The 57,671-nt window shown below is 45.3% G+C and carries 53 protein-coding genes (1 of these 53 cut by a window edge); 39 read left to right on the forward strand and 14 right to left on the reverse strand.

Going from position 1 to position 57,671, the window contains the following annotated elements:
• The 12 genes from nuoH to ICN29_RS00380 all read left to right on the forward strand — a co-directional run.
• On the forward strand, window positions 1-685 hold the 3' portion of the coding sequence (gene nuoH, locus ICN29_RS00325) for an NADH-quinone oxidoreductase subunit NuoH (RefSeq protein WP_216128618.1). It extends 389 nt beyond the left edge of the window; the window shows 685 of its 1,074 coding nt (coding positions 390-1,074); the start codon falls outside the window, past its left edge; it ends in the stop codon at window positions 683-685.
• A gap of 11 nt (window positions 686-696) precedes the next feature.
• A complete protein-coding gene (gene nuoI / locus ICN29_RS00330) occupies window positions 697-1,188 on the forward strand; it encodes an NADH-quinone oxidoreductase subunit NuoI (RefSeq protein ID WP_216128620.1) in 492 nt (163 codons plus the stop codon).
• Window positions 1,189-1,209: 21 nt separating this feature from the next.
• Window positions 1,210-1,857 carry an NADH-quinone oxidoreductase subunit J gene (locus tag ICN29_RS00335; protein ID WP_216128622.1) on the forward strand — a complete coding sequence of 216 codons (648 nt, stop codon included), beginning with the start codon at window positions 1,210-1,212 and terminating at the stop codon, window positions 1,855-1,857.
• Window positions 1,854-2,162 (forward strand): NADH-quinone oxidoreductase subunit NuoK, encoded by a 309-nt coding sequence (gene nuoK, locus ICN29_RS00340; protein WP_216128624.1) that lies wholly within the window; start codon window positions 1,854-1,856, stop codon window positions 2,160-2,162. The genes ICN29_RS00335 and nuoK overlap by 4 nt, the downstream gene beginning before the upstream one ends.
• A 2-nt stretch (window positions 2,163-2,164) precedes the next feature.
• Window positions 2,165-4,222, forward strand: a complete 2,058-nt coding sequence (gene nuoL, locus ICN29_RS00345) for an NADH-quinone oxidoreductase subunit L (RefSeq protein ID WP_216128626.1) — start codon at window positions 2,165-2,167, stop codon at window positions 4,220-4,222.
• 9 nt (window positions 4,223-4,231) lie between these two features.
• Complete coding sequence (locus ICN29_RS00350) at window positions 4,232-5,698, forward strand: NADH-quinone oxidoreductase subunit M (RefSeq protein WP_216128629.1); 1,467 nt, start codon at window positions 4,232-4,234, stop codon at window positions 5,696-5,698.
• 10 nt (window positions 5,699-5,708) lie between these two features.
• Window positions 5,709-7,208: an NADH-quinone oxidoreductase subunit NuoN gene (gene nuoN / locus ICN29_RS00355; protein ID WP_216128631.1), complete on the forward strand. Its 1,500-nt coding sequence runs from the start codon at window positions 5,709-5,711 to the stop codon at window positions 7,206-7,208.
• A 14-nt stretch (window positions 7,209-7,222) separates the two neighbouring features.
• Window positions 7,223-7,834 carry an NUDIX domain-containing protein gene (locus tag ICN29_RS00360; protein WP_216128633.1) on the forward strand — a complete coding sequence of 204 codons (612 nt, stop codon included), beginning with the start codon at window positions 7,223-7,225 and terminating at the stop codon, window positions 7,832-7,834.
• 65 nt (window positions 7,835-7,899) lie between these two features.
• Entirely contained in the window at window positions 7,900-8,385 is a 486-nt protein-coding gene (locus ICN29_RS00365) for a DUF1178 family protein (RefSeq protein WP_216128636.1), read from the forward strand.
• A 36-nt stretch (window positions 8,386-8,421) separates the two neighbouring features.
• The gene (locus tag ICN29_RS00370; RefSeq protein ID WP_216128638.1) at window positions 8,422-9,579 is read left to right on the forward strand and encodes a protein-glutamate methylesterase/protein-glutamine glutaminase; all 1,158 of its coding nucleotides are present in this window, start codon (window positions 8,422-8,424) and stop codon (window positions 9,577-9,579) included.
• Entirely contained in the window at window positions 9,576-10,418 is an 843-nt protein-coding gene (locus ICN29_RS00375) for a CheR family methyltransferase (protein WP_216128640.1), read from the forward strand. Before ICN29_RS00370 ends, ICN29_RS00375 begins: the two co-directional genes overlap by 4 nt.
• A gap of 15 nt (window positions 10,419-10,433) precedes the next feature.
• Window positions 10,434-11,552 carry an adenylate/guanylate cyclase domain-containing protein gene (locus ICN29_RS00380; protein ID WP_216128642.1) on the forward strand — a complete coding sequence of 373 codons (1,119 nt, stop codon included), beginning with the start codon at window positions 10,434-10,436 and terminating at the stop codon, window positions 11,550-11,552.
• A 60-nt stretch (window positions 11,553-11,612) separates the two neighbouring features.
• Here ICN29_RS00380 and ICN29_RS00385 read toward each other — a convergent pair whose 3' ends face one another.
• Complete coding sequence (locus ICN29_RS00385) at window positions 11,613-13,133, reverse strand: CoA-acylating methylmalonate-semialdehyde dehydrogenase (protein WP_216128644.1); 1,521 nt, start codon at window positions 13,131-13,133, stop codon at window positions 11,613-11,615.
• Between the two features lie 156 nt (window positions 13,134-13,289).
• On the opposite strand from ICN29_RS00385, the gene ICN29_RS00390 reads away from it, so the two are divergent.
• Both ICN29_RS00390 and ICN29_RS00395 read left to right on the forward strand, forming a co-directional pair.
• Window positions 13,290-14,411, forward strand: coding sequence for an NADH:flavin oxidoreductase/NADH oxidase (locus ICN29_RS00390; RefSeq protein ID WP_216128646.1), 1,122 nt, complete (start codon window positions 13,290-13,292; stop codon window positions 14,409-14,411).
• Window positions 14,412-14,438: 27 nt separating this feature from the next.
• Window positions 14,439-15,416 carry a Bug family tripartite tricarboxylate transporter substrate binding protein gene (locus ICN29_RS00395; protein ID WP_216128648.1) on the forward strand — a complete coding sequence of 326 codons (978 nt, stop codon included), beginning with the start codon at window positions 14,439-14,441 and terminating at the stop codon, window positions 15,414-15,416.
• A 7-nt stretch (window positions 15,417-15,423) separates the two neighbouring features.
• Here the strand turns inward: ICN29_RS00395 and ICN29_RS00400 are convergent, their stop codons facing one another.
• Window positions 15,424-16,734, reverse strand: a complete 1,311-nt coding sequence (locus ICN29_RS00400; protein WP_216128650.1) for an amidase — start codon at window positions 16,732-16,734, stop codon at window positions 15,424-15,426.
• A gap of 81 nt (window positions 16,735-16,815) precedes the next feature.
• On the opposite strand from ICN29_RS00400, the gene ICN29_RS00405 reads away from it, so the two are divergent.
• Together ICN29_RS00405 and ICN29_RS00410 are read left to right on the forward strand one after the other, a co-directional pair.
• Entirely contained in the window at window positions 16,816-17,478 is a 663-nt protein-coding gene (locus ICN29_RS00405; protein WP_216128652.1) for a SprT family zinc-dependent metalloprotease, read from the forward strand.
• Window positions 17,479-17,535: 57 nt separating this feature from the next.
• A complete protein-coding gene (locus tag ICN29_RS00410) occupies window positions 17,536-18,627 on the forward strand; it encodes a tartrate dehydrogenase (protein ID WP_216861457.1) in 1,092 nt (363 codons plus the stop codon).
• Between the two features lie 7 nt (window positions 18,628-18,634).
• Here the strand turns inward: ICN29_RS00410 and dnaQ are convergent, their stop codons facing one another.
• The 5 genes from dnaQ to ICN29_RS00435 all read right to left on the reverse strand — a co-directional run bounded on the left by dnaQ (window position 18,635) and on the right by ICN29_RS00435 (window position 25,193).
• Window positions 18,635-19,345 (reverse strand): DNA polymerase III subunit epsilon, encoded by a 711-nt coding sequence (gene dnaQ / locus ICN29_RS00415; RefSeq protein ID WP_216128654.1) that lies wholly within the window; start codon window positions 19,343-19,345, stop codon window positions 18,635-18,637.
• On the reverse strand, window positions 19,345-22,443 hold the full coding sequence (locus tag ICN29_RS00420; protein WP_216128656.1) for an efflux RND transporter permease subunit: 3,099 nt from the start codon (window positions 22,441-22,443) through the stop codon (window positions 19,345-19,347). The genes dnaQ and ICN29_RS00420 overlap by 1 nt, the downstream gene beginning before the upstream one ends.
• Complete coding sequence (locus ICN29_RS00425) at window positions 22,440-23,798, reverse strand: efflux RND transporter periplasmic adaptor subunit (RefSeq protein WP_216128658.1); 1,359 nt, start codon at window positions 23,796-23,798, stop codon at window positions 22,440-22,442. The genes ICN29_RS00420 and ICN29_RS00425 overlap by 4 nt, the downstream gene beginning before the upstream one ends.
• A 113-nt stretch (window positions 23,799-23,911) precedes the next feature.
• Window positions 23,912-24,376, reverse strand: a complete 465-nt coding sequence (rnhA, locus tag ICN29_RS00430) for a ribonuclease HI (RefSeq protein ID WP_216128660.1) — start codon at window positions 24,374-24,376, stop codon at window positions 23,912-23,914.
• Between the two features lie 4 nt (window positions 24,377-24,380).
• Window positions 24,381-25,193 (reverse strand): class I SAM-dependent methyltransferase, encoded by an 813-nt coding sequence (locus tag ICN29_RS00435; RefSeq protein WP_216128662.1) that lies wholly within the window; start codon window positions 25,191-25,193, stop codon window positions 24,381-24,383.
• A 6-nt stretch (window positions 25,194-25,199) separates the two neighbouring features.
• On the opposite strand from ICN29_RS00435, the gene gloB reads away from it, so the two are divergent.
• From gloB to ICN29_RS00470, 7 genes are all read left to right on the forward strand, one after another.
• Window positions 25,200-26,009, forward strand: coding sequence for a hydroxyacylglutathione hydrolase (gene gloB, locus ICN29_RS00440; protein ID WP_216128664.1), 810 nt, complete (start codon window positions 25,200-25,202; stop codon window positions 26,007-26,009).
• Window positions 26,009-27,397 carry a transglycosylase SLT domain-containing protein gene (locus ICN29_RS00445; RefSeq protein ID WP_216128666.1) on the forward strand — a complete coding sequence of 463 codons (1,389 nt, stop codon included), beginning with the start codon at window positions 26,009-26,011 and terminating at the stop codon, window positions 27,395-27,397. Before gloB ends, ICN29_RS00445 begins: the two co-directional genes overlap by 1 nt.
• A gap of 37 nt (window positions 27,398-27,434) precedes the next feature.
• On the forward strand, window positions 27,435-29,318 hold the full coding sequence (locus ICN29_RS00450; RefSeq protein WP_216128668.1) for a propionate--CoA ligase: 1,884 nt from the start codon (window positions 27,435-27,437) through the stop codon (window positions 29,316-29,318).
• A 193-nt stretch (window positions 29,319-29,511) separates the two neighbouring features.
• Complete coding sequence (gene carA / locus ICN29_RS00455; RefSeq protein WP_216131823.1) at window positions 29,512-30,696, forward strand: glutamine-hydrolyzing carbamoyl-phosphate synthase small subunit; 1,185 nt, start codon at window positions 29,512-29,514, stop codon at window positions 30,694-30,696.
• Window positions 30,696-33,959, forward strand: a complete 3,264-nt coding sequence (carB, locus tag ICN29_RS00460; protein ID WP_216128670.1) for a carbamoyl-phosphate synthase large subunit — start codon at window positions 30,696-30,698, stop codon at window positions 33,957-33,959. The genes carA and carB overlap by 1 nt, the downstream gene beginning before the upstream one ends.
• Window positions 33,960-34,017: 58 nt before the next feature.
• On the forward strand, window positions 34,018-34,494 hold the full coding sequence (gene greA, locus ICN29_RS00465; protein ID WP_216128672.1) for a transcription elongation factor GreA: 477 nt from the start codon (window positions 34,018-34,020) through the stop codon (window positions 34,492-34,494).
• Between the two features lie 22 nt (window positions 34,495-34,516).
• Window positions 34,517-35,008, forward strand: a complete 492-nt coding sequence (locus ICN29_RS00470) for a DUF4149 domain-containing protein (RefSeq protein WP_216128674.1) — start codon at window positions 34,517-34,519, stop codon at window positions 35,006-35,008.
• Between the two features lie 87 nt (window positions 35,009-35,095).
• On the opposite strand, the gene ICN29_RS00475 is transcribed toward ICN29_RS00470, so the two are convergent.
• Window positions 35,096-35,722 carry a YhbY family RNA-binding protein gene (locus ICN29_RS00475; protein ID WP_216128676.1) on the reverse strand — a complete coding sequence of 209 codons (627 nt, stop codon included), beginning with the start codon at window positions 35,720-35,722 and terminating at the stop codon, window positions 35,096-35,098.
• 126 nt (window positions 35,723-35,848) lie between these two features.
• On the opposite strand from ICN29_RS00475, the gene ICN29_RS00480 reads away from it, so the two are divergent.
• The 11 genes from ICN29_RS00480 to phoR all read left to right on the forward strand — a co-directional run bounded on the left by ICN29_RS00480 (window position 35,849) and on the right by phoR (window position 47,652).
• Entirely contained in the window at window positions 35,849-36,523 is a 675-nt protein-coding gene (locus tag ICN29_RS00480; RefSeq protein ID WP_216128678.1) for an RlmE family RNA methyltransferase, read from the forward strand.
• 202 nt (window positions 36,524-36,725) lie between these two features.
• Entirely contained in the window at window positions 36,726-38,603 is a 1,878-nt protein-coding gene (gene ftsH, locus ICN29_RS00485) for an ATP-dependent zinc metalloprotease FtsH (protein ID WP_216131826.1), read from the forward strand.
• A 45-nt stretch (window positions 38,604-38,648) separates the two neighbouring features.
• Complete coding sequence (folP, locus tag ICN29_RS00490) at window positions 38,649-39,488, forward strand: dihydropteroate synthase (RefSeq protein ID WP_216128680.1); 840 nt, start codon at window positions 38,649-38,651, stop codon at window positions 39,486-39,488.
• A 32-nt stretch (window positions 39,489-39,520) separates the two neighbouring features.
• Complete coding sequence (gene glmM / locus ICN29_RS00495; protein ID WP_216128682.1) at window positions 39,521-40,864, forward strand: phosphoglucosamine mutase; 1,344 nt, start codon at window positions 39,521-39,523, stop codon at window positions 40,862-40,864.
• 176 nt (window positions 40,865-41,040) lie between these two features.
• Window positions 41,041-42,063 (forward strand): phosphate ABC transporter substrate-binding protein PstS, encoded by a 1,023-nt coding sequence (gene pstS / locus ICN29_RS00500; protein WP_216128684.1) that lies wholly within the window; start codon window positions 41,041-41,043, stop codon window positions 42,061-42,063.
• A gap of 75 nt (window positions 42,064-42,138) precedes the next feature.
• Window positions 42,139-43,125 carry a phosphate ABC transporter permease subunit PstC gene (gene pstC, locus ICN29_RS00505; protein ID WP_216128686.1) on the forward strand — a complete coding sequence of 329 codons (987 nt, stop codon included), beginning with the start codon at window positions 42,139-42,141 and terminating at the stop codon, window positions 43,123-43,125.
• The gene (gene pstA, locus ICN29_RS00510) at window positions 43,122-43,988 is read left to right on the forward strand and encodes a phosphate ABC transporter permease PstA (protein ID WP_216128688.1); all 867 of its coding nucleotides are present in this window, start codon (window positions 43,122-43,124) and stop codon (window positions 43,986-43,988) included. The genes pstC and pstA overlap by 4 nt, the downstream gene beginning before the upstream one ends.
• Entirely contained in the window at window positions 43,985-44,833 is an 849-nt protein-coding gene (gene pstB / locus ICN29_RS00515; protein WP_255538004.1) for a phosphate ABC transporter ATP-binding protein PstB, read from the forward strand. Before pstA ends, pstB begins: the two co-directional genes overlap by 4 nt.
• Window positions 44,834-44,846: 13 nt before the next feature.
• Window positions 44,847-45,554 carry a phosphate signaling complex protein PhoU gene (gene phoU, locus ICN29_RS00520; protein WP_216128690.1) on the forward strand — a complete coding sequence of 236 codons (708 nt, stop codon included), beginning with the start codon at window positions 44,847-44,849 and terminating at the stop codon, window positions 45,552-45,554.
• 15 nt (window positions 45,555-45,569) lie between these two features.
• Window positions 45,570-46,283: a phosphate regulon transcriptional regulator PhoB gene (phoB, locus tag ICN29_RS00525; RefSeq protein ID WP_216128692.1), complete on the forward strand. Its 714-nt coding sequence runs from the start codon at window positions 45,570-45,572 to the stop codon at window positions 46,281-46,283.
• A 64-nt stretch (window positions 46,284-46,347) separates the two neighbouring features.
• Window positions 46,348-47,652, forward strand: a complete 1,305-nt coding sequence (gene phoR, locus ICN29_RS00530) for a phosphate regulon sensor histidine kinase PhoR (protein WP_216128694.1) — start codon at window positions 46,348-46,350, stop codon at window positions 47,650-47,652.
• 11 nt (window positions 47,653-47,663) lie between these two features.
• Here the strand turns inward: phoR and ICN29_RS00535 are convergent, their stop codons facing one another.
• Together ICN29_RS00535 and ICN29_RS00540 are read right to left on the reverse strand one after the other, a co-directional pair.
• Complete coding sequence (locus ICN29_RS00535) at window positions 47,664-47,864, reverse strand: hypothetical protein (protein WP_216128696.1); 201 nt, start codon at window positions 47,862-47,864, stop codon at window positions 47,664-47,666.
• 81 nt (window positions 47,865-47,945) lie between these two features.
• Window positions 47,946-48,422, reverse strand: a complete 477-nt coding sequence (locus ICN29_RS00540) for an MgtC/SapB family protein (protein ID WP_216128698.1) — start codon at window positions 48,420-48,422, stop codon at window positions 47,946-47,948.
• A 466-nt stretch (window positions 48,423-48,888) separates the two neighbouring features.
• Between ICN29_RS00540 and ICN29_RS00545 the strand changes: the two genes are divergently transcribed.
• The 5 genes from ICN29_RS00545 to ICN29_RS00560 all read left to right on the forward strand — a co-directional run bounded on the left by ICN29_RS00545 (window position 48,889) and on the right by ICN29_RS00560 (window position 54,339).
• Entirely contained in the window at window positions 48,889-49,065 is a 177-nt protein-coding gene (locus ICN29_RS00545; protein WP_216128700.1) for a hypothetical protein, read from the forward strand.
• Window positions 49,066-49,135: 70 nt separating this feature from the next.
• The gene (locus tag ICN29_RS00550; RefSeq protein WP_216128702.1) at window positions 49,136-50,578 is read left to right on the forward strand and encodes a DUF2252 domain-containing protein; all 1,443 of its coding nucleotides are present in this window, start codon (window positions 49,136-49,138) and stop codon (window positions 50,576-50,578) included.
• Between the two features lie 82 nt (window positions 50,579-50,660).
• Window positions 50,661-52,406: an alkaline phosphatase gene (locus ICN29_RS00555; protein WP_216128704.1), complete on the forward strand. Its 1,746-nt coding sequence runs from the start codon at window positions 50,661-50,663 to the stop codon at window positions 52,404-52,406.
• Between the two features lie 58 nt (window positions 52,407-52,464).
• Complete coding sequence (locus tag ICN29_RS10745; protein WP_369411611.1) at window positions 52,465-52,677, forward strand: GDCCVxC domain-containing (seleno)protein; 213 nt, start codon at window positions 52,465-52,467, stop codon at window positions 52,675-52,677.
• 180 nt (window positions 52,678-52,857) lie between these two features.
• The gene (locus ICN29_RS00560) at window positions 52,858-54,339 is read left to right on the forward strand and encodes a Ppx/GppA phosphatase family protein (protein WP_216131831.1); all 1,482 of its coding nucleotides are present in this window, start codon (window positions 52,858-52,860) and stop codon (window positions 54,337-54,339) included.
• Between the two features lie 12 nt (window positions 54,340-54,351).
• Here the strand turns inward: ICN29_RS00560 and ICN29_RS00565 are convergent, their stop codons facing one another.
• The 4 genes from ICN29_RS00565 to ICN29_RS00580 form a co-directional block, all read right to left on the reverse strand.
• Window positions 54,352-55,278 (reverse strand): GNAT family N-acetyltransferase, encoded by a 927-nt coding sequence (locus ICN29_RS00565; RefSeq protein WP_255538005.1) that lies wholly within the window; start codon window positions 55,276-55,278, stop codon window positions 54,352-54,354.
• A gap of 66 nt (window positions 55,279-55,344) precedes the next feature.
• Window positions 55,345-55,752, reverse strand: a complete 408-nt coding sequence (locus ICN29_RS00570) for a diacylglycerol kinase (protein ID WP_216128706.1) — start codon at window positions 55,750-55,752, stop codon at window positions 55,345-55,347.
• Between the two features lie 11 nt (window positions 55,753-55,763).
• Complete coding sequence (locus ICN29_RS00575; RefSeq protein WP_216128708.1) at window positions 55,764-56,792, reverse strand: glycosyltransferase family 4 protein; 1,029 nt, start codon at window positions 56,790-56,792, stop codon at window positions 55,764-55,766.
• Window positions 56,789-57,598 carry a UDP-2,3-diacylglucosamine diphosphatase gene (locus ICN29_RS00580; RefSeq protein WP_439651245.1) on the reverse strand — a complete coding sequence of 270 codons (810 nt, stop codon included), beginning with the start codon at window positions 57,596-57,598 and terminating at the stop codon, window positions 56,789-56,791. Before ICN29_RS00580 ends, ICN29_RS00575 begins: the two co-directional genes overlap by 4 nt.
• Window positions 57,599-57,671: the final 73 nt, after the last annotated feature.

Genomic DNA, 57,671 nt, shown 5'->3' on the forward strand with positions numbered 1-57,671 from the left:
CATGGCGATTTCATCGATTGGCGTATACGGCGTCATTCTGGCTGGGTGGTCTTCGAATTCTAAGTATCCGTTCTTAGGTGCCATGCGTGCATCAGCACAAATGATCTCTTATGAAATTGCAATGGGCTTTGCTTTAGTGACTGTGCTCTTGACTTCAGGCTCATTGAACTTGAGCGCTATTGTTATCTCCCAACAGCAAGGCTTTTTTGCTGATCTGGGATTGAACTTTCTGTCCTGGAATTGGTTGCCATTACTCCCCATGTTCTTAATCTACTTCATCTCCGGAGTTGCAGAGACAAATCGTCATCCGTTTGACGTCGTTGAAGGCGAGTCAGAGATTGTTGCGGGGCATATGGTTGAGTACTCAGGAATGTCATTTGCCATGTTCTTCTTGGCTGAGTACGCCAATATGATCCTGATTGCGGCAGTTTCTTCCATCATATTCTTAGGTGGCTGGTTACCAATTGTTGACTTGCCAATCTTGCGTGATATTCCCGGTTTCTTCTGGTTGTTTGGTAAAACCTTCTTCCTCTTGTCTTGTGTGATTTGGTTGCGCGCTACTTTGCCGCGCTATCGCTATGACCAGATCATGCGCTTGGGCTGGAAGATCTTCATTCCCATCTCGGTATTTTGGGTGGTTGTTGTCGGTGCATGGGTTGTATCCCCATGGAATATTTGGAAATAGGTTAATCAATTATGTTTAAGAAAATTTCCCAATTCCTCGATAGCTTGATGCTTAAAGACATCTTGACTGGCATGTCTATTACCGGTCGCTATCTCTTTAAGCCAAAAATTACTATTCAATACCCGGAAGAGAAGACTCCATTGTCACCCCGTTTCCGTGGCCTACATGCTTTGCGCCGTTATGAAAACGGTGAAGAGCGTTGTATCGGCTGTAAATTGTGCGAAGCCGTCTGTCCTGCATACGCAATCACCATTGAAACCGCTGAGCGTGAAGATGGTACTCGCCGTACTAGCCGTTATGACATTGATTTAACCAAATGCATCTTCTGTGGCTTCTGTGAAGAAGCTTGCCCGGTTGATGCGATTGTAGAAACTAATATTTTTGAATACTTTGGTGATAAGCGGGGCGATTTGTACTTCACTAAAGACATGTTATTGGCAGTAGGCGATAAATATGAAAAAGATATTGCTAGCAATCGTGCAGCTGATGCACCTTATCGCTAATCGGATAGAACACACATCACTATGACATTTGATCCATCCACCTTATTTGCGGTCTTCTTCTACGGATTTGCAGGCTTGCTGGTGATTTCTGCGGTACGCGTGATTACAGCTCGCAATCCAGTACATGCTGCACTCTTTTTGGTGTTGGCTTTCTTTTGCGCCTCAGGCCTTTGGATGTTGCTCAAGGCTGAGTTCCTGAGCTTGGCATTGATCTTGGTTTATGTTGGCGCTGTGATGGTTCTTTTCCTCTTCGTGGTGATGATGTTAGATCTGGATTTAGAACATTTGCGTCGTGACTTCAGAAAATACCTACCCGTTGCTTTCTTGATGGGTACTGTGATTGTTCTAGAGTTATCGATTGTGATCATTCGCAGCTTTATTGGTACGAGCGCTCCTGTGCAAGTCATGCCAGAAGAAATTGCTGCAAACAATACCTTAGCCCTCGGTAGATTAATTTTCGTAGATTATGTTTACGCCTTTGAAGTGGCTGGTGTAATTCTTTTGGTTGCCATCATTGCAGCTGTTGCCTTGACCTTACGTAATCGAAAAGACTCTAAGTCACAGAATATTCACGAGCAAGTGAATGTGGTTGCGGCAGACCGTATGCGGGTGGTCAAAATGGATTCAGATATGGGTGCAAAGCAAGATACTAGAGGGGAGAAGAAATGAATATCACTCTCGCTCACTACTTAGTGCTTGGCGCAATTTTGTTTGCCACTAGCGTAATCGGTATTTTTCTAAATCGTAAGAATGTGATCGTGCTCTTAATGGCAATTGAATTAATGCTGCTGGCGGTAAACATGAACTTCATCGCTTTCTCTCATTATTTGAGTGATATGGCAGGTCAAGTATTTGTATTCTTTATTTTGACTGTGGCAGCTGCGGAAGCGGCTATCGGCTTGGCAATTTTGGTAGTGCTCTTCCGTAAGGTCGACACCATTAATGCCGATGATCTTGACCACCTAAAAGGCTAGTCATGCAATTGACCTTAAATATTCCTGTTCTCTGTGCGATTCCTCTCGCGCCATTGATTGGCTCGATCATTGCCGGTTTATTTGGTACTAAATTAGGCGGCAATCGCATTGGCCAAGGCGCATCCCAGTTTGTGGCTATCTTAGGTGTCACGATTGCATTCGTATTGTCTTGCAATGTGCTGGTGCAAGTAATGGATGGTTTCTATTTCAACGGTACCGTGTACCGCTGGATGGAATTGGGTGAGCTCAATTTAGATATTGGCTTCTTAATTGATCCATTAACAGCAACCATGATGTGTGTGGTGACCTTTGTATCGCTGATGGTTCACATTTACACCATTGGTTATATGCGTGGCGAAGAGGGCTATAACCGCTTCTTCTCTTATATCTCTTTATTTACCTTTGCCATGTTGATGCTGGTGATGAGTAATAACCTCTTGCAGCTCTTCTTTGGTTGGGAAGCGGTGGGTGTGGTTTCCTATCTGCTGATTGGCTTCTATTTCGAGCGCCAGTCTGCCGTATTTGCCAATATGAAAGCCTTCTTGGTCAACCGTATTGGAGACTTCGGCTTCATTCTGGGTATTGGCTTATTACTAGCCAGTACCGGCTCAATGCAATATGACGTCATTTTTGCGCAGAACACTGCCTTAGCAGCGCAAACATTACCTGGCACTAGCTGGAATTTATTGACAGTAATTTGTATTTGTTTGTTCATCGGCGCGATGGGTAAATCAGCGCAATTCCCATTGCATGTTTGGTTGCCAGATTCTATGGAAGGCCCAACGCCCATTTCTGCATTGATTCATGCGGCGACTATGGTGACCGCAGGCATCTTTATGGTGTCTCGGATGTCACCATTATTCGAGCTTTCAGATGTGGCCTTGAGCTTTATCGTCATCATTGGCGCAATTACTACGCTCTTTATGGGCTTTTTGGGTATTGTGCAAAACGATATCAAACGCGTAGTGGCTTATTCCACCTTATCTCAATTGGGTTATATGACCGTAGCACTGGGCGTTTCTGCTTATCCAGTAGCGATCTTCCATTTGATGACTCATGCATTCTTCAAGGCCTTATTATTCCTTGCAGCCGGTAGCGTGATTTTAGGTATGCACCACGAGCAAGATATGCGTAAGATGGGCGGTCTCTGGAAATACATGCCAATTACTTGTCTTATGATGCTGCTTGGTAATCTTGCTTTAATTGGCACTCCATTTTTCTCTGGCTTCTATTCCAAAGATTCTATTATTGAAGCGGTTGCTGCTAGCCATATTGCTGGCTCTGGATTTGCTTACTTTGCGGTGATGGCTAGCGTCTTCGTAACTGCTTTGTATTCATTCCGCCTTTACTTCCTGGTATTCCACGGTAAAGCACGCTGGGGTCATGCTGATTCCCATGCGCATGATCATCATGAGCATGCAGAGCAGGGCGATGACCATGCCCATCATGGTTTAGCGCCAGGTGAGAAGCCTCATGAATCTCCGTTGGTTGTGACCTTGCCATTGATTCTGTTAGCGATTCCATCGGTCATCATTGGCTTCTACACGATTACGCCACTCTTGTTCGGCACCTACTTTGGTGACTCCATCTTTATTGATGTTCTACGTCATCCGGTCATGAAAGAACTCGAAGATGAGTTCAATGGTCCGATAGCAATGGCAATTCATGCATTGACATCGCCAATACTCTTGTTAGTAGTGCTGGGTGTACTAACGGCTGCCATTGGTTATCTCTGGGCTCCAAAATTACCCGCTAAGGTTGCAGAAGCATTGGCACCCATTAAGAAATTACTCGATAACAAATACTATCTGGATGATTTAAATCAAGCGGTCTTTGCAAAAGGCCTCATTTGGATTGGCAGTTTCTTATGGCACCGTGGTGATCAAAAAATCATTGATGGTTTCTTTGTCAATGGCAGTGCGCATACAGTAGGGCGCTTTGCTGGTGTGATACGCCATTTGCAATCCGGTTATCTTTACCACTATGCCTTTGCAATGATTGCAGGCTTAGCGGCATTGCTCGCTTGGGTTTTATACGCTTACCAGCCTTTTGTTCGCTAGGCCGCCATCATGACTCTTTCTTACGCCATTTGGACCCCGATTGTTTTTGGACTCATTATTTTAATTTTTGGGTCTGATAAACCATCTGCTGGTGTTCGCTGGCTAGCTCTGATTGGCGCCATTCTTGGTTTCATTGCAACGCTTCCTCTGATTATCAATTTTGATATTGCTAACCCAGGAATGCAGTTCGTTGAGAAGTTCAGTTGGATTCCCCGTTACGATATTAACTATTATCTCGGCATTGATGGTATTTCTGTTTGGTTCATTGTGCTGACAGCCTTCATCAATATTTTTGTGGTGATTGCAGCATGGGAAGTCATTGATACCAAAGTATCGCAATACATGGCTTCCTTCATGTTCCTCTCAGGATTGATGATTGGCGTATTTTGTGCGCTGGACGCTTTATTGTTTTACGTTTTCTTCGAAGCAACCTTAATTCCAATGTACATCATCATTGGTGTGTGGGGTGGCCATAACCGCATCTACGCCGCATTCAAGTTCTTCTTGTACACCTTGCTTGGCTCCTTATTAACTTTGGTTGCCATGCTGTATTTGTATAACGTCACCAATAGCTTTGATATCTTGGTCTGGCAAAATGCACGCCTAGATATCGTCGAGCAAATTTTGCTGTTCTTCGCCTTCTTCATGGCTTTTGCTGTGAAGGTGCCAATGTGGCCATTGCATACTTGGTTGCCAGATGTTCACGTAGAAGCGCCTACCGGTGGCTCTGTTGTCTTGGCAGCCATTATGTTGAAACTCGGTGCTTATGGTTTCTTACGCTTCTCATTGCCGATTGCACCGGACGCTAGCCAATATCTTGGTCCATTCATCATCTTCTTATCCTTAGTTGCGGTGATCTACGTTGGCGCAGTAGCCTTAGTACAAAAGGATATGAAAAAGCTCGTGGCGTATTCATCGGTTGCGCATATGGGCTTTGTAACCCTGGGCTTCTTCCTCTTTAGCCCGCTGGGTATTGAGGGCGGCATTGTGCAGATGATTTCTCACGGCTTTGTAGCCGGTGCCATGTTCCTTTCTATAGGTGTGCTCTATGACCGTATGCATACCCGTCAGATTGCTGATTACGGTGGAGTAGTACATCGTATGCCAGCATTTACTGCCTTTGCCGTATTAATGGCCATGGCCAACTGTGGCCTCCCAGCAACTTCAGGATTTGTTGGTGAGTTCATGGTGATTCTTGCAGCAGTGGACTATGACTTTGTGATTGGTATCCTAGCTTCAACAGCTTTGATTCTGGGTGCTGCTTATTCATTGTGGATGGTCAAGCGCGTATTTTTCGGTGCGATTACCAATGCCCATGTAGAAGAGCTAAAAGACCTCAACGCTCGTGAGTACTTCATGATGGCTGTATTAACGATTTGCGTGATTGGTATGGGGGTTTATCCAAAGCCATTTACAGACATCATTCATCCTGCCGTTATTAATCTGCTACAGCATGTTGCTGTGAGCAAACTCTGAGTAAAAGCAAATGCAAGCATTCGACCTCTACGCCATCCTGCCGGAACTCGTTTTACTCATAGCAGCCTGTTTTCTATTGGTTGCTAGCGTTTATGTTCCTGAGAAAGTGGTATCTACTCCAGGTGTAGAGCAGGATATTTTCCATACCCCGCGGGGAGTGGGTTTTGTGTATTTCTTCACCATCATTCTCTTGGTATATCTGATCTTTGCATTCATTGGCCGCATGGGTGACCCAGCGCTCATGGCGATGAATGACTTATTTCAATCTGACCCTTTTTCTAACTTAATGAAAGCCTGTTCATGTGGGGCTGTCTTGGTAAGTTTGATTTACTCCAAGCAATACCTCATTGATCGCGCTTTATTCCGTCCAGACTTTATTGTTTTAGCTTTACTTGCCTTGCTGGGTCAGTTTGTCTTGATCTCTGGTGCAAACCTTTTAACCTTGTACCTTGGCTTGGAGCTAATGGCTTTACCAACTTATGCATTGGTAGCAATGCGCCATAGTAGCGAGAAGAGTGTTGAAGCTGCCATCAAGTATTTCATCTTAGGTGCATTGGCTTCAGGCTTCTTGCTATATGGCATGTCTATGCTTTACGGCGTAACCGGCTCATTAGATTTAATAGAAATCTTTAAAATCGTTGCTGATCCACGCATCAATCATTTAGTCATGGCTTTTGGCTTAGTGTTTATTGTTGCTGGCTTGGCATTCAAGTTAGGCGTAGTGCCTTTTCATATGTGGGTACCAGACGTCTATCAGGGCGCACCAACAGCGGTGACTCTGATGATCGCTGCAGCTCCTAAGCTTGCTGCATTTGCCTTGCTATTTCGCTTATTGGTGAACACTCTATTGCCGCTCTTGGGTGACTGGCAGCCGATGTTGGTAGTACTGGCAGTGCTGTCATTAGTAGTTGGTAACGTTACGGCAATTGCACAAACTAATTTGAAGCGCATGTTAGCTTATTCTGCAATCGCGCAAATGGGCTTCGTACTTTTAGGCATGTTGTCGGTCTTTGATGAGCATGCGTTTAGTGCTTCCATGTTTTATGCCATTACCTATGTATTAACTACATTGGGTAGCTTTGGCTTACTCATGATTCTCTCGCGTAAAGGTCATGACTGTGAGACCTTAGATGACCTCAAGGGCCTGAATAAAAAGCATCCTTGGTTTGCTTTCATCGGACTGGTGATGATGTTCTCTTTAGCTGGTATTCCGCCAACAGTGGGCTTTGCAGCCAAATTAGGCGTGTTAGAGGCCTTGGTGGATGCAGAGCATACCTTCTTAGCTATTACTGCCGTGATGGCATCCTTGGTTGGCGCTTTCTACTACCTACGCGTAGTGAAGGTGATGTATTTTGATGAGCCAGTGCAGGAGACTTCCATCAGCGGCTCTGGATTTGCCAAAGGCATTCTGGGCTTAAATAGTATTTTGGTATTAGCGCTAGGCATTGTTCCTGCTGGCTTAATGAGTCTTTGTCTAGACGCTATGCGTCGCACCTTATTAGGCTCCTAAATTCTTAGGCAGAGATGACCGAAAAATCTTTTAAAGATTTACCCAGTGGTGATCAGCATTTGCGCGAGGAGCGCATTACTGGGGTAGAAGTCTATGACGGCATTTTCTTGAAGATGAAACGCGATACGGTTTCATTACCTGATGGGCAGCAAGCGGTACGAGAGTATTTAACGCATCCTGGGGCTGTCGCAGTTGTGGCTTTATTAGAGGATGGTAGGGTACTCTTAGAGCGTCAATATCGATATCCCATTGCCAAGGCTTGTATTGAAATTCCAGCGGGTAAATTAGATCCCAATGAAAATCCGCTGCTATGTGCGCAACGTGAGCTTGCTGAAGAGACGGGCTATACAGCAAAAAAATGGAGCTATATTCGCCGGATTCATCCCGTGATTTCCTATTCAACAGAATTTATTGATATCTATTTGGCTGAGGACTTGGTTCCTGGCAAGAGCAAGCTAGATGATGAAGAGTTCTTGGATGTCTTTGCAGCGCCCCTAGAGCAACTCATTGCTTGGGTAGAAGAGGGTGAGATTACAGATGTTAAAACGACGATTTCTGCCTATTGGCTGGATCGCTATCGTCGGGGCCTAGTTAGCCCAACAACTATTGCAAAGCCTATTAAATAGGCAGTTCCCAATACCGCTTAAAATAGGGTTATTGAATTTAGCACTTTTGCCCCTATATAGGTTTTATGAAAGTTTATAACCTCGCTTGCCCGCTAGAACACCGCTTTGAGGGATGGTTTGCCTCTGAAGAGGACTGCCTTGCCCAGCAAGATAAGGGAATGCTTGCTTGCCCCATTTGCGAAAGCATAGACATTACCCGTATGCCCTCAGCCCCGCATATTGCCAAATCTTCATCGACGGAGTTGGCAGTATCAAAAGCAGATACCGGCCAACTAAGCGGTGATGTCGTTGCTTTAACTGGCCCAGACCATTCCGATCTTCAGGCTCAAGTTCAGGCAGCCTTTCTAAAGGGGATGCGTGAGCTCATGGGAAAATCCGAGGATGTCGGCAGCGGATTTGCCGAGGAAGCCAGGAAGATTCATTACAAAGAGTCTCCGGAGCGCAGTATTCGTGGCCAGACCACCTTAGATGAGGCCGAATCCCTGCGGGAAGAAGGTATTGAGGTATTGGCAGTGCCCTTAATGCCAGCCTTCAAAAATACTCTGCAGTAACCACAAGCCTATACTCGTATTTTTATGGATTAAGTAATGAAGTTTGAAGATAAAATTCGAGTTCTAATTGTGGATGACTCTGCGGTAATGCGCCGCATCATCATGACCTCATTAATGAAGCACCCTGATATTGAGGTTGTTGGTACTGCTGGCAATGGTTTGCTCGCAATCGAATCAATCAAGCGTTTAAATCCTGATATTGTGACTTTGGACGTTGAAATGCCGGAGATGGATGGCATCACTGCATTACGAGAGATTCGTAAATCGCATCCTAATCTCCCCATTGTTATGTTTAGTTCAACTACTCAACGTGGCGCTAGCGATACGATGGACGCCTTAACCTATGGTGCTAGTGATTATGTCGGCAAGCCTCAAGCCGCATCTGACCCTGCCGAGGCATACAGAGTTCTGGAAGAAAATTTGATTCCCAAGATTAAGGCCTTGTGTCAACGTGCATCTGAGGATAATAAAAAGACGATACCTCTCAAAGAGAGGGGTGCTGCTCGGCGGGAGGCGCTTTCAATGCCAGCCCCTGAAAAAATTATCACATTACCTAGCGCCCAAAACTCTCTCCCTCTAAAAGCAAAGGTGGCGCGACCAGAAGGGCGACCGCTCTATCCGGTAAATGCACTTTGTATCGGAGTTTCTACCGGCGGCCCAGCAGCTCTGATGAAGGTTTTTGAGCTCTGGCGCAGTCCTTTACCAGTGCCCATCTTTATCGTTCAGCATATGCCTCCAAAGTTCACCACTTTATTGGCAGCACGGTTAACAGAAGTGGGAGTAATGCCAGTGCAAGAGCCCTATGAGGGTCAAGAGGCATTAGCTGGTCATGCTTATTTAGCGCCTGGTGGCTACCATCTTGAGTTAAGGCAGAAAGGCACCAAAGTCTTAATGCATTTGAATGAAGACCCCCCTGAGAATTCTTGTAGACCCGCCGTCGATGTTTTATTTAGAAGCGCTGCGAAAGTGTATGGACAGTCCTTATTAGCAGTTGTACTGACTGGTATGGGCTACGATGGCTTGCGTGGTGCAGAGGATATCATTCGTAATAATGGAGTGGTGTTAGCGCAAGACGAGGCAACCAGCGTCATTTGGGGCATGCCTGGAGCGATAGCTCAAGCAGATTTAGCCGAAAAGATACTTCCCTTAGAGGCTATTCCTGATGAAATTCTGTTTCGGACTAATCTGAAATGAGTTTAGAGATGAACCCGATTGATGAAGCGGATATTGAGAGCTTCTTTAGCTTAGTAGAAAAAAATATTGGCATTGCCTTGGATTTAAGTAAGACGTATTTGATTCAGTCTCGTCTATCAAGCGTTGTTACCGAACATCGTTTTACAAATCATGCAGCTCTATTGCGCTTCTTGATTACCAACCCTATTGGAGTAATTCATTGGCAAGCCTTTGAAGCAATGACTACCAATGAAACCAGTTTTTATCGGGACTCCAGTCCATTTGAAGCTCTTAGAACAACTATTTTTCCGGAACTATTTCAGAAACGCAGAGAAACACGTGAGCTCAATATTTGGTCTGCAGCTTCTTCTGCTGGACAAGAGCCCTATAGCATTGCGATTTTATTGCGCGAACATTTTCCTGAACTGATAGCTTGGAATATTCGTATTTTTGCCACGGATATTTCAGAGCAGGCCTTGGAAAAAGCTGGCTCAGGGATTTATAACCATACTGAAGTGCAGCGTGGACTAACTGAGGCCCAAATTGAGAGGCATTTTAAGAAGCTGCCTAACGGGCATTACGAAATAAATCCCGAGCTGCGTAGCATGGTGCAATTTAAGCAGATGAACCTGATTCAAGATTGGCCTTTGATGCCAAAATTTGATTTAATTTTAATGCGCAATGTATTGATTTATTTTAACCAGAACACTAAAGCTAAAATTTTGAAGCGGCTCTATTCGCAACTATCAGATGCTTCTTCCTATTTAATTCTTGGTTCATCAGAATCCATCTTATTTGATCAGACGTATCAGATTGTGCAATTAGACCGAGTTTCTTATTATCAAAAAAAGATCCATTAATTCGAGGCAGAATATATGAGTGCAGAGATGGGTGATATTTCACCAGAAATTCTAGAGCAAACCAAGGCCATGAAAGTCTTGGTAGTCGACGATAGTCGTACCTTACGCAGACTGTTGATTCGTGAACTGAACTCGGTTGGTATCACCAATATTCAAGAGGCAGGAGATGGAGTCGAGGCCTTGCAAAAGATTCAAGCCGAGACATTTGATCTCATGCTCTTGGATATGGAAATGCCTGAGATGGATGGCCTTGAAACGCTTAAGGCAGTGAAGTCTTCCCCTGAGCTTCGTTATCTACCCATCATTGTGGTCTCAGGATCGGAGCATTTTGAACGAACCATAGAGTGTATTCAGGTTGGGGCAGAGGACTATCTCCCTAAGCCATTTGATCCTGTGCTACTGCGTGCTAGGGTGTTTTCATCCTTAGAAAAGAAGCGCTTAAGGGATGTGGATCGTGAACGGATTGTTCAACTCCAGCATGAAAAAGAGTTGCTGAATATTGAGCAGATGAAAACCGAAAAGCTCATGCTTAATATTCTGCCTAAGCCAATTGCAGAGCGTTTAAAGAAAGGCGAGAGCAATATTTCAGGAAGTTACCCTGAGGTCACAATTTTGTTTAGTGACTTATCTGGTTTTACTAAGATGGCCTCGAATAAAACTGCTTCTGAATTAGTTAAATTATTAAATGATTTGTTTGGGCGCTTTGATAGAAGAGCGGAAGATCTCGGTCTAGAGAAAATTAAAACGATTGGTGATGCCTATATGGCAGCAGGAGGTTTGCCCATACCGCGTTCAGATCATGCCATTATCGTTGCTGATATGGCCCTAGGAATGTTTGAAGACCTTGCAGCATTTAATGCCGATAACGGCATTGAGTTGGAAATGCGCGTTGGCTTAAATTCAGGGCCTGTAGTGGCAGGGGTGATTGGCTTTACTAAATTTTCCTATGATTTATGGGGCAACACAGTAAATACTGCTAGCCGCATGGAGTCGACCTCATTGGTTGGACGAGTCCATATGACACCAGCAACTGCTGAGTTGGTAAAAGATGCGTTTGTGATTGAAGAGCGCGAGCTTATTGAATGCAAAGGGCTAGGGCAGATATTAACTTCCTTCCTCAACGGTCGAAAGTGATCAGATCTTACGCCGCTACTTCCAATCAGCTCCTGTAATAGCTAAATACTGCTAGCAATATTACTTCGAGGTTGGCATTACAAACTCAGCACCCTTGGCTATGCTCTCAGGCCAACGCTGCATAACACTCTTTTGCTTGGTATAGAAACGCACACCTTCTTTTCCGTAAGCATGCATATCGCCAAAGATGGATTTTTTCCAACCACCAAAGCCATGCCAGGCCATCGGCACTGGAATAGGGACATTAATACCGACCATACCAACTTGAACGCGGCGGGCAAATTCACGGGCAATATTGCCATCGCTAGTAAAGCAAGCAACACCATTGCCAAATTCGCAAGAGTTAACCAGATTAAGCGCATCCGTAAAGTTGGCTACTCGCATGCAAGATAAAACTGGACCAAAGATTTCTTCGAGATAAATCTTCATATCCGGTTTCACGTTATCAAAGAGCGTGCCGCCAATGAAAAAACCACTCTCGCTACCAGGAACTTTTAAGCCACGGCCATCAACCAATAATTTGGCGCCAGAAGCAACGCCGCTTTCGATGTAGCCCGTAATGCGCTCTAGGGCTGCCTTAGTAACGATAGGGCCCATTTCAGCATCCAGCTCCATACCATTCTTGACCTTCAAGGTTTTAGTGCGCTCGATGAGTTTTGGCATGATTCTGTCAGCAGCATCGCCAACCAAAACCGCTACCGAAATTGCCATGCAGCGTTCACCAGCAGAACCGTATGCAGCGCCAATCAGAGCATCAATCGCTTTATCCATATCAGCATCAGGCATGATCACCATATGGTTCTTGGCACCACCCAAAGCCTGGGAGCGCTTACCAAAGTGAGCGCAGCGCTCATAGAGGTAATTGGCAATTGGGGTAGAGCCAACGAAACTCACCGCTTTAACATCTGGGTTTTCAATCAGAGCATCTACAGCTTCTTTATTACCTTGGATAACGTTAAATACGCCATCAGGTAGGCCCGCTTCTTTGAGAAGCTTAGCCATCAACAATGAAGCAGATGGATCGGTTGGACTTGGCTTGAGAATAAAGGTGTTGCCACAAGCAATTGCTACAGGGAACATCCACATCGGAACCATGACGGGGAAGTTAAATGGGGTAATGCCAGCTACTACGCCTAAAGGTTGGCGCATGACCCAGTTATCAATATCGGTAGATACCTGTTCGGTGTATTCCCCTTTGAGTAATTCTGGGATGCCAGTAGCAAATTCCACGATTTCGATACCCCGCGTTACTTCACCTTGCGCGTCAGTAAATACTTTGCCGTGCTCGGCAGTAATGATTGCCGCTAAGGCATCGCGGTTGGCATTAAGTAAGTCAAGGTACTTAAATAAGATGCGGGCTCGGCGTAATGGACTGGTTTGGCTCCAAGTCTCAAAAGCCGCCTGTGCAACCGCCACAGCAGCGTCGACTTCTTTGCGACTAGCCAGAGCTACACGGCGGGCTACAACACCTTTGGCAGGGTTGTAGACATCAGCAAAGCGGCCCTCCTTAGGGCTCACTAGATTGCCACCAACATAGTGGCCAATATCAGCTTTTGAATCAAAGGCTTGAGGTGCGTTCATAATCTCGTTTATTAATCAGTTTTTGGATAAAGGAAGCTTGCAGACCACAGGGTCCACAGGGCTTGGTTTCTGGTTTATTTTGCTTTTTGAGTATTCTATCGCTTTAGAGTTCATTTCGTAATTTTTGGACTATTTTTCAGCTTTTTAAGGTATCCCATGAGTCTTTTGTTCTCCAAGTACACCCTCAATTCACCTCGTGGCCCATTGGAATTGGCTAACCGCATCGTAGTAGCCCCAATGTGCCAATACTCGGCCAATCATGGCGAGGCAACTGACTGGCACCTCATGCATTGGGGAAACCTGTTTAATAGTGGGGCAGCTTTATTCATTATTGAGGCTACCGGTGTCACGCCAGAGGCCCGAATTACACCAGCATGCTTAGGGTTGTGGGACGACCGCACCGAAGCCGCTTTAAAAGATAAATTAACCCGTGCACGAAAACTAGCCCCAGCGATGCCTGTGTTTATTCAATTAGCGCATGCTGGTCGTAAAGCATCTAGCGCGACCCCTTGGGATGGCGGTCAATTGCTCCCCGTTGATCAGGGTGGCTGGGAAATGAGAGCGCCTTCAGCTATTCCTCAGCATGAAGGAGAGCGCTTACCTCACGAGATTACTAAAGCGGAATTAAACGATCTGATTGATGCTTTCGTGATGGCAGCTAAACGCGCTGATCGCATTGGCCTTGATGGTATTGAGCTGCATAGTGCTCATGGTTATTTATTGCATCAGTTCTTATCTCCTATCGCCAATCAAAGAACCGATGAATACGGTGGGTCTTTTGAAAACCGGATTCGTTTTCCATTGGAATTATTTACCGCAGTCAGGGCAGCTTATCAAGGTGTTTTGGGTATTCGTATTTCAGCGAGTGATTGGATAGAGGGTGGCTGGACACACGATGACACGGCGGAGTTTGCAAAGCATCTCAAACCGCTTGGTTGCGATTTTGTTCACATCTCTTCTGGTGGCATTTCTCCGAAGCAAAAAATTGAGCTAGGACCCAATTATCAAGTGCCTTTTGCTAAGGTGGTCAAAGATGAAACTGGTTTGTCGACGATGACAGTAGGTTTGATTACGGACCCACATCAGGCAGAAGCGATTTTGCAGGCTGGCGATGCTGATTTGGTGGCCTTAGCCAGAGCCTTCTTATACAAACCCCGCTGGGGCTGGGAGGCGGCTGCAGCATTGGAGCGCACTGTCAACGCTAATGAGCGCTATTGGCGTTGCTTACCCCGCGATGCACAAGCAGTATTCGGAAACGTTAAAGTAGGTCAAAGATAAACGTATTATCAGAATTAGGAGATCGTTATGAAAACAGGCATTCTAAGTAAAAAATTATTCATCTGCTTAGGGTTGACGGCACTAAGCAGTATCGCTAGTGCGCAATCCTTTCCTGATAGAAACATTGCTTTAGTTGTTCCAAACCCTCCAGGAGGTTTGGTTGATACCTCAGCACGCTTACTCAGTGAACCACTAACGAGGGTGATTGGTCAAACCGTGGTCGTGGATAACAGACCCGGGGCAAGTGGAAACATCGCCTACCAATTTGTCGCCAATGCGAAGCCTGACGGATATACATTATTGATTTCTTACTCTGGCTATCACGTAGGTAACCCAGCTTTAATGGATAAGCTTCCTTGGGATCCCGTGAAAGATTTTTCTCCGATTGCTTTGTTAACTATTTCTACTAATGTGATCGCTGTCCATCCGTCAGTACCCGTCAATACCTTAAAAGAATTTATTGCCTACGCCAAAGCCAACCCAGGAAAGCTCAATTACGCTTCACAGGGCAATGGCTCAGTCTCCCATATTGGTACTGAGATGTTTAAGCAATCTACCGGTATTGAGATGACCCACGTCCCTTACAAAGGGTCTGGCCCTGCGATTCAGGATGTTCTGGCTGGTCAAGTACAAGTCTTTATCAGTACTCCACCATCATTGATGCAGCATGTACAAAGTGGCAAGCTCAAAGGTTTAGCAGTCACTGGTAAGAGTCGCCATCCAGGGATGCCGAATGTGCCAACAACTGCCGAGGCTGGTTTACCTTCTTTCCAGTTAGAGTCTTGGGTCGGCTTGTTTGCACCTGCTGGGACACCTGCACCAGTGATTACTAAGCTGACAGACGCAGTGAAAAAGAGTTTGGCATTGCCTGAAGTAAAAGAGCGCGCTGATGCTGCCGGCGTAGAGTTACGTTATTTAACTCCTGCTGCAACGGATGCCTTGGTGAAGAAAGAGCTCCCATACTGGAGTAAGGCAATCAAGTCTGCCAACATCACGCTCGATTAAATATGTTTTAAGCCTGATCTCGCAAAACGGGATCAGGTAAGGCTAGTGCAAATGCTCTTGCTGCACTGAGTAAGAATTGATCCTTACCTGGGCCCGCAATAAGTGTCACACCTACCGGCAAGCCATTGGGCCCGCTAGCAACATTGAGATTAATACAAGGCAGACCCAGCATGCTCCAGTCCCTGCAAAAGATAGGGTCGCCTGTGCCATCTTTGCTTAATGGCGCTTCACCGGTGGCGCTAGGGGCTATCAAGATATCAATCTCATTATTAAAAAGCTCTGCGACCGACGCTTTGGCACGCTCAACCATCAATAGATCTTTGACATATTGCTCATAGGTAATTTGTGCACCATCACTCAGTAGTTTATTCACGAGCGGACTAATTTTCTTCGGAAAATGGGAGTGCTCAAAAGCAAGACTGCGCGACATCTCCGAAAGCATGATGTTGGTTTGGGCTTGGGTCAAACCATTGCACGCTTTTGCTAGCTTCTGATCGACAACTGTTCCTTTGCAAATGGATTCCGCTGCATGTCTTGCAACTGCTAGTGCAGTAGCCGTTTCTTTTTGAGCGTGTGACCAGTTAGCGGTCTTGCAAATTCCGATGCGGGGCTTGTTATGAAGCTCTTTCACTGTAGCAAGCTGATGGTCGCCACTCATGGCGGCCATCCCTAGCGCAACATCTTCTACGCTACGGCCAAAGCAGCCTAAAGTATCTAGCGAGATCGAGAGGCTTTTGACGCCAGCAATGCTAATCTTTCCGAGGCTAGGCTTAAAGCCAACCACGCCACAATATGATGCAGGGCGAATAATGGAGCCAGCAGTTTGACTGCCGGTTGCCAAAGGCACCATGAAATCAGCAACTGCAGCAGCAGAGCCGCTCGAAGATCCACCGGGAGTATGTTTACTGTTATGGGGATTAGTAGTGACGCCAGCTTTAAAGGTAGCAAATTCTGTGGTGACTGTTTTTCCGAGGATGATGCCGCCAGCCTGTCGCATTAGTGCAATTGAAACCGCATCTGATCTTGGGTAATGATTTTGATAAATAGGGGACCCATACGCCGTAGGTAAATCATAGGTATCGAATAAATCCTTCACCCCAATTGGCAGCCCGTGCAACAGACCTTGAACGGCACCCTTATCGAGCTTTTTAGCTCTTGCGATGGCGCTTTCCTTGCTGAGACTAACCCAGGCCTTTACAGTGCTTTCGCGATGGCCGATACGATCTAAGCAGGAGAGTAGTAAATCGGTTGCTTTAATCTCTCTTCTGGAGAGGGCTTTTGCAGCTTGGGAGGCACTGAGGCTTTCGAGATCTTTCATAGCGCTATTTTACGTTCGGTGGCGTATGATCGCAATTTACCGTTTTAAATACCAAACTATTAGCGCAAAGTAAGTAGATCGATGAAGCAACATTCAGTCCGTGAAGCATGGCTCGAGGATGCCGTTAGACACCTAGAGCCAGTATTTTCCAAGGCAGGCTATGCCATCCCCCCAGTGAGAGTTTCCTGTGGTTTTCCGGCCTCTAGCAGCCCCAGAACCACCTTGGGTCAATGTTGGCCGAGAGAACGTTCTGGAGGGGGTGTCAATGAGATCTTTATCTCGCCCAAAATCGATGATCCAGTGCAGTTACTCGATACCTTAGTACACGAGCTATGCCATGCTGTTGATGACTGCTTTAGTGGCCATGGAGAAGACTTTAAGGGCATTGCTCAAACAGTCGGCCTAGAAGGACCTGCAAGGATGGCGCATGCTACTGAGGAGCTAATAGTGAGGCTCATGATGATTAGCCAAGAGCTTGGCCCATATCCTCATCAGGCCATCAATTTTCCACCGCCAAGACCCAGTAATGCTAGCCGCAGTAAGGCCAAATGTGGTCAATGTGGCTATGAGGTCACTTTGCTTAAAAAATGGGCTAGTTATGGGGCGCCAATCTGTCCGAAGGATAATATCCGGATGCAGGAGGATGTTCTTGAGACTATCGAAAATACCGAAGAGCACGACAGCGACTCTGTTGCTAAGGGCGGCAAGGTTGCCCCAGACCAAATTCGTCGTGCGATCAGCTAGTATCGATATTCACCTAATTGTATTAAACACAACTGTTAATTATTTGAGATAAAAAATATGAACGCTAAAAAAATCTTTAAGAACCCCAAAATTGCCGTGATCCCCGGTGATGGCATCGGTAAGGAAGTCATGCCAGAGGGGGTGCGTGCTTTAGAAGCTGCTAACCGTAAATTTGGTATTGGCATGCAGTTCGATTATTTTGATTTTGCTAGCTGTGATTATTACCTTAAGCACGGCAAGATGATGCCAGATGACTGGTTCGAAACCCTCATGCAATACGATGCCATCTTTTTTGGTGCTGTTGGCATGCCCGATATTCTGCCTGACCACGTTTCTTTGTGGGGCAGCTTAATTCAGTTCCGTCGTGGCTTTGATCAATACGTGAACCTTCGCCCAGTCCGTTTATTGCCTGGCATTCCTTGTCCTTTAGCTAATCGCAAGCCAGGTGATATCGACTTCTTTGTGGTACGTGAGAACACTGAAGGTGAGTATTCCAGCGTTGGCGGCAAGATGTTCCCCGATACCGACCGCGAGATTGTGATTCAGGAGTCGGTATTCACAAGACAGGGCGTTGATCGTATTCTGAAATATGCCTATGATCTGGCCCAGAGTCGCCCTAAGAAGCACTTAACTTCTGCGACTAAATCTAACGGCATTGCAATCACCATGCCCTATTGGGATGAGCGAGTGGAGGCAATGTCTAAGAAATTTACCGATGTGCGCACTGATAAATATCACATCGATATTTTGGCCGCTCACTTTGTTATGAATCCTGATCGCTTTGATGTGGTGGTTGCGAGTAACCTGTTTGGGGATATTCTCTCTGACTTGGGTCCTGCCTGCACTGGCACGATTGCAGTAGCTCCTTCCGGCAGTATTAATCCAGAAGGTAAGTTCCCATCCTTATTTGAGCCGGTTCATGGTTCGGCCCCAGATATTTTTGGCAAGATGATTGCCAATCCGATTGGGCAAATCTGGAGTGGGGCGATGATGTTAGATCACCTTGGTTATCCAGAGGCAGGTAAAGCCATTTTTAATGCGATTGAAAAAGTGCTCTTAGCTGGCCCTGGACATGCACCATTAACGCCAGATGTAGGTGGCACTGCTAAGACGGATGATTTGGGCAAGGCGATTGCTGCTGCAATCTAAAGAACTCTTAAGAGGGGGTATTTAAAGGACTCCATACGGGGTCCTTTTTACTTGCCTTCGCAATTTCAGCCAGAATCTTTTCATGCTGGGCAATATCATCGTCGCTCGCAGCCATCACCTTTAAATTAGTCGGCAAGGCCTTGGCATGTCCGGATGCATCTGCACCAACGGTGTAGTCAATTAAATCAATCGAGAGGTCCTCTTGACCTCTAGTCATTGCAACATAAACCTCAGCTAAGAGCTGAGCATCTAATAGAGCGCCGTGCAAGGTACGGTGTTGATTGCTGATGGAGAAACGCTCACAGAGCGCATCTAAAGAGTTACGCTTACCAGGGAACATCTGGCGTGCATCGAGCAAAGTATCGGTGATCTTGGCAGCGAGATTGCGAAAGGGCGGACGTTTTAAGAGGGCGAATTCATTATCTAAAAAGCCCAAGTCGAAGGCTGCGTTATGAATGACGATCTCAGCACCATCAACAAACTCAATCAGCTGCTCTACGATATTAGCGAAGACTGGCTTATCAGAAAGAAACTCACGAGATAGACCATGGACGGCAAAAGCGCCAGCATCGATATCGCGCTCTGGATTAATGTAGTAATGGAAGGTTCTGTCAGTTAAGCGACGACCCACCATTTCAACGCATCCGATTTCAATAATGCGATCACCAGTAGCCGGATTTAAGCCAGTAGTTTCGGTATCGAGAATGACTTGACGCATTAGGTTCCTTCGAGCACCGACGGTGGAATTTCCATTGGCCCATTACCCGCATACTTATCTAAATAGAGATAAATCACGGGAGTAATAATCAAAGTAACAAATTGAGAGAAGATCAGGCCACCGGCCACGCTGATGCCCAGTGGTTGACGTAACTCGGCACCAGCACCTAAACCAAATGCGATTGGAATAGCACCCATCAAAGCGGCAAAGGTGGTCATCATAATCGGGCGGAAACGCAAGATACAAGCCGCGCGAATCGCTTGCGCTGGGGTCATGCCTTGATTGCGTTGCGCATCTAAGGCAAAGTCGATCATCAGAATTGCATTCTTCTTAACAATACCAATCAGCAACAAGATGCCGATAGAAGCGATAACCGTAAGTTCAAAACCAAAGATGCGTAGTGCCAAGATAGCACCAATAGCTGCAGATGGTAGGCCAGCCAAAATGGTGAGTGGGTGGATATAACTCTCATAAAGCACGCCAAGCAAAATATAGATCACCCCGAGAGCAGAGAAAATCAAGATAAGCTGACCAGATTGATTGCTCTTAAATACTGCGGCATCCCCGCCGTAACTAGTAATAATCGATGGTGGTAAATCAATGGCTTTGGTATACCCCTCAATTTTCTTAGTAGCATCGCCTAAGAAAACATCTGGTGCTAGGTTAAAGGATAAAGTAACTGCTGGAATTTGTCCTTGATGATTTACGGCTGTTGGACCAACGGTACGTGTAAAGCTGGCTAGACTAGAAAGGGGAATGAGCTTATCTGTAGCACGACCACGCACAAACACTTTATTCAGATCGCTTTCATACTGACGATCTTCAATAGCAGCCTCTAATATGACGTAATAGGTATTGACTGGAGTGTAGATGGTCGAGACTTGCTTTTCGCCATAGACAGAATAGAGTGCAGTACGAATATCAGCGATGCTCACACCAGCATTAGCAGCCTTTTCTCGATTGATATCGATCTTGACATTCAAACCTTTTAGCTGAGAGTCGCTCGTAACATCCCTGAAGATGGGGTCAGCACGCATTTTTTGCATGAGCTTATCTGCCCATTCATTGACGCCCTCAAACCCAACGCTTTGCAATGTAAATTGGTAACGACTCTTACTGCTTCTACCGCCCAGTTGTAGATTCTGGACGGGACGCATGTATACCTGTAGACCCGGGATCTCTTTAAACTTGTTACGCAAACCTTCCATAATCACTGCCATTTTGGCACGATCACTCTTTGGTTTGAGGATGATAAAAATACGTCCTGTGTTGTAGCCAGAACTTGCGCCACCACCAAGCACAGAGATAGAGCTGGCAACGTTTGGATCTTTACTGACAAGCTCTGCCGCTTGATCTTGTAATGCCAGCATTGCTCTAAAAGAAATATCTTCAGAGGCTTCGGTAGTTGCCAAAATCTGTCCAATGTCCTCTTCTGGAAAGAAACCCTTAGGACTATTTACAAAAAGCACAACAGTAATTACAAAAGTGGAAATAGCACCCCATAATACTTTTTTGCGATTTACAAGAGCGAGATCTAGATAATGAATGTAAGTCTTGAGCATCCAATCAAAAAAGCGGTCAAACTTTTTATTAATGGCATATTCTTTTGCATGCTGACCTGGCTTTGGTAAGAAGCGACTACAGAGCATTGGAACTACAGTTAGGGATACTAGCGCCGAAACTACAATCGAGAGTGATACAACCACTGCAAATTCTCTAAAGAGAAGGCCGATTGGGCCTGGCATAAAAAAGAGTGGAATAAATACTGCCACTAAAGAAATTGAGATTGAGATGATGGTAAAGCCCACTTCCTTACTACCTTTTAAAGAAGCTCTCAGAGGATCCATGCCTTGCTCTACATAGCGCATGATGTTCTCTAGCACCACGATCGAATCGTCAACCACTAGACCGACTGCTAGGGTGATACCTAGCAATGAGATGTTATCTAGGCTATACCCCATGAAGTAGAGCAAGAAGAAGGCTCCAATGAGTGAGACCGGCAAACTAATCGAAGGAATCACTGTCGCTGAAACGTGCTTCAAGAATAAGAAAATCACCAGGACCACAAGTAAGACAGTAAGGCCTAATGTGAGATTGACATCATGAATCGCTTCAATAATCGAGAGCGAACGGTCATTGAGTAAAGTAAGCCTAATGGATTCAGGCATTTGCTTTTGCAATTGAGGTAACAACTGTTTAACAGCCTTCACTACTTCAACAGTATTGGCGCCTGGTTGTCGCAAAATCGCAATAGCAATGGAGCGCTCGCCTTGGGAGGTCGCCAAGGTTTTAACATCTTCATAACTCTCAACGACGTCAGCAACATCTTTAAGGTAGATTGGTAAACCATTTTTCTGGCTAACGATCAGATTGGCAAACTCTTCAGGCCTGACTAATTGTGGATTAGCATAAATTGTGATCGCTTGACGTGGCCCATCTAGTACGCCCACAGGGCTATTCGAGTTGGCCTTATTGATCGCAACAGAAATATCGTCAACGGTAAGATTGCGATTGGCTAAAGCATCTGGGTGTACTTGAACGCGCACTGCATAACGTTTAGCACCATAAACCAAAACCTGAGCAACGCCGCTAATGGTAGAGAGGTTTGGTGAGAGTAAATTTTCAGCATACTGATTGATATCCGAAAGACTAATAGAAGGTGAGCTCATGCGCACCACTAATACCGGAGTATCGGCAGGATTGATCTTGCGATACGACGGTGGCACAGTCATCTCAATCGGTAGTCTTTTTTGCGCCCGCAAAAGTGCTGCTTGAACGTCTACAGCAGCTTTATCGATGTCACGATCATTATTAAATTCCAGTGTGACGCTGGTGCTACCAAGAGAGTTCGTTGAGCTAATAACGGTGATGCCATCAATCGTTGAAAACTCTTTTTCTAATGGCAGCGCAACTGCAGAAGCCATATTCTCTGGTGAGGCGCCTGGAAGAGAGGCGCTAACGGAGATGATCGGTGTATTAAAGCTAGGTAAAGCCGCTACTGGAATATTGACATAAGCGACTGCTCCGGCAATCACGGTGGCCACTGATAGTAGCACCGTCATTACCGGACGCCGAATACATAATTCGGAGAGCGTCATTTTTTATCGGTAGTCGAAGGAGTTGCGGAAGGGGCTGGCGCCGCTGGCGTAGTTGGTGCAGAGCTTGCACTAGGTGCGCTAGCTGGGGCGGACTTTGCTTCAAGCACTTTGCTACCAGGGCGTAGGTTTTGTTTACCCTCAACCACTACTCTGTCTCCAGCTTCAATGCCAGTGACGACAGAAGAGCCTTGGTATTCATAAACCACTTTGATTGGCTTTGATACTGCTTTGCCATCTTTATCGACGACATAAACTAACTTGCCGCGAGGATTAATTACAACAGCCTGTGAGGGAATGGCTAAAGCATCTTTGAGAGTGCTGGCAATTAGTGAAACGCGCGCGAACTGGCCTGGCAACAAGGTTTTGCTGTCGTTCGGAATTTGTGCTTTCACGCGCACAGCCGCAATCGAAGGGTCCACTTGATTATCAATCACGAGAACTTTACCTTCGTATGTTTTTTTGCCACTTTCACCCACTGTTACTTTGACAGACATTGCATCGCCATCTAACTGGTTCTCGAGCATCACAGGGATATCTTTTTCTGGAATGACAAACTGAACATTGATTGGATTGAGTTGGGTAATGGTTACCATCGAGCCTACACTCGAGGTTGCTGTGGAACTAGTAGCAGTAGAAACAATATTGCTTGCCTGGACTAGAGAGCCAGGGAAGACGTTGACAATACCTGCACGACCATCGATTGGTGAGCGGATGTAATCAAAGGAGAGTTGCACCTCTGCAGCTCTGGCTGCAGCTTGAGCTGATTTGGCGTTGGCTAAAGTCGTTTCAAGACCGGCTTTAGAAATGAAGTTTTTGGCTACAAGCTCTTTTGCTCGCAAATATTGTTTTTGAGCATCGTCAGCTAAAGCTTTGAGCTTTTCATAATTGGCTTTGTCATTACGATCATCTAGGACAAAGAGTAGGTCGCCAGCTTTTACTTCTTGACCATCCTTCACTTCAATCTTGGCAACCGTATTAGTCACCATTGGGCGAATATCCACAATATTGGCTGAAACGATGGTGCCAGATGCTTCCATGACCAGAGGAATATCTTTTTTCTCGACCACGATAGAACTGATTGTTACAGGGCCGCCCGCCTTGCCAGATGCAGGGAAGAAATAATCGTAAGTTTTAGATCCAGCATAAAGAATGATTACTACTAGCAAAATGCGCCACTTAAAACGGATCGCAAAAGCCTTCGCGGTGGCGTAATCCAATTTCTTCACTTGACCAATGTATTGGTTTAATTGGGGAGAATATTTTTTCCACAGGGCGCATAGACGAGCCATGCCCACATCTTTCATTTGCACTAATTTGGCAAATAATTTATCGAGAGAAGATTCTATTTTTGACACAGTCTCGTTTTTCTTGGTTTTTATACAGTTTTTATGCCGTTTTAGGGCTTTTAAGTCCCGCCCATTCTCTCATAAGACTGTCTAAATGGCCCTTTTGGAGGGGATTATTGCCATTAGGGCAAAAACTCTTCAACACCCTTATTGGCTAGCTGGTCAGCGAGTTCATTGCCGGGGTGGCCATCATGGCCTCTGACCCAATGCCAGGAGATCTCATGATCAGGTAGCAGGGCATCTAATTCTTGCCAAAGATCGGCATTTTTGACTGGATCTTTGCTGGCAGTCTTCCAACCCCGTTTTTTCCAACCCTCAAGCCATTCTGTCACCCCTTTTTGGACGTATTGAGAATCAGTCCAGAGTTCAACAGTGCTTCTTTGCTTAAGAGAGCGCAAGGCAAAAATGACGGCGCTAATTTCCATGCGGTTATTCGTTGTATGTTTCTCTCCGCCATGAATGTGTTTTTCATGTCCGCTTGAACGTAATACCGCTCCCCAACCACCGGGACCAGGGTTGCCTTTGCAGGCGCCATCGGTATAGATGACGATATGAGGTGTGTGTGGCGTGGATTTAGTATGGGACATTGCTCTAATTTACTGTCTCTTGGATTTCTTGAAGTTGATTGCGCTCTGCCGCTGGAGTGAGTTGTTGGATTGCCGAAATTCGTACGGGTGCGATTTGGCCGATGAGGCGAATACCTTGCTGACGTTTGATTGCTGACACTAAGAATACTGCACCAAAGATAGGCCACCAGCGATTACCCATGGATTCGAGGAAATCCATGCGACCCATAGAGGACTGGCCTTGCAGGGGAAATTTATAACAGCCAAAGTGGCCGCGATCTAATGAAAAATTGAGTAGCTTCAGCCAATCTTTAATGCGAATGAGGCTAATAAATTGACCATCACGCGGCAAGTAGGGGTTACCAATCAATCTACTGCAGTATTGTCTCGCACCCCAAAGACTAGCTGGATTAAATCCAGAAATGATGAGGCGACCTTCAGGACGCAAGACGCGATCAACCTCGCGCAAAATTTGATGAGGGTCTCCTGCAAATTCGAGAACATGGGGAAGCACCACTAAATCTAAACTTTCATTGGCAAATGGCAACTCAGAAGTATTGCCTTCGATGAGATGCCAATTAAAACGAGCGGCATATTCACGACTGTCATTCGAATGCATTAAGAGCACTTGCAAAGGCATGCGGTTCTCAAGCAAGGTATTGATTTGTGGCAAGCCAATTTGTACCGCATGGAATCCAAAGACATCAGCGACGATTTGGTCAAAGCACTGTTGCTCCCAAGCCAGAACATAGCGCCCTGGTGGGGATTGCAGCCATTTCTCCCAAGAGCTCCATGGGGGTGCAGGCATCTGAGAAGGGATGGGTGGGGTTGGTATCATCGGTCTATGGATAAGAATACTTTATTGCAAGTTTGGCCTATTCCGGCCTTTGATGACAATTACATCTGGTGTATCCACGATGGAAAGTCAGCTTTGGTGGTCGATCCGGGGGATTCTGGCCCGGTGGAGGATTATCTGCTGCAACAAAACTTAGCCCTCAAGGCAATCTTGGTGACCCACCATCATGCCGACCATACTGGCGGAATCCTCAACTTACTGCGCAGTTTTGGTGCTGATATTCCAGTCTATGGACCAGCCAATACCGATATTCCAGGGCGCACCATCATCGCCAAAGAAGATGACGAGATAGAGATAGATGCTCCTAGGATTAGTTTCACAGTATTTGAAGTGCCTGGACATACTCTGACTCATATTGCGTATTTCGCCAAGCTGCAGGCTAATATGCTTGAGCCAATATTACTTTGTGGTGATACCTTATTTGCGTCAGGCTGTGGGCGTTTGTTTGAAGGAACGCCAACCCAGATGACTACTTCATTGGCTAAGTTTGCGGCCTTACCCAAAAATACGCTGGTGTACTGCACTCATGAATACACCCTGTCGAATATTCGTTTTGCTTTAGCAGTTGAGCCAAATAATGCAAATCTGATTTCTTGGTCAGAAAAAGCACAAGCTTTGAGAGCGCAAAATCTGCCGACATTACCAACCACCATTGGACAAGAACTGCAGGTCAACCCCTTTATGCGTTGCGATCAAACCGATGTGATTGCAATGGCCAAAGAGGTTTCTGGTGAACAGAAGTTGCCCACGCCAGCACATGTATTAGCAGTCGTTAGGGCTTGGAAAGACCGCTTCTGATGCGTTTGCCTATGGTGGCAATCTTGCTTGCCGTTTTTCTATCAGGATGTGCAAGTACCGGTGACTGGTCATCCGATAGTTCTACCAAAGCCAATCCAAAGTCGGCTAAAGCGCCCCGCGTAAACCTCAAGAACCAATCAGTCAGTCAGGTTTATGCGCCATCCGATAACTTATGGATTCGGATTCGGGATGGTTTCCAGATGGAGCCCATGAACTCTCCTATAGAAATTGAGCAGGTGCGGTGGCTCAGCGCAAGACCGGATTATGTTAATCGCTCAATGACACGCTCTTCACGCTATTTGTTTTACATCGTGCAAGAAGTGAATGCCCGCAATATGCCCACTGAAATTGCATTATTGCCATTTGTCGAAAGCGCTTTTGTCACTAACGCTAAATCCAGTGCCAAGGCGGTGGGTTTATGGCAGTTCATGCCAGCAACCGGAAAAGATTTTCGCTTGACGCAAAACGTCTTTAGGGATGAGCGTCGTGATGTATTGCAATCTACTGATGCTGCTCTAGATTACCTCCAGCGTTTATATAACCAGTTCGGCAGTTGGGAGCTTGCACTGGCAGCTTATAACTGGGGTGCTGGGAATATTTCTAAGGCGCAAAAACGCAATCTAGCTGTTGGCTTGCCTGTTAATTACGAGAGCTTGACCATGCCAAAGGAAACGCGTAACTACGTTCCCAAACTCATGGCCTATCGTCAAATTGTTTTAGATCCACAGGCTTATGGAATTGTTTTACCTGAATTAGAAAACCATCCATACTTTGTGGCATTGGATATTGATAACGATATCGATGTGGCAGTTGTTATCAAACTTGCTGAGATCCCTGAAGAAGAATTTCATAATCTCAATCCCTCATTTAATAAGCCAGTGATATTGAGCAATGCCAATCAACAGATTTTGTTGCCGTTTGCCCATGCAGAAATATTTCAGGCCAATCTCAAGAGTTACAACAAACCACTGTCTTCATGGACTGCAGTAAAAATTAGTAAAACGGAGAGCGTTGACCAGGCCGCTAAAACTCTCGGGGTAGATGTGGATGCCTTGAGATCTGTAAACGGCATTCCAAAGGGGATGCGCATCAAGGCTGGTTCTACCGTGCTGATCCCTAAAACCAGCAGTCGGGCTGGTGATGTTTCTACGGCAATGGCTGAAAACGCTAGCTTAAGCCTCGAAAAACCAGCTCCGCCAGCTGCCAAGTGCGGAAAGTCAGCCAAGACTGGCCAAAGCACCAAATGCGTTTCTACCAAGACTAAGGGTAATTCTTCTGCCAAAAATGCTGCATCTCAGCATAAATCCGCATCGACAGGACTTGCAAAATCTGCGAAAAATAGTAGTTCAGCTTCCTCCAATACCAAAGGGAGTGCGAATATTAAGTAGCTTCAGTAATTTCAGTAACTTTTAGATTAGGTTGACCATGTCCTATAAAGCACATCATGAACGCTCCATTAAAGACCCAGATGGATTTTGGGGTGAGCAAGCCAAGTTAATTCATTGGGAAAAACCATTCGACAAAGTTCTCAATTACGACAATCCCCCATTTGCAAAATGGTTTGAGGGCGGACTCACCAATCTTTGTTACAACGCAGTAGATCGTCACGTAAAAGAGCGACCTAATCAAATTGCCCTGGTTGCTGTTTCAACCGAAACCAATATCGAGAAGGCGTATACCTTTCAAGAGCTCTACGAAGAAGTCAATCGGATGGCCGCTATTTACAAGGCCAACGGCATTCAAAAGGGCGATCGGGTTTTAATTTATATGCCGATGATTGCAGAAGCTTGCTTTGCAATGCTCGCTTGTGCGCGGATTGGTGCAATTCACTCTGTCGTGTTTGGTGGATTTGCTTCACATAGTTTGGCGACTCGAATTGATGATGCCAAGCCAAAAATGATTGTGACATCTGAAGCGGGTATGCGTGGTGGAAAGGTAGTGCCATACAAACCGCTCTTAGATGAAGCGATTACTTTGGCAAGCTACAAACCTGAAAAGGTTTTGCTCGTTAATCGTGGCTTATCTGAATTTGTCAGCGTAGCTGGTAGAGATTTAGACTATGCGTCTGAGCGTCAAAGGCATTTGAATGACATCGTGCCCGTCGAATGGGTAGATGCCACTCATCCTTCATACATTCTTTACACCTCTGGCACTACCGGTAAACCCAAAGGCGTGCAACGCGATACGGGCGGTTATGCAGTTGCCCTGATGTCCTCCATGAACCATATCTTCTGTGGCAAGGCTGGCGAAACCATGTTCACTACCTCCGATATTGGTTGGGTAGTCGGTCACAGCTACATTATTTATGGACCATTGCTCAATGGCATGGCAACGATCATGTATGAAGGTACGCCATTGCAACCGGATGCAGGTATCTGGTGGGAATTGGTAGCCAAATACAAAGTTTCAGTGATGTTCTCTGCACCAACAGCAGTGCGTGTTCTCAAAAAACAAGATCCTGCTTTCTTAACCAAACATGATCTCTCATCATTGCGCACCTTGTTCTTGGCAGGCGAACCATTAGATGAGCCTACGGCAAGTTGGATTCATGATGCAATTAAAAAACCCATTGTGGATAACTACTGGCAAACAGAAACCGGTTGGCCAATACTCGCTATTCAGCGAGGCGTTGAAGTGATGCCCCATAAGTTTGGCTCACCGGGCGTGCCATCTTTTGGTTACAACATGAAGCTGCTGGACGATGCCACTTCAGAAGAGCTGGGCCCGGACCAGAAGGGCGTGATCGCCATTGAAGGCCCATTGCCTCCAGGCTGTATGCAAACCGTGTGGGGCGATGACAAGCGCTTTATCAGCACCTATTGGGAAACGATTCCGGGTAAGTTGATCTACTCCACATTTGACTGGGGCATTAAAGATAAAGATGGTTACTTCTTCATCTTGGGTCGTACCGATGACGTTATCAACGTTGCAGGACATCGTCTTGGAACTCGCGAGATTGAGGAAAGTATTTCGAGTCATCCTAATGTCTCAGAAGTTGCCGTTGTCGGTATTGAAGACAAACTCAAAGGCCAGGCTGCGATTGCATTTGTGATTCCAAAAGATGCTAATAAAGCAGAGAATCTAGAAAAAGAATGCATGAAGACCGTTGATAGCCAGTTAGGTGCCATTGCAAGACCTGGACGGGTTTATGTGGTGACAGCGTTGCCCAAGACCCGTTCTGGCAAGATTGTGCGTCGCGCTTTGCAAGCAGTGGCAGAAGGTCGTGATCCTGGTGATATCAGCACCATGGAAGACCAAACTGTTCTGGCGCAAATCAAGACCATCATCGAGCAAAGCGCCAAGGCCTAAACTCCCTCAAAGGCTCATTTGGGCGGGTATTTAAGGGTTTACGAGCAAAACTGGTATGATTGCAAGGTTCGAAACTAATTAAATTACCCTAGCGCTTAAAGACACTCACCTCCCGCATACACAAGCCTCGGGTTGGTCTTTTTGGGGGTTTTGAGCGTCGGATGGAGCAGGGACTGGAGATGGTTTGTCACCCTTGCTTCCTTCTTTTCCTCCCGCCGTGTTGGCCTTAGCCGACGGCACTCTTTTTCCCGGATTTAGCATTGGCGCCACCGGCGAAACTACGGGCGAAGTTGTTTTCAATACCGCATTAACCGGCTATCAAGAGATCATTACTGACCCGAGTTACTGCCGTCAGATTGTGACCCTCACTTATCCTCATATCGGCAACGTTGGCATCAATGCACAAGATGCAGAGTCAAATCAGATTCATGCTGCTGGCCTAGTGATCAAAGATTTACCGAAGCGTGTTTCTAATTTCCGCTCAGAAGGAAGCTTAGATAGCTACCTTGCTAAAGCAGGTGTGCCTGGCATTGCTGGAATCGATACTCGCAAATTAACCCGTATCCTGCGGGACAAGGGAGCACAGTCTGGAGCTATCGTTGCTGGCAAATTGGGTGATGACTATGAGGCCTTAGGCAAAAAAGCCCTTGATCTAGCTAAAGCCTTCCCTGGAATGGCTGGCTTGGATTTGGCTAAAGTCGTGAGCACCAAAAAATCTTATCCTTGGCGTGAAGCAGAATGGGAACTCCATGGCCCAGAAGGTAAGCCTGCATACAGAACATTGAACACTAGCAAGCCGACTAAAAAAGTCGTTGCCTATGACTTTGGTGTCAAACATAATATTTTGCGCATGCTCACGGAGCGTGCTTGCGAACTAACAGTAGTGCCAGCACAAACAAGTGCAGCAGAAGTGCTCGCCATGAATCCCGATGGGGTGTTTTTCTCCAACGGTCCTGGCGATCCCCAGCCTTGTGATTACGCCATAGCTGCCGCCAAAGAAATTATTGCCAAGGGCGTTCCTACTTTTGGTATCTGCTTAGGCCATCAAATTATGGGCTTAGCAGCTGGTGCTAAAACTCTGAAGATGAAGTTTGGTCATCATGGCGCTAACCATCCTGTTAAAGACTTAGATACTGGGCGCGTAGCCATTACTTCACAGAACCATGGTTTTGCAGTTGATGTGAAAACCTTACCTGAGAACATTCGAGTCACCCACGTTTCATTATTTGACGGCTCACTGCAAGGTCTGGCTTGGAAAGACAAGCCTGCATTCTGTTTCCAGGGTCACCCAGAAGCCTCGCCCGGACCTCACGACATTGCCTATTTATTCGATCATTTTGTGGAGCTCATGAATGCTAGCAACAAGGGAGGCAAATAATGCCTAAGCGTAGCGACATTCAGAGCATCCTGATTATTGGTGCAGGTCCGATTGTGATTGGACAAGCCTGTGAGTTTGACTACTCCGGTGCGCAGGCTTGTAAGGCTTTGCGCGATGAAGGTTACAAAGTCATTTTGGTCAACAGCAATCCTGCAACCATCATGACTGATCCAGAGATGGCCGATGTGACTTACATCGAACCCATTACCTGGGAAGTTGTCGAGCGCATTATTGCCACTGAAAAGCCAGACGCAATTTTGCCAACTATGGGTGGACAAACTGCCTTGAATTGCGCTTTAGATTTACATCGTCACGGTGTATTGAAAAAGTACGGCTGCGAATTAATCGGCGCTTCACCAGAAGCCATTGATAAAGCTGAAGATCGTCAGAAATTTAAAGAGGCGATGACTAAGATTGGTCTTGGCTCTGCTAAATCCGGCATTGCGCATACGATGGAAGAGGCGCTCGAAGTGCAACAGCGCATTCAGCAAGAGGCTGATAGCTCTGGTTTCCCAGTGGTGATTCGTCCTTCATTCACCATGGGTGGATCAGGCGGTGGCATTGCTTACAACCGTGAAGAGTTTGAAGAGATCTGCAAACGTGGTCTTGATCTATCGCCAACCCGTGAACTGCTGATTGAAGAATCACTCTTGGGCTGGAAAGAATTTGAGATGGAAGTGGTGCGTGATCGTAATGACAACTGCATCATTGTTTGCTCGATTGAAAACTTGGACCCGATGGGTGTGCACACTGGTGACTCGATCACAGTTGCTCCGGCACAAACCCTGACGGATAAAGAGTATCAAATCATGCGTAATGCATCGATTGCGGTTCTGCGTGAAATCGGTGTTGATACTGGCGGATCAAACGTGCAGTTCTCTATTAACCCAGAAGACGGCCGCATGATTGTGATTGAGATGAACCCACGGGTATCGCGTTCATCTGCACTGGCTTCTAAAGCAACCGGTTTTCCAATTGCCAAGATTGCGGCGAAGTTGGCTGTTGGCTACACCCTAGATGAACTGAAGAACGATATTACTGGCGGCGCAACCCCAGCATCGTTTGAGCCTTCAATCGATTATGTAGTGACGAAGATTCCGCGTTTTGCTTTTGAGAAATTTCCGCAAGCAGATTCTCGTTTAACCACCCAGATGAAATCGGTTGGTGAAGTGATGGCTATTGGCCGCACTTTCCAGGAGTCTTTCCAGAAAGCCCTACGTGGCCTTGAGGTTGGTGTCGATGGCTTGGATGAATTTTCTACTGATCTTGACGACATCGTGAATGAAATCAATGAGCCAGGCCCAGATCGTATTTGGTACTTGGCTGATGCCTTCCGTATGGGAATGAGCTTAGATGAGGTCTATGCCGAAACCAAAATTGATCCTTGGTTCTTAGAGCAAATTGAAGAACTGATTACTGTCGAAGCGGAACTCAAGAAGCGTAAGCTTGATAGTCTGACGGCAGCAGAACTACGTTTTGTAAAGCAGAAGGGTTTTTCTGATCGTCGTTTAGCGAAATTATTGGGTGTGGATGCCACGGCTGTGCGCACAAGCCGTCATCGCTTAAAAGTGTTTCCTATCTATAAGCGCGTTGACACTTGCGCTGCCGAGTTCTCAACCAATACTGCCTACTTGTATTCCACCTATGAAGCAGAGCACGGCGAATGCGAATCGAATCCCACTTCCAAAGATAAGATCATGGTATTGGGTGGCGGGCCTAACCGAATTGGTCAAGGCATCGAGTTTGACTATTGCTGCGTACATGCTGCTCTAGCAATGCGCGAAGATGGTTATGAAACCATCATGGTGAACTGCAACCCAGAAACCGTTTCGACTGACTACGATACGTCCGATCGCTTGTATTTTGAGCCACTGACGCTAGAAGACGTATTAGAAATCGTTGCTAAAGAGAAACCCAAAGGTGTGATCGTTCAGTACGGTGGTCAAACTCCTTTGAAACTCGCTTTGGATCTTGAGCGCAATGGCGTACCGATTATTGGTACCTCGCCAGACATGATTGACGCTGCAGAAGACCGCGAACGTTTTCAAAAACTATTACAAGGCTTAGGTTTGCGTCAACCGCCAAACCGTACTGCACGCACAGAACCTGAGGCGCTGGTTCTTGCTGAAGAAATTGGCTACCCATTGGTAGTACGTCCTTCCTATGTATTGGGTGGTCGCGCGATGGAGATTGTTCATGATGGCCGAGACCTAGAACGCTATATGCGCGAGGCTGTCAAGGTCTCTCACGATTCTCCAGTATTGCTAGATCGCTTCCTCAATGATGCGATTGAGTGTGATGTGGATTGCATTCGGGATGGCTCTAAGGTCTTTATTGGTGGCGTGATGGAACATATCGAGCAGGCGGGCGTTCACTCTGGTGACTCAGCATGCTCATTGCCCCCATATTCTTTATCCGATGAGACGGTAGAAGAGATTAAACGTCAAACTGCTGCGATGGCTGCTGGCTTAAATGTCATTGGCTTGATGAACGTGCAGTTTGCGATTCAGAATGTGGATGGCAAGGATGTTATCTATGTTCTGGAAGTCAATCCTCGTGCTTCTCGCACCGTACCTTTTGTTTCCAAAGCAACCGGCCTGCAATTGGCTAAGATTGCAGCGCGCTGTATGGTTGGTCAAACACTAGAGCAGCAGGGCATTAAGGCTGAGGTGAAGCCGCCATACTTCTCGGTTAAAGAGGCGGTATTCCCATTCAATAAGTTTCCAGGAATTGATCCCATCCTCGGACCAGAGATGCGTTCTACTGGCGAAGTGATGGGTGTGGGCAAGACCTTTGGTGAAGCACTCTTTAAGTCGCAATTAGGCGCTGGTATCAAACTGCCCAAGAGCGGAACAGTGCTGCTGACAGTAAAAGATAGTGATAAGCCCAAAGCAATTGAAGTTGCTAAGCTTTTGCATCAACTCGGTTTCCCAATGGTTGCAACCAAAGGAACTGCCGCTGCCATCGAAGCTGCTGGTTTACCAGTGCGCTTAGTCAATAAAGTCAAAGATGGTCGTCCTCATATTGTGGATCTCATCAAAAATGGTGAAATTTCCCTCGTATTTACGACAGTGGATGAGACCCGTACTGCGATTGCCGACTCAAGATCTATCCGGACTACCTCCCAGGCTAATGGCGTCACTTACTACACGACAATTAGTGCAGCCCGTGCAGTAATGGATGGTTTGTTGGCCTCCCAAAAAGGCAGCAAAGAGTCTCTAGAGGTTTATTCCTTGCAGGACTTACATCAAAAGCTCATTTAATCTAAAATCAACTTTTATTAGCGCAATCGTGCGCACGAATTTAAGTTAGGTTGGCAGTATGAGCACAATTCCCATTACCAAACGCGGTGCAGAACTTCTCAAAGAGGAACTGCACCGTCTGAAGCATATTGAACGTCCAGCAGTCATCATCTCGATTTCTGAGGCGCGTGCCCAAGGCGATCTCTCTGAGAATGCCGAGTACGATGCCGCTAAAGAAAAGCAGGGCTTCATTGAAGGCCGTATCCAGGATCTTGAAAGCAAGTTATCTGCAGCGCAGATTATTGATCCAGCCACACTCGATGTTTCTGGTCGGATTGTGTTTGGCGCTACTGTTGATCTGGAAGACCTCGAAGATGGCACTAAACTCACTTATCAGATTGTGGGTGACGATGAGGCCGATATCGCTGTAAGTAAAATCTCCATTAGCTCTCCGATTGCCCGCGCCTTGATTGGCAAGGAGGAGGGCGATGTTGTGGGTGTCCAGGCCCCCGGTGGCAATCGTGAAGTCGAGATTCTGGCAGTTCGCTACGTCTAAGAATCATCTCTAGAGAAACCCAGTGCAGAACGCAACTGCTCCAAAGCATCCTGGAGCGCAACGACTCTTTATCTTAATTGCCGGTCTCTGGGTTGGCAGTATTCTTGCTGTTGGCTATCTAGTTGCTCCAGCAATCTTTAATACCCTGACTGATCGTCAAGTAGCCGGCATGGTTGCTGGTAGCGTCTTTAAAGCTGAAGCCTATCTCAGTATCATTATTTGCATTGCTCTCATGGTGCTCGCAAACTTGCTTGTTACGCGTGGCCTAGCTCAGTACAAGATCATTCGCTTAATTCTGCTGGGCATGTTAATTTGCGCAGCTGCAGCTTCATTTGTCATGATCCCTTGGTTAGATACCTTGCGTGATCAGGCTTTGCTAGAAGGCATGCCAGTGATGCTATCTCCATCTGCCGATTTGTTTAGAACACTCCACGGTGTTTCTAGCATCTTGTTTCTGCTGCAGAGTGCCCTAGGCATCTATTTGGTGTGGCGTCTTACAAAGCCAAATCCATAATCTTCTAACTTAGTGATCTAACTGAGTTATCTAACTCAGGCAATAAAAAACGCCGGCTAGCGGCGTTCTTCGGATGACTTAAGTCTATTAAGACCCAAGTGATTTTTTCTTATTACTGCTCATTCGAACCTTACGTTTCTTAATGGGTGCCGGTGCAGCTGACGCTTTGCGATAACCTGGTGATGACCAACCAATTTTTGATTCAGCAGCTTCAGAACGCAGTACGCGTTTCTTCGGGGTAGCAGATTTTACGGCTGCAGCACGAGCAAAGGGTGCCGCATTGGAGGCAGAGCGACGCTCAGATCTTTCTGAGCTGCTGGTGCGGATGCCCGATTTGGTCGGTGCGCGGTTAGGCTGGCGTTTCGTGCGTGGCGCCTGCAATGATTTCTTAGTCTGCTTAGAAGATCTGCCGAGATTGGAAAACGCTTCATCGACTACATCTTTTGGTCTCCAGATGACCAGTAATTTGCCAATATGTTGAACTGGCGCAGCATCGAGTTTGTCGCAGAGCGCTTCATAAATGGCAACGCGTGCTTCACGATCATCACCAAATACGCGCACCTTAATCAGTCCATGATGGCTAATCGCAAGTTTGGCTTCTTTGATCACAGCAGGCGTTAAGCCACCACCACCGATCATGACGACAGGACTTAAGTCATGGGCATCAGCTTTGAGGGATTTGCGTTGTGCGGGAGTGATAGTCAGTGCAGTCATGGGCTCGATGATAGAGCATTGACTACATAAAAAGCCCGTTTAGACTAGATTTGCCAGTTTTTAGATCGATTCCTTTTGCTTTAGAGGACTAAAACTAGGAAAATGTAGGGCGAAAGTGGGTAAGTTGTGGCAAAGAATAAATTTAATAAAAGTTGGTTGCAGGATCATCTAAGCGATCCCTATGTGAAGATGGCTCAGAAAGAGGGCTATCGCGCTAGAGCGGTTTATAAGCTCAGTGAAATTGACGAGCAAGATCACCTCATACAAGCAGGCATGACCATTATTGACTTGGGGAGCGCCCCTGGGAGTTGGTCTCAATACGCACGCAACCGTTTAACTGAACTTGGTAAGAGCAATCCTCAGATTGAGTCTGGCAAACCCGATGGTCAAATCATTGCCATAGATATCTTGCCCATGGAAGATATTGCTGACGTCAGTTTTATCCAGGGCGACTTTCGGGAGGAAGAAGGTCTCAATGCCCTCAAAGCACTTTTACCGAAGAGTGCAGAAGGCAAGGTTGATTTGGTTCTATCGGATATGGCGCCAAACCTATCCGGAGTCGGTGTGGCAGATGCTGCGCGGATGGCCTTTTTGGCTGAGATTGCCCTCGATTTTGCGATAGATCATCTCAAGCCCGAGGGAGCTTTACTGATCAAATGCTTTAACGGCAGTGGCTATAGCCAGATCGTGGAATCCTTCAAAAAGGTCTTCAAAACAGTCGCTTCCAGAAAGCCCAAGGCCTCTCGCGCTCGTTCTTCAGAGATCTTCCTCTTAGGCCGAAACTTAAAACCCCCTAAATAAGCAGTTAGTAATCACACAGTAGGCACTGAAAATCAGCGCTAAAAGGGATTAGAACCCCCCAATAACCCCCTTAAATACAGGGGTTTATTAAATAAATATGCCATTAGACCTTGAAAAAGGGTGGTAGTAGAATCAAATACATAGGAAGCAATGTGCTTATTTCCTGGATACATCCAGAAAAGGAATTAACTTGAACGGCAATATGAACAGCAATATGTTCCAAAAAATCGGCGTGTGGCTCATCGTGGGCCTGGTGCTATTTACTGTTTTTAAACAGTTTGATAAGCCCAAGGAACAAACGCAAGTCACGTACTCCCAATTCATGGATGACGCTAAGGCTGGAAAAGTGAAGCGCGTTGATGTACAAGGCCGCACATTACAAGTCACGCCAGCTGACGGTACTAAATACTCCATCATTTCTCCAGGGGATATCTGGATGGTGGGTGACTTAATGAAGTACGGCGTACAAGTTACTGGTAAAGCAGATGATGAACCCAATATGTTGGTATCTGCTTTGTATTATCTCGGACCAACCTTATTGATCATTGGCTTTTGGTTTTTCATGATGCGCCAAATGCAAGGTGGCGGTAAAGGCGGGGCATTCTCCTTTGGTAAATCCAAAGCCCGTCTCATTGATGAAAATAGCAATACTGTTACTTTTGCTGATGTTGCTGGTTGCGATGAAGCCAAAGAAGAAGTCTATGAGTTGGTTGACTTCCTGAAAGATCCCCAGAAGTTTCAAAAGCTTGGTGGACGCATTCCGCACGGCGTACTACTCGTTGGCCCTCCAGGTACTGGTAAAACCCTCTTGGCACGTGCCATTGCGGGCGAAGCTAAGGTTCCTTTCTTCTCGATCTCGGGTTCTGATTTCGTAGAAATGTTTGTGGGTGTCGGTGCGTCTCGCGTCCGCGATATGTTTGAGAACGCTAAGAAAAATTCACCGTGCATTATCTTTATTGATGAGATCGATGCGGTAGGTCGTCATCGTGGTGCTGGTATGGGCGGCGGTAATGATGAGCGCGAACAAACCTTAAACCAAATGCTCGTTGAGATGGATGGTTTTGAAAGTAATAGTGGCGTGATCGTTGTGGCTGCTACTAACCGTTCCGATGTATTAGATAAAGCCTTATTGCGTCCAGGTCGTTTCGATCGTCAAGTACACGTAGGCTTGCCAGACATTCGGGGTCGCGAGCAGATCTTGCAAGTGCATATGCGTAAGGTACCGATTGATCCTGATGTCAATGCTGCAGTACTAGCACGTGGCACCCCAGGATTCTCCGGTGCTGACTTAGCCAACTTAGTTAATGAAGCTGCCTTGTTTGCTGCGCGTCGCAATAAACGTTCAGTCGAAATGAAAGACTTTGAAGACGCTAAAGACAAGATCTATATGGGTCCTGAGCGTAAGTCTGCCGTCATGCGTGAAGAAGAGCGTCGTAATACCGCTTATCACGAGGCTGGCCATGCAGTTGTAGCTAAGAGCTTGCCTAAGGCAGACCCAGTGCATAAGGTCACCATCATGCCGCGCGGTATGGCATTAGGTGTAACTTGGCAGTTGCCAGAATTTGATCGGGTCAATCTGTACAAAGATCGCATGATGGAAGACTTGGCTATTTTGTTTGGTGGCCGTGCTGCAGAAGAAATCTTTTTACACTCGTCGAGTACCGGTGCCTCCAATGACTTTGAGCGTGCTACTAAACTGGCGCGCGATATGGTGACCCGTTACGGTATGAGTGATAGCTTAGGTACGATGGTTTACGTTGATACTGAGTCTGAAAGTATTTTCGGGCGCAACAGCACCAAGACCGTTTCTGAGTTGACACAACAAAAAGTGGACTTTGAGATTCGTACGCTGATTGATAGTCAATATGCCTTAGCTAGATCGATTCTAGAAAGTAGTCGCGATAAGGTTGAAGCGATGGTTACTGCTTTGCTCGAATGGGAAACCATTGATGCCGATCAAATTACGGACATCATGGAAGGCCGTCCACCGCGTGCACCATTGCCGCCTCCACCGACCATCTTTGGTAACTCTGCTGGCACAACCGGCCCAGCGGCTGGTAGCGCTCCAGCGACAGCTTAAGCAACAAGACTAGCCGTCTTGATGGATCAGCAAGGCATTTCAGAGATGCCCACAACATGGCGTTGTGGGCGTTTTCTTTTTGACTTCGCCAAACGTAGACGCCCAGTGGTGATGGGCATTCTCAATGCCACACCAGATTCATTTTCAGATGGCGGTAAATTTAGAACAGCTCAAGATGCGATCGCTCAAGCAGAGCTGATGATTAAGGGTGGTGTAGACCTGATTGATATTGGTGGTGAATCCACTAGACCAGGAGCGCAGCCAGTAGAACTTCAAGAAGAGCTTGATCGCGTGCTACCGGTGATTGAAGGGCTCAAAGATTGTGGTGTGCCACTGTCGATTGATACCTATAAAGCAGAAACGATGCGCCAAGCCCTAAGGGCAGGCGTTGATTGCGTGAATGATATTTGGGCCCTAAGACAAGAGGGTGCAGTAGATGCAGTATTTGAGAGTAAAGATTGTGGAATTGTCTTGATGCACATGCAACGTGATCCCCAAACCATGCAATTTAATCCGGAGTATCACGATGTGCTTGCGCAAGTGATGCAGTTTCTCAAAGAGCGCGCAGAACTGCTCACAGCAAAAGGGGTTGAGAAAAACAGAATCGCCATTGATCCTGGCTTTGGCTTTGGCAAGAGTCTTGAGCACAACCTTTCTATGCTCAAGCATTTTGATCAATTCTCTCAACTAGGTTACTCAGTACTAGCGGGTATTTCACGTAAATCGATGCTGGGCAAACTCACTGGTAAAGATACTCATCAGCGCTTAGCCCCCAGTGTGGCTGCAGCCATCATGGCAGCTGATCGTGGTACCAGGATTGTGCGAGTCCACGATGTACCTGAGACGGTAGATGCTTTAAAGCTATGGGAAGCCATTGCTTCCTAGGCTCTAAGCTTCTCGGTTTTATAATGAACCCTATGAAAAAACAATACTTTGGCACTGATGGCATTCGCGGTGAAGTGGGGCAATTTCCGATTGTTCCCGAGTTCATGACGCGCTTAGGCTATGCCGCAGGTAAGGTTCTGTCTAAAAATGCAAAAGCGGGTCAACGCTCCAAAGTATTGATTGGCAAAGACACCCGTATTTCAGGTTATTTATTAGAAGCTGCACTAGAAGCGGGCTTTGCTGCTGCAGGCGTAGATGTCATGCTCTGTGGCCCGATGCCAACTCCTGGCGTGGCTTACCTGACCAAAGCATTGCGTTTATCAGCAGGGGTTGTGATTTCTGCATCACACAATCCCTATCAAGATAACGGCATTAAGTTTTTCTCGGCCAATGGTGACAAATTGGGTGATGAGTTTGAGTTAGCGATTGAGTCAGAGTTAGAAAAACCCATGGGTTGCGTGAGTGCCCAAGAGCTTGGTAAGGCGTTTCGTTTAGATGATGCAGCAGGGCGCTATATTGAATTTTGCAAATCAACCTTTCCAGGCGATCTCAATCTCAAGGGACTAAAGCTAGTCATTGATTGCGCCAATGGCGCTGCATATCACACCGCACCGCATGTATTTCATGAGCTGGGTGCAGAAGTCATTTCGATTGGCGTTAATCCAGATGGCAAAAATATTAATGATGGTTGCGGCGCTACTGCACCAGCAGCCTTGATTACCAAAGTGAAAGAAGTCAATGCAGATCTTGGCATTGCGCTAGATGGCGATGCTGACCGCCTGCAAATGGTAGACGCCAGTGGAAGATTGTTTAATGGCGATGAGCTCTTGTATGTACTGGCTAAAGATAGATTAGAGCGTGGTCAGAAGCTTGGTGGAGTCATTGGTACCTTGATGACTAATCTTGCGGTTGAGAATGCGATTAAAGAACTGGGCATAGGATTTGAACGGGCCAATGTGGGCGATCGATATGTACTAGAGCTACTCAAACAAAAAGGCTGGATTATTGGCGGGGAAGGTTCTGGCCACTTACTATGCCTTGATCAGCACTCCACTGGAGACGGTACGATTGCAGCCCTTCAAGTGCTGGCTGCCATGAGTCAAAATAAAAAGAGTCTTGCTCAATTACTTGAAAAAGTGACTATCTTCCCGCAGGTTCTGCTGAATGTAAAAATCAAATCCAGTTACGACTGGAAGTCTGACCAAAAACTCCAGCAGCAGATCACTAAAGTAGAGTCGGATCTTAAAGGCATTGGTAGGGCGCTCATTCGGGCTTCTGGCACTGAGCCGCTCCTACGAGTAATGATCGAAACTAAGGATGGTAATGTGGCGATGAGCGCCGCTAAAAGCATCGCTGATTTAATTCCGACAGCCTAAGTCTAATCCCAAGCCTAAGCCATTAATTTTTCATTTTGACTCTTAAAGATTAATCATAAACTACTGAATTTATTGACTTTTATTTTTTGTGACATTCCTGTCATCAAAGCGTCATAGTCCAATCGTATTGTCCTTGTATCGCAATGTTGCGTTATTTCTACCCAAGGACTAATCACATGAAATCTTTCTTGAAAAAAGCACTCGTTATTGGTGCTATTTCGCTAGCGCCTACAGCATTTGCTGTTGAAATGACAGGCGCCGGATCCTCATTTATTTATCCAGTTTTAAGTAAATGGGCTGAAGCCTACAAAGCTAAAAGTGGCGATAGCTTGAACTATCAGTCTATCGGTTCTGGCGGTGGTATCAAGCAGATTAAGGCCAAAACAGTGGACTTTGGTGCAACGGATGCGCCTTTAGCCTTTGATGATTTAGAACAACATGGCATGGTTCAATTTCCTGCAATTATTGGTGGGGTAGTCCCAGTTGTAAATATTGATGGTGTTGGTCCAAATCAATTGAAGCTTTCAGGTGATTTGTTATCCGATATTTTTCAAGGATCTGTAACAGACTGGAGTGATAAGCGTGTTGCGCTATTAAATCCAGGAGTTAAGATTCCTTCAGGCCCAATTACAGTAGTTACTCGTGCTGATGGTTCTGGCACAACGGCAATTTTTACCAGCTTCTTATCCAAAGCAAGTAGCAACTTTAAAGACGCCGTTGGTTTTGGTGCTCAGGTTAAATGGCCCGCAGCTTCTACAGTTAGCGGTAAAGGTAATGAGGGTGTTGCTGCGAACGTTGCCCGAATCAAGAATTCTATTGGCTATGTTGAGTATGCTTACGCAAAAAAGAATAATTTGAGCTACACACAAGTACGCAATGCTGATGGTGTGATGGTTTCTCCAACCTCTGAATCGTTCGCTGCCGCTTCTGCCGGAACAGATTGGTCTAAGTTCCCTGGAATGAATACATTTATTACTTATGCATCAGGCGCTAAAGCTTGGCCGATTACTGGCGCAACCTTTGTCGTTCTCTACAAGAAGCCGGAAAATAAAACTCAAGCAGCTGCAGTATTGAAATTCTTTGACTACTCCTTCAAGGATGGTAAGAAATCTGCATCTGACTTAGATTACGTTCCAATGCCAGACGCAACAGTTGATTATATTCGTAAGCAAGTATGGTCAAAAGTTGAATCAAAATAATACGTATATTTATTTATTGATCTTATCAACCCTGAAAATCAGGGTTGATTTTTACACTTTAGATTAAGTTTAGTTATGAATACTTTGGAATCTGCTGGCGCTTCTACACTGATGGCAGCTAGGATTGCTCGTATCCAACGCATCCAAGACTTTCTATTTCATCGTGTTACCCAATTTTTTTCTCTTTCGGTACTCTTCGCACTATTAGGAATCATTGGATCGTTATTTATTAATGCATGGCCTGCCTTAAAAGAGTTTGGCCCCCAATTCTTTACTTCTCCGGAGTGGGATATTGTCAATGGTGAATTTGGTGGCTTAATTGCTATCTACGGAACTATCGTATCCTCTGTTATTGCTTTATTGATAGCGGTACCCCTGAGTTTTGGCATTGCTTTTTTCCTAACTGAAATCTGCCCACCGCCCCTAAGACGTCCACTAGGAACAGCAGTTGAGCTGTTGGCAGCGGTACCATCTATTATTTACGGAATGTTTGGATTATTCGTTTTTGCACCGATTTTTGGTGATTATATTGAGCCAGCACTACAAGCAACACTAGGTCAAATTCCTATAATTGGAATTTTATTTTCTGGCCCACCAAATGGTATAGGAATGTTATGTGCGGGATTAATTCTTGCTCTGATGATCCTGCCATTTATAGCCTCTGTAATGCGTGATGTATTTGAAATTGTTCCTCCTATACTCAAAGAATCAGCCTATGGAATTGGTTGTACTACTTGGGAAGTGGTACGAAATATTGTTCTGCCGTATACCAAAGCTGGTGTGATCGGTGGGGTGATGCTTGGTCTTGGTAGAGCTCTCGGTGAGACGATGGCAGTCACTTTTGTGATTGGTAATGCACAGCGTATTTCTGCATCCCTTTTTGCACCAGGTAGCTCTATTGCATCTACTTTAGCCAACCAATTTGGCGAAGCAGAGGTTGGTTTACATTATTCATCGCTTTTTGCTCTTGGTCTTGCGTTATTTTTTATTACATTTGTTGTGCTAGCCTTTGCAAAATGGATGTTAATTAGCATGGAGAAGAAACAAGGCCTTAAAACATGAGTTCAAATATCAATCTGGATATGTCTGTTTTTGCTCGTCGCAAAAGGGTAAATAAAATTGGTTTAACTCTTTCCATGATTGCAATGGCAATTGGAATGGCTGGTCTTATCTGGATTCTTAGCATTCTGTTCATTAAGGGATTTTCTGCGATCAATCTAAACATGTTCATTGCGAGTACTCCAGCTCCAGGTACAGAAGGCGGTGGACTTGCAAATGCTATTGTTGGTAGCCTCATGCTGGTCGGTTCTTGCACTTTTATTAGCACTCCCATCGGAGTCTTAGCTGGGCTTTATTTATCTGAATATGGTGATCGCAGCAAAGTTGCTTCACTGACCCGTTTTGTTACGGATATTATGCTTTCAGCGCCATCTATTGTGATCGGATTATTCGTGTATGCCTTGTATGTTGCTAGGGTTCAACATTTCTCTGGCTGGGCTGGTACGGTCGCTCTAGCACTCATTGCGATTCCTGTAGTTGTCCGAACCACAGAAAATATGTTACGCCTAGTTCCAGGTAGTTTACGAGAGGCAGCCTATGCTTTAGGTGCGCCTAAATGGAAAGTAGCTTTCATGATTACACTGCGTGCAGCGCAAAGTGGAATCATGACTGGTATTCTTTTAGCACTGGCAAGAGTTAGCGGTGAAACGGCACCTTTACTTTTTACAGCCCTCAGTAACCAATTTTTTTCTACGGATATGAATAAGCCATTGGCAAATTTGCCTGTTGTTATATTCCAATTCGCTATGAGCCCGTACGATAACTGGGTAAGCTTAGCTTGGGGCGGATCTCTTTTGATTACCTTTGCCGTTCTCGGCTTAAATATTTTGGCGCGAGTGGTATTTCGTGAGAAGGTTCAGGGATGATGAGTAATATAAAAACAATGTTTGACTTAAATCAGATCGATAGTCAAGGGGGCGGAGTGGAAACAATAGATCAACAATCAGACCAAGCTGCGATCAATGCACTTGAAGTGAGAAATCTCAATTTCTTTTATGGCGCTTTTCAGGGCCTTAAGAATATCAACTTGGATATTGAGCAAGGTAAGGTAACTGCATTTATTGGTCCTTCAGGCTGTGGCAAATCGACCTTATTGAGAACGCTCAACCGAATGTATGACCTCTATCCAGGTCAGCGTGCTGAAGGCGAAATCAATTTTTATGGCCAAAATATTCTTGAGCCAGGGCAGGACTTAAACTTGCTACGCTCACGTATTGGCATGGTTTTTCAAAAACCGACTCCGTTTCCAATGTCTATTTATGAGAATATTGCCTTTGGTGTGCGCCTTTATGAAAAGCTCTCTCGCTCTGAAATGGACGAGCGAGTTGAATGGGCCCTGAATAAAGCAGCTCTTTGGACAGAATCGAAAGACAAATTAAACCAAAGTGGCTTGTCATTATCTGGCGGCCAACAACAACGTTTGTGTATTGCTCGGGGTGTTGCTGTTAAACCCTCAGTGATGCTGCTTGATGAGCCAACTTCAGCATTAGATCCTATTTCGACTGGAAAAATCGAAGAATTGATTAATGAATTGAAGCATGAGTACACCATAGCAATTGTTACTCACAATATGCAGCAGGCAGCCCGCGTATCCGATTACACTGCTTATATGTACCTCGGTAGCTTGGTTGAGTTCGGTAAAACTGATGAAATATTTATTAAGCCTAAGCGTAAAGAAACTGAAGACTATATTACCGGCCGGTTTGGTTAATTGGAGACATTAAATGCCTGATAATCACCTTTCATCACAATTTGACGCAGATTTAAATTCGCTTTCGAGTCGTTTACTCGAAATGGGTGGATTGGTTGAGTCGCAGATCTCAACAGCGATGCGTGCATTCACACAAATGGATCTCGATACTTGCAATATTGTTATTGAGAATGAAAAACTGGTTAATGATCTTGAGATTCAAATTGATCTAGCTTGTACTGAATTGATTGCAAGACGTCAGCCTATTGCACGAGACTTGCGTTTAGTGATGGCCGTTTCAAAAGCAATCACTAATCTTGAGCGAGCAGGTGACGAAGCAGAACGTGTTGCTAAGCGCACTAAACGCCTTATTGAGTCAGGCACTCCACATAATATCAATGTGGCTGAGATTCGTCTTTCTGGCCAAATGGCAATCAATCTCTTGCGCCGTAGTTTGGATGCATTTGCACGGTTAGATACCATTGCCGCTGCTGATGTTGTAGCTGAGGACCGTCAAATTGATGAGGAGTTCAGAGGTTTTGTTCGCAAACTCATCACTTATATGTCTGAAGACCCGCATATTATTAGCACCGGTTTAGATATGTTGACCATTGCTAAGGCAATTGAACGTATTGGTGACCATGCCAAGAATATTGCCGAGTTTGTAATTTATATTGCAAAGGGCTCTGATGTTCGCCATATCCCGCATGAAGATTTAGTGCGCGAAGCCAATAAAGAATAAAGCTGAGCATCTGATATGACTCACCGCATACTAATTGTTGAAGATGAGCCATCAATTGCCGAGTTAATTGCAATTAATCTAACGCATGCAGGCTATGAGGTTGAGAAGGCCATGCAAACTGATCTTGCTATTGCAATAATGAGGGAGCGTTTGCCAAGTCTGGTCATTTTGGATTGGATGTTGCCAGGCAAATCTGGAGTGCAATTTGCTAAAGAGTTACGAGCCAATGATCGGACTAGAGGCTTGCCTATCTTGATGTTAACAGCTAAAAGCGAGGAGTCTGATAAGGTATTGGGCTTAGATTCTGGTGCAGATGATTATGTGACTAAGCCTTTCTCACCCAAGGAATTAATTGCCAGAGTGAGAGCCTTGTTGCGTAGACAAACCCCGCTTGAAGATACCGGACCGCTCACAATCGGCCCCCTGAAGCTGGACCCAAGTTCTCATAGAGTCCTAGCGATATGGCCCAATAGTGATCCAAAGCCAATTTCCTTAGGCCCGACAGAATATAGACTCCTTCAATTCTTTATGGCCAATCCAGAGCGAGTCCATTCTCGTGCTAATTTGCTCGACAAGGTATGGGGTAATGAGGTTTATATTGAAGAGCGTACTGTAGACGTTCATATTAAGCGCCTCAGGGCCGCATTGACCCCAGTGGACTGTGATCGATTTATCGAGACTGTCAGGGGCAGTGGCTATCGCATTACCAAGACACCAACTGATAATTAGAGCATCTGTAAAGGTTTATTTGGGGTATTTCGAGGGCATTCTTGAGATAGTCTAAGATTGCAACATGATTTCCGCCTTAACTCGCTTTATCTTCCTTGTTTGCCTTGCATTAATAGCTGCATTCATAACTCTTTATAACTGGGGTGCTGAATACGCTATTTTCATCGGTGTATTTCTCTTATCCATACCGCTGGTGTACTCCTATATCAACTTAGCGCGCCTAGGTAAATATGTGCAATCGGATTCAGTCGAGAATATGCCGCTACCTAGTGGATTTTGGGAAGAAGTTTTTTTCAGGCTACAACGTCTAGTAAAAATCCAAAAGCAAAGGATGCGAAATATTAAGCAGCAGCATGATCACTTTATCGAAGCTTTTCAAGCCTCGCCCAATGGGATTTTGATGTTAGATGAAAGCGACCAAATTGAGTGGTGCAATAGCATTGCAGAACGTTTTTTTGGCTTAATTTTTAAACGCGATGCAATGCAACGCATCAATTTCCTAATACGCCGACCCGAATTTATTCAATACTTAAATAAACGCAACTTCGATGAACCGCTACTCCTTGAAAGAATGGGCCCAGATAGTAGTCTTAGCTTAATGTTGCAGGCCTTTCCGTTTGGCAATCAGCGACATCTATTGCTAGTACAAAATGTCACTGATTTACAAAAAGCAGATGCCATGCGCCGGGACTTCGTTGCCAACGTCTCTCATGAAATGAGGACGCCAATCACTGTATTGATGGGATTTTTAGAGACGGTTCAGTCTTTAGACCTTGAGAAGAGCCAGCGCGATCAGTACTTTGAAATGATGATGTCGCAAGCTCAACGTATGAAAAGTTTGGTGGAAGATCTATTAACACTAGCCAATCTGGAGGCCAACGCATTACCGGCCGCATTAAATACGGTCAATATTAAAACATCCATGGCGCTCCTTAAAAATGATGCTGAAGCACTATCTCATGGTAATCATAGCTTTACTTTTGAAGTGCTTGATAAAGAAAATTTATTAGGCGATGAGCGGGAGATACTTTCTGCATTTAGTAACCTAGTTTCAAATGCAATACGTTACACCCCTGATGCTGGAGCAATTCATGTGAAATGGGATATCAATGCAGATGGGCAAGGTGAATTTTCTGTAACCGATACCGGCCCTGGTATTGCTTCAGAACATCTTTCAAGGCTTACGGAACGTTTTTATCGAGTAGACAGGAGTCGTTCTCGTGATACGGGAGGGACTGGCCTCGGTTTGGCAATTGTTAAACACATTGCCAGTCGTCATCAAGCCCAATTGACAATCGAAAGTACGCCGGGGAAGGGGAGTACTTTTATGCTGCGCTTTCCTAGAGAACGCTTAAGTGCTGAAGCGTAAAACCTTCAGAATCAATCTTTTTTCTTTTTCTTTTTCTTTTTAGACTCTTTAGGAAGCTTCTCAGCTTTGCCGCCTGCGTATAGGCACCAGACTTTAATCTCTTCAAGCAACTCTACAAGATCATCATGAGGAAGGCTTTTAAGGTCAGCAAGACCTATAGCGCCACTTTCCTGAAGCTGTTTTACTGCATCTTCGTATCGATATTCACTCATGGCTTCAGCTTGTCATATTAGGGAAAGTCACTTTACCAAAGAAATATGACAAAACACTCTTTTTAGCGTTTGAGAGCCTATTTAGTCTGGTTCACCTGAGATTTCAGAGCCTCTTTTTACCCCATTAAGTCTTGCAAAGAGCCGTTCTAAAGGCCCTCCAACGGCTAGAATCAGCAAAATTGCTCCTAAAGATAAACTCCCTAAGGCAAACTGTCCCGCCCCAAAAGCTGCGCCTATCAGAGCGCAGGCCCAAAGGCTGGCCGCTGTAGTGAGCCCATGAACCCTTTGCGAGCGCTGCTCATGAATGATGACTCCTGCACCCAAAAAGCCAAGGCCGGTAATGAGGCCCTGCAGAACACGGCTAACTGACTGCGCATCATCCTGAACAAAGTCACTTATTAGCATGACAGCAGTAGCTGAACCAATGGCTACTAGTGAGTGGGTGCGTATACCGGCAGATTTGTGGTGCAGCCAGCGATTGAGACCAAGCACTGTGCCAACGATTAACGCCAAGACCAGTCTTAAGACAATGCTTCCATAAAGATCCCAATTGAGCATGCTGATTTCCTTAAGCTAGAAAACTTAGAACTATCAGTGTATCTCAGCCAAACAAATTGGTCATAAAAGTGCCTTCACACTGTCATTCATGTGATTCACAATAGTAAAAATTTTTAGAGGTATTTCTACAAAACATAGATACCTAGACTAATCTTTCACCACAAGGATGCTATATGAAGCAATTTATCGTACGTTTATGGCAAGCATGGAATGAAGCAAGAATTGCTTATGCAAATCGTTATACACAACATCGACTTGGTAGCTGATTTCATTTGATTGGACTTCGTCATTAGAATGTAATAAAGTTCTGCTAAATTAGATTTGTCAGCTTACTACTGACAAAAACTAATCTGCATTACTCTCCTTTTAAACCCAGTTCAGGCTGGGTTTTTTTCATTCTTAATAAATCTGAAATATATACATCCTAGGATAAGAGTCTATACCATCATAGGAAAGCGAAAGCAAGATGAATGCAAATCTCACTAAATATTTATCTGATGTTTTCCGTAATGAGGTCAAGTATGAGGTCAATTTAGAGCCTAAAGAGAGCAGTCTGCAACAAGGCTCACATTTATTAGATCGAAACATGAAGCAATTTGTAGTTGATACAGGGTTTTCATTGCGCCTTGATGAGATAGTCTAATTACTGTTTGTGGGTGCCTATACCTAAATAGCATTAATATGAAAGGGTTGTCTCATTAGCTAGGTAGCCCATGTCTTTAGAAAAAAAGCCACAATTTGCTGTCCTGAGGTCTGTAGAGTCTTTTCAAGACCCACGACCTAGCATTAAAAAACGGATGGCTGACGGTAAGGCTTTGCGTAAGGTAGTGAGCTTTTCTGATCAAGCCATCTACACGCCTCCCAAGCACCGTATTGATCCAGTAAGAATACTAGAAGAACAGGCTAAGGAGCGGATTGAATCTCTCGTTCCTATTCGTTATGAACGTATGTTGCAGTCTCCATTTGCTTTTTATCGTGGTGGTGCCGCTATCATGGCGCAGGATCTAGCCAACCAACCTACTACCAATATTACTGTTCAGCTTTGTGGTGACATGCATGTTTCTAATTTTGGTTTATTTGGATCTGCTGAGCACCGCTTGATATTCGGTATTAATGATTTTGATGAAACTTTGCCAGGTAGCTGGGAGTGGGATATCAAGCGTTTAGTAGCAAGCGCCCTGATTGCATCGGAGAGCTTGGGTGGAGATAGGGCTCTTGGCAAAAAGCTGGTGTACCGCATCGCTTCCGAATATCAAAAGCGGATTGCGCAATACGCAAAAATGCCTTACCTAGACTTGGCTCAAGAGTTTATTGGCGAAAAAGACATTCGTAAGCACTTTAGTAAAGAGCATCAGAAGAAGCTAGATGCCTACCTCAAGGAGACTAAAGGGCAGGGCAATATTCAGGTTTTGCAGAGTCTGACAACCTTGGTTGGGAAGAATCGAAAGATTATCAATAAGCCTCCACTCATTGAGCATTTTAAAAAGAATGCTTATGGTGTTTCTTTGGCCTCACTCATCGATAAAGCCTTATTGAACTATTCCAGCAGTCTGTTAGCTGACCGCCAAATATTATTTCAACGCTACTCTTTAAAGGATTTCGCCAGAAAAGTGGTGGGTGTTGGTAGTGTCGGCACCAATTGTATGGTTTTGTATTTTGAGGGCGATAGTGAAAATGATCCTTTGTTTCTGCAATATAAAGAGGCTCAAAAATCAGTCTTAACTCCATACCTTGGCGAATCCATCTACCGTGATATGGGCAGGCGTGTAGTAGCAGGCCAGAGATTGCTGCAAGGTGCGCCTGATATCTTTTTGAACTACGGCGCTGTGCAATTTGATATTAATAAGAGTCAGGGTTTTTATCTGCGCCAATTACGCGATATGAAAGGCGGCATTGGCGTTGGTACTGGTGGCGTCTCGTTAAAGAATTTCCCGGACTATGCAAAGCTCTTTGGCTGGGCATTAGCTTTGGGCCATGCACGTTCTGGTGATGCTGCAGTGATAGCAGGGTATTGTGGTCAATCTCCAGAGCTCAATGAGGCGCTATATTCCTTTGCTAAAGCCTATGCAAAGCAAAATCAGCAAGATTTTGAACAATTTTGCAAAGCCGTGAAAACCGGTAGATTGAAAGTTGCTAAGAAGAAAATAGCGCTTTAAAGGCGTAAATAGGCTGTCATGAAGATGTCATCTTCTTTGTAGATATTGTAGGGTGATCTTTAACTGTCTAAATTCAACCGAAATGAATATTTCTAGCCTTATTAAAAATGCTGTATGTATTTTAGCTACCACCTTCATTAGTGCTGCGCACGCACAAGCAGTTTATCCAATTGATAAAGCGGAAATTTTGACGGGCACCAATTTTGATATCAAAATAGAGTTTAGTCAGGTCGTTAATCCAAATGAAGTAGTGATTGAATTAAATGGTACGCCCGCTAATAAAGCTATTCTTGCTAAATCAGAATTTATCCAAAATGAGAACGGCAAGGGTAGCTCAGTTATTTATCGAGATGTACAACTGACTAAAGCAGGTAAATATGAGCTTGTAGCACGCAGTCCCCAGGAAAAGTTACAAGTGACTTGGGACCTTTATGCCAGCGGCCCACGTAGAGTAAAGAATGTAATTTTATTTATTGGTGATGGTATGACGATTGCTAATAGGACGGCAGCACGCGTTCTATCGAAGGGTATTTCAGAAGGTAAATATCAAGGAAGACTGGCGTTTGATGACATGCCGAATACTGCAATGATTGGCACCTCAGGTTCTGACTCATTGATTACAGATTCTGCCAACTCTATGAGTGCTTATACGACTGGGCATAAAACAGCAGTTAACGCAATGGGCGTATATGTATCGCGCGCTAGCAATAACCTATCGCATCCCAAAGTAGAAACCATAGCTGAACTCATTAAGCGAAAAACAAAAATGTCTGTAGGTATTGTTTCTGATGCAGAATTACAAGATGCCACACCAGGCGCAATGGTGGCCCATACTCGACGTCGTGCTGATAAACAGTACATTGCAGATCAATTACTAGCTAGCAAGGCAGAGGTTATTCTGGGAGGGGGTTCTGCGTATTTCTATCCTCAATCCAGTAAGGGGTCAAAACGTAAGGATGAGAATAATCTCGTTGAAACTTTTAAGGCAGATGGTTACCAGGTGGCGCTTACTAAGCAAGAACTGATTGTTGCCGCTGAGAACAAAAATACCAAGAAACTATTCGGTGTGTTTCATCCAGATAATATGGATGGCTCACTCGATCGATTCTTCTTAAAAAAGAATACTGTCCCACAATATCCAAACCAGCCTGATTTAACAGAGATGACCCAATCAGCGATTGATGTGCTATCCAGAAATCCTAATGGCTTCTTTTTAATGGTTGAGGCCGCTTTGATTGATAAGTTTAATCACCCCTTAGATTGGGAGAGGGCAGCCTTTGATACGATAATGCTGAGCAATGCAGTGCAAATTGCTAAAGACTTTGCTAAGACCCATCCCGATACTCTGATTATCGTTACACCCGACCACACGCATAGTGGCTCTATTAGTGGAGTGGTCAATGATGACAAGACTGGACCATTGCGCGAAAAGGTTGGCACCTATGCTGATGCAGGCTATCCAAACTATCCTAAGGCAGATGTGCAAGGCTATCCTAATCAGATTGACGTGACTAAGCGCCTAGCATTTTTCTACGGCAATTACCCAGATCATTATGAGACCTTACACCCTAAGCTTGATGGTACCTTTGTACCCGCAGTTAAAGGTGAGGGCGGCAAATACATTGCTAATCCAAAATATGTACAGCTACAAGAGGATGCCATTCACGTTGGCGGCAATTTACCATCTCATCAAGAGTCTGGCGTACATACCGCAGATGATGCTGTTCTCAATGCCATCGGTCCAGGTTCAGAAAAGTTTAAAGGCTTTATGGACAATACTGAAGTTTTCAAGGTCATGGTTCAGACTCTGGGTCTTGGCTCTAAATAATCAGTACTTCATGATTGCCTGACATAATCTTGAAACATTCCCAGTTCAATATTCGACTGTGAACAATTCTATAGAAAAACAGCGATCAACTATTACTTGCCCGCATTGTCAGGCTACAGAGGCACTTGAGATTCCCAGAGGTACCTCTCAACATTTGTATCGCTGCCGTGCTTGTAGCAATATTTTGAAGCCCAAATCGGGGGATTGCTGTATTTTCTGCAGCTTTGGTGACCTCGATTGCTCTAGCGCAGAACAAAATCTAGCTACATAGCCTTTTCCCGTTAGACTACCTTGTAATTTCATCAATATGTCATGGTTTTTTCATAAAATAGACATATTTGATTAGCGTAGATACTTTTTAGGGAATACTTTGGAAATACATTCTGACGACTCCGCATCCTCATCGGAAGACCTAGTCGCAGCAGTAGATTTAGGTTCCAATAGTTTTCGCATGTTGGTTGCTCAAGCGATTAATACGCCATCAGGGACTCAACTTCGTCCCATCGATACTCTCCGAGATTCAGTCCGCTTGGCGGCTGGCTTAACGGAAAATAAGCTTTTAGATAATGATGCTTATCAGCGCGGATTAGCGGCTATTAGTCGTTTTGGAGAGCGCATTCGGGGATTTGATCCATCCAATGTGCGCGCAGTTGCTACCAATACCCTACGGGTTGCTAAAAATGCCAATCAATTTATAGCTGACGCTCAAGAAGCTTTAGGATTTCCGATCGAGGTTATTGCGGGCGTCGAGGAGGCTCGTTTAATTTACATTGGGGCCGCTCACGAAGTTCAGGCAGTTCAAGGCAACAGATTAGTAGTGGATATCGGGGGCGGTTCTACAGAATTTATTATTGGCAAGGGTTATGAGCCAAAGTTGATGGAAAGTCTTTATATCGGCTGTGTTTCACATAGCATCCGTTTTTTCCCTAAGGGTAATGTTGATGCTCACGCATTTAAAGAGGCTGAGCTAGCAGCCAGACGCGAGATCCAAGTTATTTCAGGGGCTTATCTAAAGAGTGGCTGGAATCAAGCCATTGGGTCATCTGGTACTGCGAGAGCTCTAGCTGAAATTATTTCAGCAAATGACTTCAATGGGCATAGTGATACTTTAACGATGGGACGCGTAAATGCTACTAGTGGCTTAATTACGCGTGATGGCTTACGGGCGATGAAAAAACATCTGCTGACGTATGAACATGTTAGTCAAGTTGAATTATTAGGCTTAAAAGATGACAGAAGAGCGGTTTGGCCAGGGGGATTAGCCATCATGCTGGCAGCATTTGATGAGCTTGGCATCGAAGAAATGGAAGTGACCGATGCTGCGCTGCGTACTGGGGTGTTATACGATCTCTTGGGGCGTTCACAACATCATGACATGCGTTACGTTACAGTTGAACAGTTCATGCAGCGCTACTCCGCTGATCGCGATCAAGCAAAGCGGGTTGGCAAATTGGCCTCGGAATTCTTGCAACAATTACCCAAGCCTGAAACAGAGAGTAGAGCAGATAATATTGCGCTATTGCAATGGGCTGCCAGCCTTCATGAAATTGGCCTATCAATTTCACATAACGGCTACCATAAGCATTCTGCTTACATTGCTGGTAACGCTGATATGCCTGGTTTTTCTAAGAACGATCAGACCCGTTTAGCTGCGCTCTTGATTGGCCACACTGGAAAATTAGGAAAACTTGCACATAATGCAGGCTTTCATGACTGGCGGATGTTATTTTGCCTGCGCTTGGCTCAAGCACTCTGCCGCGGTAGAAGCGATGAAGATTTGCCGAAAGTCAAAGTCTCTGAGAAAGATGGTGCTTTTCAAGTCAGCATTTCTAGGGAGTGGATTCAAACACACCCATTAACAGAATTTAGTCTTTTGAAAGAAGCGGCCGAATGGACTCGTATCGGCCGCTCTTATGAACTTAACCTGAAATAAAAACCAAAAAGATTACAAGCCTAAGAAATGCTTCGCATAGCGTGGATTAATTTCTGATAAGCGCAACATTGTTAGCAAGTCGGCTGTATTGAAATCAGGATCCCAAGCAGGAGAGCTACAAATTTTGGCGCCTAGCTTGAGGTAGCCTTTAATCAATGGAGGAGCTTCAACTTCAAGGCCGCCATTGAGCTTTTCTAATGGTAAGGGTAGGCGAGGGAAGGCATGGAACTCAACCGGAGCCATTTGCTCATTGCTTAAGGAGTTATAGAGACTGGCAGCAAAGTGACCGCCATCAGCCATCGGGATACTGGCGCAACCGAGCATGATCTCGTAACCATTCTTTTGCATGTATTGGGCTAAGCCGCTCCATAAGGCCATGATGACAGCGCCGGAACGGTAGTCCTGGTGCACACAAGATCTGCCTAATTCAACCAACTTAGGGCGTAAGTGATCTAGACGGGATAAATCAAATTCAGAATCAGAATAGAGGCGACCAATTTCTTTGGCCTTGTGTGGAGGCAAGACACGATACGTACCAACTACCTTAAGAGTATCTTGATCGCGGATTAATAGGTGATCGCAATAGGCATCAAATTCATCCACATCTAAACCTTCAGCATTTTGAGCCAGGTTTGCACCCATCTCTTCAGCAAAAACTTTGTAACGCAATCGTTGCGCTTCTTTGACTTCACTTAAGGACTGTGCCCACTCGATCTGAAAAGCAGGTTTCTTGGATTTGACAATCGGGCTTACTGAAGGGGCTACTTCAGCTACAGCCAACTGCGCGCGGGCTTTGGTAGCAAACTTTTTGCCAAAGAGCTTTTTAGCCAGCTTTTTAGAAAGTTTCTTTATCGGGTTTAACTTCGGAGTAGTAATTTTCTTCTCTTTTTTGAAAGAAAAGATTTCAAAGGCGCCAATTGGGTTTGGGATGTCTGACATAGTGAGCCTTGTAAGTTAGCTTAGTGAGTTAGTTTGAATAAATATTAATGTGATCGTAAGAGACGTTTATTGCAGTTTTAAGACAAGCGGAATGCATACTGCAGACCACATGAGAAGAGCGATGAGTAGCGCTAACATCACTGCTGCTGAGCCAAAATCCTTCGCTCTTTTGGATAGATCGTGATGCTCAAAGGAGATGCGATCAATGGCAGCTTCAACGCTGGAGTTGAGTAATTCCACTACCAAGACCATGATCAGAGATGACACTAAGAGTGCTTTTTCGAGATAGCCAATGGGTAAAAAGAAAGCAACCGGTGTTAGAAAGGCAAATAGACTTAACTCTTGCCTAAATGCACTCTCTTCTAGAAAAGCGTATACCAATCCACACCAAGAGTTTTTGGCGGCATGCCAAGCTCTGGTTAATCCTCGATTACCTTTGTGAGGATTTTGGTCTATGTGATATTTGGTATTCAAGCGGAACTTTCTTAGGCTAGCGCAGTGACATGTACTTCAGGAGAAGGGACTGGCTTGAGATGATGCAAAAATTGCTCAGAGGCAGCACGCCATGAGAATTTCTCAGCATGCGCACGAGCTACTTCGCGGGGAATCTTTAATGCGGCAATGCAGGCTTGTCGTAAATCGGCATTCATAGCGCCAGCAGGAGAATTTCCAAGGACATCAATTGGGCCAGTTACTGGGTATGCAGCTACTGGTGTACCGCAAGCCATTGCTTCAAGCAGGACTAAGCCAAAAGTATCGGTCTTGCTTGGGAATACAAACACATCCGCTGCTGCATAGACCTTCGCAAGCTCTTGCTGTTGCAATACACCTAAATAATTGATTTCAGGATACTTTTCTTTGATGCCTGCCATGGCGGGGCCATCACCAACTACCCACTTTGAACCAGGTAAATCAATTTCCAAGAAGGCATTAATATTTTTCTCAATCGCGACACGACCCACATACAAAAAGATAGGGTGGGCTGTATTAAGGGTTTTAGACTCTTGCATCTTAAAAATATCGAGATCTACACCTCTAGACCACAAGACGACATTATTCAAACCATATTTTTCTAAATCATTCTTGACCACAATCGTTGGTGCCATCACGGCCATTGATCGACCATGAAACCAACGAATAAATCCGTAGGTAATTGCCAGCGGGATACCAGTGCGTGCTTTGACATATTCGGGAAAGCGTGTGTGATAAGCAGTCGAGAAAGGCAGGTTATTTTTCACTGCATAAGAGCGTGCAGATAGGCCTAAAGGACCTTCGGTGGCAATATGCATTGCATCTGGAGCGAATTCTTTAATGCGACGAGCTACTTCTTTGCCTGGGAATAATGAGAGGGCAATATCTGGATAAGTAGGACAAGGAATTGACTTAAACCCATTGGGCGTAATCATTTCAACCTCATGACCCATCGCAGTTAATTCAGTACGGGTTTGCTTTAGGGTGCGCACCACGCCATTGACCTGTGGGTCCCATGCGTCGGTAATGATCATAATCTTCATAGTGCAGCCTCTTTGAGAAGTGATGCAACAGCAGGTTGGAAAGCAAGTTCGGGAGTTTGTACTGGTTCACCCTGGATATGGGTCCAATAAATAATTTTGAGTTCGCCAGCATGAGTTTCAACGAGGGCGCTGAGGCTTTCTACCCAATCGCCATCGTTACAGTAGAGCAGGCCATCGATTTCACGGATCTCTGCTTTATGAATATGGCCGCATACCACGCCATCACAACCGCGCAGGCGGGCTTCTCTAGCCATGATGTGTTCAAAGTCAGCGATATAGCTAACCGCATTTTTTACTTGGTGCTTTAAGTACTGGGAAAGTGACCAATATTGCAAGCCCATCTTGACACGCAACATATTGAAGTAGCGATTGATATACAGAATGAAGGAGTAGAGCGTATCTCCCACATAGGCGAGCCATTTGGCATATTGCATGACGCCATCAAATAAGTCGCCATGAGTAATCCAGAGTTTCCTACCATCTAAAGTGGTATGAATGCACTCCTCAACAACTTTGACATCACCAAATGACAAGCCAAAAAACTGCCTAGCACTTTCATCATGATTGCCTGGAACATAGATTACTTCTGAGCCCTTACGTGCTTTACGTAATAGCTTTTGAACAACATCGTTATGGGCTTGAGGCCAGTAGAATGATTTTTTCAGTCTCCAGCCATCAATGATGTCACCTACTAAATAAAGCTTATCGGCTTCATTGTGCTTTAAGAAATCTAGAAGGTAGTTTGCCTGACACCCCGATGTACCTAGGTGTACGTCTGAAATCCAGATGGCTCTGTAATGCATCATGAGTATGTATTAAGCCAATACACTGTGTAAGCTTCATGACATTTTTAAGACATTTTTATTACTATGCCTTTAT

The sequence above is a fragment of the Polynucleobacter nymphae genome, from assembly GCF_018882155.1.
In the GTDB taxonomy this organism is placed as follows: Bacteria; Pseudomonadota; Gammaproteobacteria; order Burkholderiales; family Burkholderiaceae; genus Polynucleobacter; species Polynucleobacter nymphae.

Excerpts from the sequence above, each read along its gene's own strand:
- ICN29_RS00350 (WP_216128629.1), top strand. The coding sequence starts at position 4,232 with ATGACTCTTTCTTACGCCATTTGGACCCCGATTGTTTTTGGACTCATT.
- pstC (WP_216128686.1), top strand. The coding sequence starts at position 42,139 with ATGAATACTTTGGAATCTGCTGGCGCTTCTACACTGATGGCAGCTAGG.
- phoU (WP_216128690.1), top strand. The coding sequence starts at position 44,847 with ATGCCTGATAATCACCTTTCATCACAATTTGACGCAGATTTAAATTCG.
- ICN29_RS00395 (WP_216128648.1), top strand. The coding sequence starts at position 14,439 with ATGAAAACAGGCATTCTAAGTAAAAAATTATTCATCTGCTTAGGGTTG.
- pstB (WP_255538004.1), top strand. The coding sequence starts at position 43,985 with ATGATGAGTAATATAAAAACAATGTTTGACTTAAATCAGATCGATAGT.
- ICN29_RS00405 (WP_216128652.1), top strand. The coding sequence starts at position 16,816 with ATGAAGCAACATTCAGTCCGTGAAGCATGGCTCGAGGATGCCGTTAGA.
- carB (WP_216128670.1), top strand. The coding sequence starts at position 30,696 with ATGCCTAAGCGTAGCGACATTCAGAGCATCCTGATTATTGGTGCAGGT.
- ICN29_RS00445 (WP_216128666.1), top strand. The coding sequence starts at position 26,009 with ATGCGTTTGCCTATGGTGGCAATCTTGCTTGCCGTTTTTCTATCAGGA.
- ICN29_RS00475 (WP_216128676.1), bottom strand. The coding sequence starts at position 35,722 with ATGACTGCACTGACTATCACTCCCGCACAACGCAAATCCCTCAAAGCT.
- ICN29_RS00565 (WP_255538005.1), bottom strand. The coding sequence starts at position 55,278 with ATGTCAGACATCCCAAACCCAATTGGCGCCTTTGAAATCTTTTCTTTC.
- pstS (WP_216128684.1), top strand. The coding sequence starts at position 41,041 with ATGAAATCTTTCTTGAAAAAAGCACTCGTTATTGGTGCTATTTCGCTA.
- ICN29_RS00420 (WP_216128656.1), bottom strand. The coding sequence starts at position 22,443 with ATGACGCTCTCCGAATTATGTATTCGGCGTCCGGTAATGACGGTGCTA.
- ICN29_RS00545 (WP_216128700.1), top strand. The coding sequence starts at position 48,889 with ATGAATGCAAATCTCACTAAATATTTATCTGATGTTTTCCGTAATGAG.
- ICN29_RS00385 (WP_216128644.1), bottom strand. The coding sequence starts at position 13,133 with ATGAACGCACCTCAAGCCTTTGATTCAAAAGCTGATATTGGCCACTAT.
- nuoL (WP_216128626.1), top strand. The coding sequence starts at position 2,165 with ATGCAATTGACCTTAAATATTCCTGTTCTCTGTGCGATTCCTCTCGCG.
- nuoI (WP_216128620.1), top strand. The coding sequence starts at position 697 with ATGTTTAAGAAAATTTCCCAATTCCTCGATAGCTTGATGCTTAAAGAC.
- nuoN (WP_216128631.1), top strand. The coding sequence starts at position 5,709 with ATGCAAGCATTCGACCTCTACGCCATCCTGCCGGAACTCGTTTTACTC.
- glmM (WP_216128682.1), top strand. The coding sequence starts at position 39,521 with ATGAAAAAACAATACTTTGGCACTGATGGCATTCGCGGTGAAGTGGGG.
- ICN29_RS00390 (WP_216128646.1), top strand. The coding sequence starts at position 13,290 with ATGAGTCTTTTGTTCTCCAAGTACACCCTCAATTCACCTCGTGGCCCA.
- ICN29_RS00435 (WP_216128662.1), bottom strand. The coding sequence starts at position 25,193 with ATGATACCAACCCCACCCATCCCTTCTCAGATGCCTGCACCCCCATGG.
- pstA (WP_216128688.1), top strand. The coding sequence starts at position 43,122 with ATGAGTTCAAATATCAATCTGGATATGTCTGTTTTTGCTCGTCGCAAA.
- phoB (WP_216128692.1), top strand. The coding sequence starts at position 45,570 with ATGACTCACCGCATACTAATTGTTGAAGATGAGCCATCAATTGCCGAG.
- folP (WP_216128680.1), top strand. The coding sequence starts at position 38,649 with ATGCCCACAACATGGCGTTGTGGGCGTTTTCTTTTTGACTTCGCCAAA.
- ftsH (WP_216131826.1), top strand. The coding sequence starts at position 36,726 with ATGAACAGCAATATGTTCCAAAAAATCGGCGTGTGGCTCATCGTGGGC.
- ICN29_RS00535 (WP_216128696.1), bottom strand. The coding sequence starts at position 47,864 with ATGAGTGAATATCGATACGAAGATGCAGTAAAACAGCTTCAGGAAAGT.
- nuoK (WP_216128624.1), top strand. The coding sequence starts at position 1,854 with ATGAATATCACTCTCGCTCACTACTTAGTGCTTGGCGCAATTTTGTTT.
- ICN29_RS00555 (WP_216128704.1), top strand. The coding sequence starts at position 50,661 with ATGAATATTTCTAGCCTTATTAAAAATGCTGTATGTATTTTAGCTACC.
- ICN29_RS00360 (WP_216128633.1), top strand. The coding sequence starts at position 7,223 with ATGACCGAAAAATCTTTTAAAGATTTACCCAGTGGTGATCAGCATTTG.
- phoR (WP_216128694.1), top strand. The coding sequence starts at position 46,348 with ATGATTTCCGCCTTAACTCGCTTTATCTTCCTTGTTTGCCTTGCATTA.
- ICN29_RS00335 (WP_216128622.1), top strand. The coding sequence starts at position 1,210 with ATGACATTTGATCCATCCACCTTATTTGCGGTCTTCTTCTACGGATTT.
- gloB (WP_216128664.1), top strand. The coding sequence starts at position 25,200 with ATGGATAAGAATACTTTATTGCAAGTTTGGCCTATTCCGGCCTTTGAT.
- ICN29_RS00410 (WP_216861457.1), top strand. The coding sequence starts at position 17,536 with ATGAACGCTAAAAAAATCTTTAAGAACCCCAAAATTGCCGTGATCCCC.
- ICN29_RS00375 (WP_216128640.1), top strand. The coding sequence starts at position 9,576 with ATGAGTTTAGAGATGAACCCGATTGATGAAGCGGATATTGAGAGCTTC.
- ICN29_RS00370 (WP_216128638.1), top strand. The coding sequence starts at position 8,422 with ATGAAGTTTGAAGATAAAATTCGAGTTCTAATTGTGGATGACTCTGCG.
- ICN29_RS00580 (WP_439651245.1), bottom strand. The coding sequence starts at position 57,598 with ATGATGCATTACAGAGCCATCTGGATTTCAGACGTACACCTAGGTACA.
- ICN29_RS00450 (WP_216128668.1), top strand. The coding sequence starts at position 27,435 with ATGTCCTATAAAGCACATCATGAACGCTCCATTAAAGACCCAGATGGA.
- ICN29_RS00365 (WP_216128636.1), top strand. The coding sequence starts at position 7,900 with ATGAAAGTTTATAACCTCGCTTGCCCGCTAGAACACCGCTTTGAGGGA.
- ICN29_RS00575 (WP_216128708.1), bottom strand. The coding sequence starts at position 56,792 with ATGAAGATTATGATCATTACCGACGCATGGGACCCACAGGTCAATGGC.
- rnhA (WP_216128660.1), bottom strand. The coding sequence starts at position 24,376 with ATGTCCCATACTAAATCCACGCCACACACACCTCATATCGTCATCTAT.
- greA (WP_216128672.1), top strand. The coding sequence starts at position 34,018 with ATGAGCACAATTCCCATTACCAAACGCGGTGCAGAACTTCTCAAAGAG.
- dnaQ (WP_216128654.1), bottom strand. The coding sequence starts at position 19,345 with ATGCGTCAAGTCATTCTCGATACCGAAACTACTGGCTTAAATCCGGCT.
- ICN29_RS00380 (WP_216128642.1), top strand. The coding sequence starts at position 10,434 with ATGAGTGCAGAGATGGGTGATATTTCACCAGAAATTCTAGAGCAAACC.
- ICN29_RS00560 (WP_216131831.1), top strand. The coding sequence starts at position 52,858 with ATGTTGGTTGCTCAAGCGATTAATACGCCATCAGGGACTCAACTTCGT.
- ICN29_RS00400 (WP_216128650.1), bottom strand. The coding sequence starts at position 16,734 with ATGAAAGATCTCGAAAGCCTCAGTGCCTCCCAAGCTGCAAAAGCCCTC.
- ICN29_RS00550 (WP_216128702.1), top strand. The coding sequence starts at position 49,136 with ATGTCTTTAGAAAAAAAGCCACAATTTGCTGTCCTGAGGTCTGTAGAG.
- ICN29_RS00540 (WP_216128698.1), bottom strand. The coding sequence starts at position 48,422 with ATGCTCAATTGGGATCTTTATGGAAGCATTGTCTTAAGACTGGTCTTG.